Here is a 56950-nt window from a genome sequence, read left to right as displayed (position 1 = left end):
CCACTTCGTGCTCGCCCTGCTCGGAGCCTGGAAGGCCGGCGCGACCGTCGTCCCGATCAACCCGATGTACAAGGCGGGTGAGGTCGCCCACGCGCTGCGGGACTCCGGCGCCATCGCCCTCGTCTGCGCCGACCGCGCCTGGGTGGGCCACCTGCGGGACACCGCCGCCGACTCCCCGGTACGGATCACCCTCACCGCCTGCGAGCGCGACCTCCAGACCCGCGACGACCCGCGCGTCCTCGGCTTCGACCGGGTGCCCACCGAGACGGACGACCTGCTGGCCGTGGCCCGCGCCGGGCACACCGCTCCCCGCGACCGCGACCTCGACGGCGACGACGTCGCCCTGATCAGCTACACCTCCGGCACGAGCGGCACCCCCAAGGGCGCGCTCAACCTGCACCGGGGCGTGATCTACAACGCCGAGCGCCAGCGCACCGGCCACCCCGTCCCCCCGGGAGCGGGCTACTTCGCGCTCGCCCCGCTGTTCCACATCACCGGGCTCGTCTGCGAACTCGCCGCCTGCTTCGCCAACAGCGGCACCCTCGTCCTCGCCTACCGCTTCGAAGCCGGGGCCGTCCTCGACGCCTTCCTGGAGCACCGCCCCGCCTACACCGTGGGCCCCTCCACCGCCTTCATGGCGCTCGCCGCCCACCCCGGCGCCACCCCCGACCACTTCTCCTCCTTCCTGGTCATCTCCTCGGGGGGAGCACCCCTGCCGCCCGCCCTCGTGGAGAAGTTCCGCGCGGGATTCGGCCCGTACATCCGCAACGGCTACGGCCTCACCGAGTGCACGGCGCCCTGCGCCGCCGTACCACCGGAGAAGGAGGCGCCCGTGGACCCCGCCTCGGGGACCCTCTCGGTCGGCGTCCCCGGACCCGACACGCTCGTGCGCGTCCTCGACGAGACCGGCGCCGAGGTGCCCCTGGGCGAACAGGGCGAGATCGCCGTCAGCGGCCCCCAGGTCGTCCCCGGCTACTGGGGCCTGCCGGAGGCGACCGCCGCCACCTTCCCCGGCGGCGAGCTGCGCACCGGCGACATCGGCTTCATGGACGCGGACGGCTGGCTGTACGTCGTCGACCGCAAGAAGGACATGATCAACGCCTCCGGCTTCAAGGTCTGGCCGCGCGAGGTCGAGGACGTCCTCTACACCCACCCCGCCGTCCGCGAGGCGGCCGTCGTGGGACTCCCCGACCCCTACCGCGGGGAGACGGTCAAGGCGTACGTCAGCCTGCGCCCGGGCGCGAGCGCCGACCCCGCCGAACTGTCCGCCTACTGCGAGCAGCGGCTCGCCGCGTACAAGTACCCGCGCGAGGTCGAGATCCTGACGGAGCTGCCCAAGACGACAAGTGGGAAGATCCTCAGGCGGGAACTGCGTTCCCCGAAATGACGACGAGCACGAGCGAAAGGCGGCGGCGCATGGCCAGGACGACGGACGGGAGCGGCACCCCCGTCCCCCAGAGGCTGCTGGCCGCCGCCACCCGGCTCTTCGCGGAGCGCGGCTACGACCGCACCTCCGTCCAGGAGATCGTGGAGGCGGCGGGCGTCACCAAGGGCGCGCTGTACCACTACTTCGGCTCCAAGGAGGACCTCCTCCAGGAGGTCTACTCCCGGGTACTGCGCCTCCAGCAGGAGCGGCTCGACGCCTTCGCGGACGCCGACGCCCCCATCGAGCGGCGGCTGCGCGACGCCGCCGCGGACGTCGTCGTCACCACCATCGACAACCTCGACGACGCGTCGATCTTCTTCCGCTCCATGCACCATCTGAGCCCTGAGAAGAACAAGCAGGTCAGGGCCGAGCGGCGCCGCTACCACGAGCGTTTCCGCGCCCTGATCGAGGAAGGCCAGCAGGCCGGGGTGTTCTCCACCGCCACCCCCGCCGACCTGGTCGTGGACTACCACTTCGGCTCCGTCCACCACCTGTCGACCTGGTACCGCCCCGACGGCCCGCTCACCCCCCAGCAGGTCGCCGACCAGCTCGCCGACCTGCTCCTGCGGGCCCTGCGGCCGTGACGCCGGACCGGTCCGCCGCCCTGCGGTGGACCGGCCGGGGCAACGGGTCCACGGTGGAGGTATGGACCGTGTACCCCGGCTCTGGAGCGCCGCGTACGGACCCTCCCGGGCACCGCTCACCCGCCTGCTCGCCCGGGCCGGCCTGCGCCTGACCGGCTTCGTCCGCTCCCTGGCCCTCGCCGAACACCAGCCGTTCGTCAGCCCCTGACCGGGCCTCCGGGGCGGCAGGGCCGCGGCCGCCGTGGCGGAGTCCCGGCGGGCGGGCCCGCGCCACGGCGCGGCCGGGAGCCGCCGCCTCACCGACTTCGCGGTGATCGCCGTGGCCCGCGCGGACGAGCCCGCCGCCTCGACGGTCTTCGCCTCGGCGCTCGAGACCGCTCTGGCCCGTCTCTCCCTCTCCCGCAAACAGCGGTACCTCTCGGTCGAGCAGGTCGTCGACACCGTCGACGACATCTACCGGAGCGCGGGGGTCCGCCAGACCGCCCGCGCCCACGTCGAGACCGAGGGATACGCCCTCCTCTCCTTCGAGCACACCGGCTACCGCCTGGGCTGCGCGGTGCGCGACCTGGAGTGGGTGGACGACGAGCGGCTCGCCGTCCACACCGTCACCGGGGTCCTCTGCCTGCGACTGCCCTGAACGGGCCCGCGACTACAGGTACTTCTTCAGTTCCCGCCGCGCCAGCGACCGCTGGTGCACCTCGTCGGGCCCGTCCGCCAGCTTCAGCGTCCGTGCCGCGGCCCAGAGTTCGGCCAGCGGGTAGTCCTGCGAGACCCCGCCCGCCCCGTGGACCTGGACCGCCCTGTCCAGGATGTCGACCACCGCGCGCGGGGTCGCGATCTTGATGGCCTGGATCTCCGTGTGGGCGCCGCGGTTGCCGACGGTGTCCATCAGCCAGGCCGTCTTGAGGACGAGGAGCCGCAGCTGTTCGACGGTCACGCGGGCGTCCGCGATCCAGTTCTGCACGACACCCTGCTGGGCGATCGGCTTGCCGAAGGCCGTACGGGACACGGCGCGGCGGCACATCAGCTCGATGGCGCGCTCCGCCATGCCGATCAGGCGCATGCAGTGGTGGATGCGGCCGGGACCGAGGCGGGCCTGGGCGATGGCGAAGCCGCCGCCCTCCTCGCCGATGAGGTTCGAGGCCGGCACGCGCACCTCGTGGAAGAGCACTTCGGCGTGGCCGCCGTGGGAGTGGTCCTCGTAGCCGTAGACCCGCATCGCCCGGCGCACCTCCACCCCGGGGGTGTCGCGCGGTACCAGGATCATCGACTGCTGGCGGCGGACGTCCGCGCCCTCGGGGTCCGTCTTGCCCATCACGATGAAGATCCTGCAGTCGGGGTTCATCGCCCCGGAGATGTACCACTTGCGGCCGTTGACCACGTAGTCGTCACCGTCGCGCTCGATCCGGGTCTCGATGTTCGTCGCGTCCGAGGAGGCCACCTCGGGCTCGGTCATGGCGAACGCCGAGCGGATCTCCCCCGAGAGCAGCGGCTCCAGCCACTGCTTGCGCTGCGCCTCGTCGCCGAACTGCGCGAGCACCTCCATGTTGCCGGTGTCCGGGGCCGCGCAGTTCAGGGCGGTGGGTGCCAGGTGAGGGCTGCGGCCGGTGATCTCGGCCAGCGGCGCGTACTGGAGGTTGGTCAGACCCGCCCCGTACTCCGCGTCGGGCAGGAAGAGGTTCCACAGGCCCTGGCGCTTCGCCTCGGCCTTCAGGTCCTCGACGACCTGGGGGGTGTCCCACGGCGAGGCGAGCAGCGCGCGCTGCTCCTCGGCGACCGGCTCGGCCGGGTAGACGTGCTCGTCCATGAAGGCGAGCAGCCTCGCCCGCAGCTCCTCGGTGCGCGCGTCGAATGCGAAGTCCATGGCGGGTCAGCCTTCCTGGAGGGTGGTGAGGCCGTGCTCGATGAAGACGGGGACGAGGTCGCCGATACGGTCGAAGCCGGCGCCGACGGTCTGGCCGAGGGTGTAGCGGTAGTGGATGCCCTCCAGGATCACGGCGAGCTTGAACCAGGCGAAGGCCGTGTACCAGGAGATGGCGGAGGTGTCGCGGCCCGAGCGGGCGGCGTAGCGCTCGATCAGTTCCCCGGGCGAGGGGTGTCCGGCCGCGGCCGCGGTGGTGCTGACGGGGGAGTGCGGGAGGTCGAGCCTCGCGCTGTACATCACGAGCAGACCGAGGTCGGTGAGCGGATCGCCGAGCGTGGACATCTCCCAGTCGAGGACCGCCTTGATCCGGTCGTCCTCGCCGATCAGGACGTTGTCGAGGCGGTAGTCGCCGTGCACGACGGTGGCGGCGGAGGAGCGGGGGAGATCCCGGCCGAGGGCGGCGTGCAGCTCGTCGATGCCGGGGAGATCGCGGTTGCGGGAGGCGTCGAGCTGCTTGCCCCAGCGGCGCAGCTGGCGGTCGAGGAAGCCCTCGGGGCGCCCGAAGTCGCCGAGACCCACCTCGTCGGGGTCGACGGCGTGCAGGTCGACCAGGGTGTCGACCAGACCGAGGACGGCGGCCCGGGTCCGCTCCGCCCCGAGCGGCGCGAGCTGGCCGGCCGAGCGGTACGGCGTTCCGGCGACGAACTCCATGACGTAGAACGGCGCGCCGAGCACGCTGTCGTCCTCGCAGAGCAGGACCGTCTCCGGGACCGGTACGGCCGTCGGGTGGAGGGCGGTGATCACGCGGTGCTCGCGCTTCATGTCGTGCGCGGTGGCCAGGACGTGGCCGAGCGGCGGCCTGCGCACCACCCATCGACCGGTGCCGTCGGTGACGACGTACGTGAGGTTGGACCGGCCGCCCTCGATCAGCCGGGCGGTGAGCGGGCCGGCCACCAGTCCGGGGCGCTCGCGGTCGAGGAACCCGCGCAGCCGCTCGGGGTCGAGACCTGGTGGTACCTCCCGCGTCGGAGACTGCGGGGGAGGGGCTGAGCTCATCGTACGTACCTCCGGAGGCGGGCGAGGGGTCGGCGCCCATGATGACCGACCAGTCGGTATGTCGTCCAGGGTGAGATCGGAAATGCGGGCGCGGGTCTGGCCCCACGGTCGGACTGATGAATAGAGTTCACATATGAATTCTGGGATGCTCGTCGACCACGTCCGGCTGACCCCGATCCTCATCTCCGACCCTCCGCTGCTCAACACGCAGGGCGTCCATCAGCCCTTCACGCCCCGGCTCATCGTGGAGGTGGTCACGCGAGGAGGGGTCACCGGTCTGGGGGAGACGTACGGCGACAGCGCCTATCTCGACCTGGCGCGGCCGCTCGCCGAAGCTCTCCCCGGTCGCCCGGTCACGGACGTGAACGGCCTCTTCTCGCTCGCCGCGCAGGTGTGCGGCGACTCACGCGCCGCCGACGACCGGGTCGACGCCGGCGGTCTGCGCGGGGTGCAGACCCCGGACAAGCTCCGGCTCTCCGTCGTCTCGGCCTTCGAGGTGGCCTGCCTGGACGCCCTCGGCAAGACCCTCGGCCTCCCCGTCCACGCCCTGCTCGGCGGCAGGGTCCGCGACTCCGTCGAGTACAGCGCCTATCTCTTCTACCGCTGGGCCGCCCACCCCGGCGACGGCGGAACCGACGCGTGGGGTGCGGCGCTCGACCCGGCCGGCGTCGTCGCGCAGGCGCGTCGCTTCGACCGCGCGTACGGCTTCCGGTCCTTCAAGCTCAAGGGCGGTGTCTTCCCGCCCGAGGAGGAGATCGCCGCGATCCGGGCCCTGGCCGAGGAGTTCCCCGGCCGCCCGCTGCGCCTCGACCCCAACGGCGCCTGGTCCGTGGAGACCTCGTCGGCCGTCGCCCGGGAGCTGGAGGGCGTCCTCGAGTACCTGGAGGACCCCGCGAGCGGTACGGGGGCGATGGCCGAGGTCGCGGCCCGCACGGACGTGCCGCTGGCCACCAACATGTGCGTCACGACCTTCGAGGAGATGCCCGAGGCGCTCGCCCGCCACGCGGTGCGGATCGTCCTCTGCGACCACCACTACTGGGGCGGCCTGCACCGCACCCGCGAACTCGCCGCGCTCTGCCGTACGTACGGCGTCGGCCTGTCGATGCACTCCAACACGCACCTCGGCATCAGCCTCGCCGCCATGACGCAGGTCGCCGCCACCCTCCCCGACCTCCACCATGCCTGCGACACCCACTATCCGTGGCAGACCGAGGACGTGGTCACCACCCGCCCCGTCTTCCGCGAGGGCCGGCTCGCGGTCTCCGACGCCCCCGGTCTCGGTGTCGAACTGGACCGGGAGAGCCTCGCGGCCCTCCACCGCCGCTGGCAGGAGGACGACGGCGCGATGCGCGAGCGCGACGACGCGGCCGCGATGAGGGTGGCACATCCGGGGTGGACCACGCCGCGGGTCCCGCGCTGGTGAACCTCCTCGTCGAGCGGTCCACCGCCGTGACCTGCGTGAAGACCCTGTGAATAGCATGATCATGACGAGCCGCCGGTGGCTAGGTTGATCGAATGAAACTCACGTTCGGACGAAGAAGCCGCCTTGTCCGGCTCTCGCTCGGGGCGGCCGTGGCCGCCTCCGTGCTGCTCCCCGCCCAGCCCGCCCAGGCCGCCTCCGGTCTGGAACCGTTCGCCGCGAACTTCACGCTCAAGCGCGTGGACGGGGACAAGACCGACCTCATCACCTCCGCCGAGGCCGCCGGCGTCGCCAAGGCGTCCGTCACCGACGTCCTGGGCGCCCGCACCGGACGGCCGGGCCTCTGTCACGCCACCGGACTCAACGGCGCCCTCAAGCCCGACGGGTTCTGCTGGGACGACGCCGACGACCGGTCCGACTACGCCGCCGCCGGCGGCGGCTGGATGCCGCAGGGCTTCGCCGGTTCGCATGCCGCCACCGCCGACGGCCTGTACGCGGGCCGCTCCCTGACGGTCACCTCCTGGTACCACGGCACGTACGTCAAGGACCGCGAACCGACGACGATCGAGGACTACGCGAGGGTCTCGATCGCGGAGTCGACCGGCGGCCAGGTCAGGTACGGGCACATCGCGCTCGTCGAGCCGGTCGCGGGCAACTTCAAGCCGCTCGACTACATCTCGCACTCGGACGGCGTCGCCTGGTACGGCAACAGGCTGTTCGTGGCCAACGGCGCGGAACTGCAGGTGTTCGACCTGACGCGCATGTGGCGCATGAACGACACCACCAGCGCGCTCACCCGCCTGGCCGACGGCAGGACGTCCGCCCGCTTCCACCTCTGGGCCATGCCGCTCGTCGCCCGCTACAGCACCATCAGCACCGCGGCGGTCGACAACCCCGCCACGGCGTACGTCAACGGCAACCCCCGCGCCTGCGGCCCCTCCGTCAACGCCGAGCTGTGCCTGAGCAGCCTGAGCGTCGACCGCTCCGGCGCGACCCCGGCCCTGGTCTCGGTGGAGAACAGGAGCGGCGCGGGCGCCCGGATCGTCCGCTGGCCGCTCTCGGCCCTCGGCGCCGGCACCCCCACCACGGTGGCCTCGGAGACCACGGGCTACACCTCTCCCGTCTGGGGCATCCAGGGCACGGCCACCGACGGCACCAGCTACTACATGAGCGGCACCTGCCCCGCGTACTGGCCGGGCGGCACCTCGCTCTACTCCTGCGTCCACGTGGCCAGGCCCGGCGAGGCGCCCCGCGTCCTCACGCAGTCGCCGCACCTCACCCAGGGTCTCTCCTGGGACCCGTCGGCCAAGCGGCTCTGGGGCGCCAACGAGGCACTGGTGGACGCGAGCGGGCCGCGCCGGGTGGTGTTCAACGTCGAGCCCGGCGCCGGCAGGTCCGTCGACGGCTGGAGCTGGCTCACCAACTTTCATCAGGTGGGCTCCGTCTGCGCCACGCCGCAGGGCAACGGCACCGCCAACGGCACCCCGATCACCGTGTGGGCCTGCACGGGGTCGGAGATCCAGCGGTGGAAGTACGAGAACGGTCTGATCGTCCACAAGGCGAGCGGCAAGTGCATCACCCCCGAGGCCAACGGGGCCGACACCAACGGCGCCCTGCTGACCCTGTGGACGTGCAACCCCTCCAGCGACGTCCAGCGGTTCTCCCCGTCGGCGGACGGCAGCGCCGTCAACGCCTACGGCAAGGCCATCACGCCCAAGGGCAACTCCCTGGGCAACGGCGTCTGGCTGACCCTGTGGACCCAGGGCAGCCCCACGCCCGACGTCCAGGACTGGGTGGTGAAGGCCTTCTAGGGCGTGTCTCGAAAGTCCCGCGCCCCGCGACGCCTGGCACGCACGCTCGCAGCCTTGTCGGGATCGTCCACGTACGTCCGGTACGAGGGCGACCCTCCGCCTTGCGATCGCACGTCCGGTACGCGTGCGCGCGGGGCGTCGCGACCCAGGCGGGACCGACCGGACGCGACCTGACTCCCGCCGCGCGTCTTGTGACGTCGGAGGGGCCGGCCCGGGTGCGGGCCGGCCCCTCCGTGGCACGGCGACGAGCGGCGGGCCGCTCAGGGGCAGCTGACGCGGGTGTCGCCCGCGTCCGTCGTGCAGGTGTCGGTGTTCGGGCCGCCGTTGGCCGTGTCGTTGCCGGAGACGCCGTCCACGGTGTTGAGCCGGTCGGTGCCGTAGGAGCCGGTCAGGCCGTCGTTCCCACCGCCGCCGTACAAGGTGTCGTTGCCGTTGCCGCCGTCGACGCTGTCGTTGCCGACATCGCCGTACAGGGTGTCGTTGCCGTTCCCCCCGCGGATGGTGTCGTTGCCCCCGAGGCCGCAGATCACGTCGTTGGCGCCCGAGCCGACGATCGTCTCGCCCGCGCTGGTGCCGATGATCGTGCAGCCCCGGTTGTTGCTCACGGTCGCCGTCGTGGTGGCGGTGTCGTTCGCCGGGACCGGGTCGTCCTCCGTCGCGTCGACCGTGGCCCGCTGGGTGAGCGTGCCGGTGGACCGGGGTTCGACGGTCACGGCGACCGTCGCGGTCCCGCCCGGGAGCAGCGAGCTGAGCGTGCAGTTCGCGCTGGTGAACGTGAGCGTGCAGCTACCGCTGGAGGTCGTGGCCGACACCACCGTCGCACCGGCCCCGGAGACGGTGTCGGACAGCGTGATGCCGGTCGCCGACGCGCTGGATCCGGAGGAGTTGGTCACCCGCACGGTGTAGGTGATCCGGTCGCCGAGGGTGAGCTGGGCGGTCCCTGACGTCGTCACCGAGAGGTCGGCCTGCGCGGGCGGCGGGGTGGTGCCGCCGCCTTCGTAGCGGGCCAGCGCGAAGTCGGCGTCCGGCCCGCCCGCACCGGCGGCGACGATCCTGTCGTCGGACTGCAGGACCACCCCGCGCGCCCGGTCGGAGCCGCCGAAGTCGGTGGTCACCATGCCGCCGCCGCCGAAGGAGGCGTCCGCGCCGCCGTTCGGCTGGCGACGGAGGACGGCGAAGTCGCCGCCGGGGCCGTTGCTCCCGACGAGGACGATCCTGCCGTCGGACGGCAGCGCCATGTCGGCGACGGGAGCCGGGAGGTTCACCCTGCCGTCGCCGTCGAAGCCCGTGTCGAGAGCGCCGTTGGCCAGGTACCGGGCCATCGAGTCGCCGCCGGCCGCGACGATCCTGCCGTCGGGCTGGACGGCCAGCGCCTCCACGCTCTCGTAGTCGCCGAAGTCGGTTCGCACGATGCCGTCGCCGTCGAACGTCGTGTCCAGGCCGCCGTCGGGGAGGTAGCGGATCAGGGCGAAGTCGAAGCGGGTCGTGCCGACCTCGCCACCGGCGACGACCTTGCCGTCGGACTGCAACGCCAGGCTGCGGCCCGTACCCCCCTCCTCGGCCGACCCCGGGGAGGGGTCGGTGGTCACCTCGCCGTCGCCGCCGAAGGTGGTGTCCGGGCTGCCGTCGGCGTTGAACTGGGCCAGCGCGAAGGTGCCGCCCGAGGTGCCCATGGCGAGGATCCTGCCGTCGGGCCGCACGGCCACCTCGTAGGCCTCGTTCGGGCCGCCGCCGAAGTCGGTGGTGACGATGCCGTCGCCGCCGAACGTGCCGTCCAGGCTGCCGTCCTCGTTGTACCGGACCACCGTGAACCAGCAGCAGTTCTCGTACTCGATCCAGCTGCTTCCCACGACCACGACCTTCCGGTCGGGCTGCACCGCGACCCCGTAGGCGTCGTCCCACATGCCGGTGCCGGAGATGTCGGTGGTCACCCGCCCGTCGCCGCCGAACGTGGTGTCCGGGCTGCCGTCGGGGAGGTAGCGGGCCACCGCGAAGTCACCGGCGGTGTCGTCGGCGGTCGAGCCGGCGACGACGAGCCGGCCGTCGGGGGCCGACGCCATCTCGTTGCCGCTGTCCGCGCCGCCGAACCCCGTCAGCACCCTGCCGTCGCCGCCGAAGGCAGGGTCCAGGTCGCCCGGGGCCGCCATGGCCGTGCCGGGCAGGGTCAGGAGGAGCGCCAGACAGGCGATCGCCACGGCACCGGCCCGGCCCGCCCGTGACCGCCGGCGCCGGGCCGCGAACCGGCGGTACGCCGTCCGCGGCCGGGAAGTGAACAGGGGCATGTCGGCCTCTCCGTCTCTCGTCGGGCCTGCCCTCGATCCCACGAGGAGCGGGCAGCGAGCGACACTCTCCCGCCCGTCCCGCGCGGCGCCCCCCGTGACCGGCCCGTGCTGCGCTCACTGGTCCCCGGGGTCCACCCCCGTGAGTGACAGCGTGCCGATCACCCGACAAACCGTCATCTGACCTGTCCTGGGCGCGAGTTCGACGGACGGGGGACGGCGGGACCGACGTGACGGCGTACGGGTCGGGGGCCGGCCGGGCCGGGGAGGGTCAGTGGTCGTCCCAGTGCCCGTCGTGCGAGGCGTGCCGGTGCCCGTCGTGGAGGTAGTCCAGGTGATCGCCGTGGACCACCGACGTGTGCCCGCACTGCGGGCCGTGCTCGTGGGTGTGCCCGTCGTGCGCGAGGTGCTCCGTCCGCTCGCACTCGTCCCAGTGGCCGGAGTGCTCGCGGTGCAGGTGCCCGTCGTGCGCGTAGTCCACGTGGTCCTCGTGGTCGACGGCGGGGTGGCCGCAGGCGGGCCCGTGGGTGTGCTCGTGCGTCGGGTGCTCGTGATGGAGAACGGTCATGACATCGCCTCTGTGAGGGTGCGGCGGACGGCACCAGGCTAGTCCCGTATGCCCGGGTCATCCCGGTTCCTGGCGGGGGTGTCGGGTCGCTCCGGCGGGGGAGTCCGGCTTGCGGGGGGCCTGGGCCGCCTCGAAGGTTCGGGGTATGAAGGCGATCAGCTACAGCCGGTACGGCGGACCCGAGGTGCTCGAGTACGGCGAACGGCCCGACCCGAAGGTCGGCCCCGACGACGTCCTCGTGAAGGTGCGGGCCGCCGCCGTGAACCCTGTGGACTGGAAGGCCCAGGCCGGGTACCTGGACGGCATGCTGGACACCGTCTTCCCCGTCATCCCGGGCTGGGACGTGTCGGGGGTCGTCGTCCAGCCCGGTGTCTCCGTCGCCGAGTTCGCCGTCGGGGACGAGGTCATGGGCTACGTCCGCGAGGACTTCCTCGCCCACGGCACGTTCGCCGAGTACGTCGCCGCCCCGGTCCGCACCCTCGCGCGCAAGCCCCGCACCGTGGGGTACGAGGAGTCCGCCGCCCTGCCCCTGGTCGGACTCACCGCCTACCAGGTGCTGCACCGGGCGCTCGCCGTCCGCTCCGGCGAGACGGTCCTCGTCCACGCGGCGGCCGGCGGGGTCGGCTCCATGGCCGTCCAGATCGCCCGGCACCTCGGCTGCCGGGTCATCGGCGCCGCCCGCGAGTCGGGCCAGGACCTCATCAGGGAACTGGGCGCCGAGCCGGTGCTCTACGACGAGGGCACCTTCGCCGACCAGGTCCGCGCCCTCGCACCCGACGGCGTGGACGCGGCCGTCGACACCATCGGCGGCGCCTTCCTCAAGATCACCCCGCACGTCCTGGCCCCCGAGGGGCGCCTGGCCTCCATCGCCGACGGCGAGGTGATCGGCCTCGGCGGCCGCTACTTCTGGGTCCGCCCCGACGCCGACGACCTCGCCGCGCTCGCCGGACTGGTCGACGAGGGGGTCCTGACGGTAAGGGTCGCGAAGTCGTTCCCGCTGGAGCAGGCGGCCGACGCCCAGCGCGCCAACGCGGAGGGCGGCCTGAACGGCAAGGTGGTGGTCACGGTGGAGTGGCCCGGCTGACGGCCGCACCGTCCGTCGGGCCGGGCGTCGTCCCGGTCGTGACACGCCCTCGGTCGTGCCCGGTCGGTCTCGCCTGGGCTGCCCTCCGGACGGATCGACGGACGCCGACATCGCCCGGACGCTCCCCGGGGCGTGCCCGGTCGGTCTGCGGCGCCGCCCTGCACGCCCTAGAGCACCACCGCGACGGCGAACCCCGCCAGCGCGACCGCGCACCCCGCCGCGAGCAGAGCGCCCCGGCGGGAGAGCGCTCCGGGCCGGGGCGCGTCCAGGGACCGGATACGGCGGTGGGCGACGGCCAGGAAGCCGAGCCAGACCAGGGCCGACAGGGCCATGCCCACCAGCCCCTCCGCCGTGATCTCGTCGTCGATCCCCGCCCTGACGGCGAGCACCGCGACGACCGTGCAGGCCAGGGTCGTGCGGCGCCATGCCAGCCGGGTCCGCTCGGGCTGCAGCCCCGGATCCCTGGCCTCGGTCACCCGGGCCGCCCGGTTCACCGCCCGGCCCACCCGAAGACGATGAGCACCACCATGGCGAGCGCCACGAGGGCCACCGCGAGACCGAGCACCGTCGGGAACCGCGACACCGGCAGGTCCTCACCGCGACGCATCGCCCGCTCGCACCGCACCCAGTGGTTCACCGCCCGCAGCGCGCACAGCACCCCCGCGGCGAGCAGGGCGAGCGCCAGCCCGACCCGCACCCCCCAGCGCAGGTCCGGCAGGAACTGATCGACGGCGAACCCGCCGCCGACGAGCGCGAGCGAGGTCCGGATCCACGCCAGGAAGGTGCGTTCGTTGGCCAGCGAGAAGCGGTAGTCGGGGGTGTCCCCTTCCTCCCTGATCCGCTGGGGCGCGAACCACAGGCGCAGGCTCTGTACGAAGTCGCTCACCCGCGCACCCTATCCGCCGCCGTCGAGGCGGCCCGGCGCGAGCAGCCGGTGGTACGCGGCGAGCCCGTCGGGCACCCACTCCCACTCCGACAGGCGCCGCTCCAGTTCCGCGTCGGTGAGGAAGCCGTACCAGGCGACCTCCTCCACCTGCGGCTTCACCGGCATCGTGCACCGGACCTCGTAGACCGCCGACCACCACTTCCCGGCCACGCCCCCCGAGTCGTACAGGAAGCGCAGCACGGGCTCGGGCCGCGGGAGGCCGCGAACCCCCAGCTCCTCCTCGGCCTCGCGCAGCGCGGCAGCGTCGTAGGACTCGCCCGCGCCGACCACCCCGCCGACGAACATGTCGTACAGCGAGGGGAAGACCAGCTTGGCGGGGGTCCTGCGGTGGACGAAGGTCCGGCCCTCGGCGTCCCGGACCCGGACGAACGCGCAGCGGTGGATCAGGCCCCGGGCGTACACCTCGCCGCGCGGGGCCCGCCCGACCACCCGGTCGTGCTCGTCGACGACGTCGAGTACCTCGTCCTCGGGGCTCATGACGCCATCCAATCAGCCCCGCCGGGACGGGACGTACTCGACCTCGCCGGAGCGGCCGGCCGGGCCCGGGTACGCCGCCCGGGGCCCGAGGTCTCCGCGGCGAGCACCCCGCCGCGGGAGACCGGAAGAGACCGGACCGTCCCGGACGGTTGACTGGATACATCGGTGTATCCAAGATTCGGTCCATGTCGTACGACGCTGATGTGATCGTGATCGGAGCCGGCCTCGCCGGGCTCGTGGCCACCGCCGAACTGGTCGACGCCGGGCGGAGCGTGATCCTGCTCGACCAGGAACCCGAACAGTCCCTCGGCGGACAGGCCCACTGGTCCTTCGGCGGGCTCTTCCTCGTCGACTCCCCCGAGCAGCGCCGGATGCGCATCAAGGACAGCCACGACCTCGCCCTCCAGGACTGGCTGGGCACCGCGGGCTTCGACCGCGAGGAGGACCGCTGGCCGAGGAAGTGGGCCGAGGCGTACGTCGACTTCGCGGCCGGCGAGAAGCGGTCCTGGCTCCACGCGCGCGGGGTGCGCTTCTTCCCCGTCGTCGGCTGGGCCGAGCGCGGCGGCTACGGCGCGATCGGCCACGGCAACTCCGTGCCCCGCTTCCACATCACCTGGGGCACCGGCCCCGGACTCGTCGCCCCCTTCGAACGCCGGGTCCGCGAGGGCGTCGCCACCGGCCGCGTCCGGTTCCGCTTCCGCCACCGCGTGACCGGCCTCGGCCGCACGGCCGGCGCCGTGGACACGGTCACCGGCGAGATCCTCGAACCCTCGGACGCCGTGCGTGGCACGGCGAGCAGCCGGGAGGTCACCGGCGCCTTCTCCTACCGCGCCCAGGCGGTGATCGTCACCTCGGGCGGCATCGGCGGCAACCACGACCTGGTCCGAGCGCAATGGCCCGAGCGGCTGGGCACCCCTCCCGCGAAGCTGCTCTCCGGAGTCCCTGCCCATGTCGACGGGCTGATGCTCGGCATCGCGGAAGACGCGGGGGCCCACCACATCAACCGGGACCGGATGTGGCACTACACCGAGGGCATCGAGAACTGGAACCCGATCTGGGCCCGCCACGGCATCCGCATCCTGCCGGGGCCCTCCTCGCTCTGGCTGGACGCGCGGGGCCGCCGGCTGCCCGTCCCCCTCTTCCCGGGCTTCGACACCCTCGGCACGCTCGAACACATCACGCGCACCGGGTACGACCACACCTGGTTCGTCCTCGACCAGCGGATCATCGGCAAGGAGTTCGCGCTCTCCGGCTCCGAGCAGAACCCCGACCTGACCGGCAAGTCGATCCGCGACGTCATCGGCCGCGCCCGGGCGGACATCCCCGGACCGGTGAAGGCGTTCATGGACAAGGGGGTGGACTTCGTCGTCGAGAACGACCTGCCCGCGCTGGTCCGGGGCATGAACGCGCTCACCGGCGAGCCGCTCATCGACGAGGCGGACCTGCGCCGCGAGATCACCGCCCGCGACCGCGAGATCGCCAACCCGTTCACCAAGGACCTCCAGATCACGGCGATCCGGGGCGCCCGGACGTACCTGGGCGACAAGCTGATCCGCACCGCCGCCCCGCACCGCATCCTCGACCCCAAGGCGGGCCCGCTGATCGCCGTACGGCTGAACATCCTCACCCGCAAGTCGCTCGGCGGCCTGGAGACCGATCTCTCCTCGCGGGTCCTGACGGAGGGCGGCGAACCCCTCCCCGGCCTGTACGCGGCGGGCGAGGCGGCCGGCTTCGGCGGCGGAGGCGTGCACGGCTACCGCTCCCTGGAGGGCACCTTCCTCGGCGGCTGCGTCTTCTCGGGCCGCGCGGCGGGCCGGGCGGCGGCGCAGGCGGTCACCTGACGGGCGGCCGGTCTCAGGCAGGCGGGAGGGCCTCCACGACCCGGAACCGCTCCGCCACCACGAGCGTCGTGTCGTCCACGGTGAAGTCCGGGTCGCCCAGGGCCTCCCGCATCTCCTCCGAGTGCCAGAACCGCTCGTGGTCCGCCCGCCACGCGGCCACCGACGTGTGCCCCTCGCCCTCGTCGAGCGCGTGCGGGAGGCCGATTTCGCCGAGCGGCAGCACCCGGACCCCGGTCACCTCCACCACCGCGACCGCGCGCCCGTCCGAGTCGATGAGCGCCGAGCGCTCGCCGACCTCGGGCAGCTCCTCGTTCTCGGCCTCCCACTCGGCGAGCAGGCCGGTGGTGGAGAGCTTCTCCCCGGTGAGCACCGCGGCGACGAGACGGTCGCGCAGCGGCCCGGGGTAGGCGAGCAGGAACGGCTTGAGCGCGTGAGGGCCGGTCATGGCCGACAGTCTGTCAGCCGCGACCGGCCCTCGCCGAGAGTTCCGCCGGCCCGCCTACAGCACCAGGGACAGCAGCAGGACGAAGACGATGCCGACCACCGAGATGATGGTCTCCATCACCGACCAGGTCTTGACGGTCTGACCGACGGTCATCCCGAAGTACTCCTTCACCAGCCAGAACCCGGCGTCGTTCACATGGCTGAAGAAGAGCGAACCGGCGCCGATCGCCAGCACCAGGAGGGCCGTCTCGCTCGTGCCCATGCCCTCGGCGAGCGGGGCCACCAGGCCGGCGGCGGAGATCGTCGCCACCGTCGCCGAGCCGGTCGCGAGACGGATCGCCACCGCGATCAGCCAGCCGAGCAGCAGGGCGGGGATGGACCAGTTCTCGGAGAAGTCCAGGATCATCCGGCCCACGCCGACGTCGATCAGGGTCTGCTTGAAGCCGCCGCCCGCGCCGACGATCAGCAGCACGCCGGCGATCGGCGCGAGGGACTTCTCGACGGTCGTGGAGAGCCGCTGCCGGGTGAGGCCGGCCGCCCGGCCCAGCGTGAACATTCCGACGAGGACGGCCGCGAGCAGGGCGATCAGCGGCGAGCCGATGACGTCGGTGACCTTCTGCACCGGGTGGTCCGGGTCGTTCACGACGATGTCGACCAGCGCCTTGACCAGCATCAGGGCGACGGGCAGCAGCACGGTGCAGACCGTGGCGACGAAACCGGGACGCTTCTCCAGGTCCTCCGAGGGACGGCTGGGGATCATGTTCTCGGGAGCGGGGATGTCCACCCAGCGGGCGGCGTACCGCGAGAAGAGCGGACCGGCGATGATCACGGTGGGTATGGCGACCAGCACGCCCAGGGCGAGCGTGACGCCGAGGTCGGCGCCGAGCGCGTCGATGGCGACCAGCGGGCCGGGGTGCGGCGGGATCAGCCCGTGCATCACCGACAGGCCGGCCAGTGCCGGGACGCCGATCCGCATGAGCGAGTAGTTGCCGCGCTTGGCGACCAGCAGGACCACCGGGATCAGCAGCACGATGCCGACCTCGAAGAAGAGCGGCAGGCCGATGACGGAGGCGATGAGCACCATCGCCCACGGCATGGCCCGGCCGCTCGCCTTGGCGAGGATCGTGTCGACGATCTGGTCCGCGCCGCCGGAGTCGGCGAGCAGCTTGCCGAGGATCGCGCCGAGCGCGATCAGCACCCCCACGCCGGCGACGGTCTTACCGAGGCCCGAGGTGAAGGAGTCCATGGTCGCCGCGAGCGGCGCCCCGGCGAAGGCGCCCAGGGCCAGCGAGCCGATGGTCAGCGCCAGGAAGGCGTGCAGCTTGAACGTGGTGATGAGCAGGACGATGACGGCGATGCCCGCGAGCACGGCGATGCCGAGCTGGGTGTTGCCGGCCGAGGTGATCGGCTCGACGGCGTCCGCTGCCAGCGTCTCGACGCTGAGACTGGTCACGGTGGTTCCTTAGGGGACGGGGGGCGGGGGGACGTGCGCGCGGCACGGGGGAGTGTTCCGGGGACGCGCGGTGCCCGGTGTACGGGGAGGGGGTGCGCGGGCGGGATTGCCGGCCCGGCGTCAGCCGGTGATCCGGCGCAGCACCGTCACGGCGCGCGCGGCGATCTCCCGGGGGGAGCCGGAGACGTCGACGGCGACCCCGGCCTCGTCGTCGCCGAGCGGCTGCAGGGTGGCGAACTGCGAGTCGAGCAGCGCGGTCGGCATGAAGTGCCCCTTGCGCTCGGCCATCCGCCTCTCGATCAGCTCGCGGTCGCCGGTCAGATGGAGGAAGACCGCGCCCGGGGCGGCCGCGCGCAGCCGGTCGCGGTAGATCCGCTTCAGCGCGGAGCTGCTCACCACACCGCCCCGTCCGGCTCTGTCGTGCGCCCAGCGTCCGATCGCGTCGAGCCAGGGACCGCGGTCCTCGTCGTCCAGCGGGACGCCGGCGGACATCTTGGCGACGTTCGCCGCCGGGTGGAAGTCGTCGCCCTCGGCGTACGGGACGCCGAGCGCCTCGGCGACCAGCGGACCGATGGTGGTCTTGCCGGTCCCCGCGACGCCCATCACGACGACGACCGGAGGTGCCGTCAGGGGGGTGCTGCTCATGCGTGGTGCCTCGCTGTCTTCTTCGACATCGATTCCGTCGCGCTTATGAAACCCATTGGGTACGACGTATTCAAGAGGCTGTGACATAAAAGTCATACTTTTCGATCGGTGATCGCCCCGCCGCATAGGCTGACCCCATGACGACACCGGCCACGGGGCTCCACTCGCACGTGCTGGCCACGCTGGGCCTCGCGATCACCGCGGGGGAGTACCCGCCCGGCAGCGTGCTGCGCACCGACGAGCTGGCGCAGCGCTTCGACGTCTCCCGGACCGTGGTCCGCGAGGTCGTGCGCGTCCTGGAGTCCATGCACCTGGTCGAGTCCCGGCGGCGCGTCGGCGTGACCGTCCTGCCGACCGCCCGGTGGAACGTCTACGACCCCCAGGTCATCCGCTGGCGCCTGGCCGGCGCCGACCGCCCCCGCCAGCTGCGCTCGCTCACCGTCCTGCGCTCCGCCGTGGAGCCGGTAGCGGCCGGCCTCGCGGCCCTCCACGCCACCCCCGCGCAGTGCCGCGAGCTGACCGAGCAGGCGCTCGGCATGGTCGCCACCTCGCGCGGCCGGCAGCTGGAGGCCTACCTCGTCCACGACGTCGCCTTCCACCGGGTCGTCCTGGAAGCCTCCGGCAACGAGATGTTCGCCCGTCTCGGCGACGTGGTCGCCGAGGTGCTCACCGGACGCACCCACCACCAGGTGATGTTCGAGGACCCGGACCCGGCCGCCGTCACCCTCCACGTCCAGGTCGCCGAGGCGGTACGGGAGCGGGACGCGGCCCGCGCCGAGGAGCTGACCCGCCAGATCGCCGTCGGCGCCCTCAAGGAACTGGACGTCCTCGCGCCGTGACCGCGGACGCCCCGCCCCGCGAAGGGGAGCAACCGCCCGTTCCCGCCCCGTACACCCCCGCGCAAGCTCAGAAGTAGCTCAAAAATGGGCGTTCAGTGACATTGGCCACTGTCAGGAGCCCCGTCTTGCCGTGACGATGTGCGCTGGCCGCGCCGTGGACGACCTCCACGCGCGCGTGGCCGGGTACCGCACAGACCCTCCCCCTCACGAAGGCGAACAACTCCATGAGTGACCGCATCTCCCCTGCGGCCGACACGCTGTCCGCCACACCCCCGGCGGCCCGGCCCTCCGGGGCCGGGGCATCCCCCCACGTCGACGCCGGTGACGCCGGGTACCGCAAGGACCTGAAGTCCCGGCACATCAACATGATCGCCATCGGCGGCGCCATCGGGACCGGCCTGTTCCTCGGCGCCGGCGGCCGCATGGCCAACGCCGGGCCGTCCCTCTTCATCGCCTACGCCGTCTGCGGCGTCTTCGCCTTCTTCGTGGTGCGGGCCCTCGGCGAGCTGGTCCTCTACCGCCCCTCCTCCGGAGCCTTCGTCTCCTACGCCCGTGAGTTCATGGGCGAGAAGGGCGCCTACACCGCCGGCTGGCTCTACTTCCTGAACTGGTCGACCACCGCGATCGCGGACATCACCGCGGCCGCCACCTACGCCCACTTCTGGGCCATGTTCAGCGACGTCCCGCAGTGGATCCTGGCGCTGATCGCCCTCGCGGTCGTCCTCGCGGCGAACCTCATCTCGGTGAAGTACTTCGGCGAGATGGAGTTCTGGTTCGCGATCATCAAGGTCGGCGCCCTCGTGGCCTTCATGCTGATCGGCATCTTCCTGGTGGCGACCTCGCACGAGGTCGGCGGCCACACCCCGGGCCTGTCCACCATCACGGACAACGGCGGAATCTTCCCCAGCGGCGTCATGCCGATGCTTCTGCTGATCCAGGGTGTCGTCTTCGCGTACGCCTCCGTCGAGCTGTGCGGCGTCGCCGCCGGCGAGACCGAGAACCCCGAGAAGATCATGCCCCGGGCGATCAACTCGATCATGTGGCGCGTCGGCCTCTTCTACGTCGGTTCGGTCGTCCTCCTCGCGCTGCTCCTGCCGTACACCGCCTACTCCGGCGACCAGAGCCCCTTCGTCACCGTCTTCGACAAGCTGGGCATCCCCGGCGCCGCCGGTGTGATGAACCTGGTCGTCCTCACCGCCGCGCTCTCCAGCCTGAACTCCGGCCTCTACTCGACCGGCCGGATCCTGCGCTCCATGTCGCTTTCCGGCTCCGCGCCCAAGTTCACCGGCGTCATGAACAAGGGCGGCGTGCCCTACGGCGGCATCCTGCTCACCGCCGGCTTCGGCGTCCTCGGCGTCGTGCTCAACTACGTGATGCCCGGCGACGCCTTCGAACTGGTGCTGAACTTCGCCTCCATCGGCATCATCGGCACCTGGGCCATGATCATGGTCTGCTCGCTGCTCTTCTGGCACCGCTCCAAGGACGGCCGGGTCACCCGCCCCGGCTACCAGCTGCCCTGGGCGCCTTACACCCAGCTCGTCACGCTGGTCTTCCTCGGCTCCGTCCTGGTCCTGATGTGGATGGACGGCGGCATCAGCCGCACCACCGTGAACTGCCTCCCGCTGATCGGGCTCCTGCTCGTCGGCGGCTGGTTCCTGGTCCGGGGACGCGTCCGCGCGACCGCGGCGTCCCACAAGGACTGACCTCCGTATGGACACACGGAGAATCGGCGAGGCCCCCGCGGGCACGATCTGCGGGGGTCTCGCCGTTTGTCAGGAGATAGTGGTAGCCAAGAGGCTTACCGAGGAAGGGAAGTGCACGATGGCGCAGCAGGTCCAGGGGGTCGTCGCCCCCGGCCGGAACGAGCCCGTACGGGTGGAGACGATCGTCATCCCCGATCCCGGCCCCGGCGAGGCCGTGGTGCGGATCCAGGCCTGCGGGGTCTGCCACACCGACCTCCACTACAAGCAGGGCGGCATCAACGACGACTTCCCCTTCCTCCTCGGCCACGAGGCCGCGGGCGTCGTGGAATCGGTCGGAGCGGGCGTCACCGAGGTGGCCCCCGGCGACTTCGTGATCCTCAACTGGCGCGCGGTGTGCGGCGCCTGCCGGGCCTGTCTGCGCGGCCGCCCGCAGTACTGCTTCGACACCCACAACGCCCGGCAGAAGATGACGCTCGCCGACGGCACGGAGCTCTCCCCGGCCCTCGGCATCGGCGCCTTCGCCGAGAAGACCCTCGTCGCCGCCGGACAGTGCACCAAGGTCGACCCGTCCGTCGCCCCCGAGGTCGCCGGACTCCTCGGCTGCGGGGTCATGGCCGGCATCGGCGCCGCCATCAACACCGGGAACGTCGGCCGCGGCGACACCGTCGCCGTCATCGGCTGCGGCGGCGTCGGCGACGCGGCGGTCGTGGGCTCCCGCCTCGCCGGAGCGGCGAGGATCATCGCCGTCGACATCGACGACCGGAAGCTGGAGACCGCCCGCTCGATGGGCGCCACCCACACGGTCAACTCCCGCTCCACCGACCCCGTCGAGGCCGTCCGCGAGCTCACCGGCGGCTTCGGCGCCGACGTCGTCATCGAGGCCGTCGGCCACCCCGAGACGTACAAGCAGGCGTTCTACGCCCGCGACCTCGCGGGCACCGTCGTCCTCGTCGGCGTCCCCACCCCCGAGATGCGGCTCGACCTCCCGCTCCTGGACGTCTTCGGCCGCGGCGGCGCGCTCAAGTCCTCCTGGTACGGCGACTGCCTGCCCTCCCGCGACTTCCCGATGCTCGTCGACCTGCACCGGCAGGGCCGCATCGACCTGGGCGCGTTCGTCACCGAGACCATCGGCCTCGGCGACGTCGAGAAGGCCTTCGCCCGCATGCACGAGGGCGACGTCCTGCGCTCGGTGGTGGTGCTCTGATGGCCACCCGCATCGACCACCTGGTCACCTCCGGCACCTTCTCGCTCGACGGCGGCACCTGGGACGTCGACAACAACGTCTGGATCGTCGGGGACGACACGGAGGCGATCGTCATCGACGCCGCCCACGACGCCCAGGCCATCCTCGCCGCCCTCGACGGCCGCACCCTCCGCGCGATCGTCTGCACCCACGCGCACAACGACCACATCGACGCCGCCCCGGCCCTCGCCGCCGCCACCGGCGCCCGGATCCTGCTCCACCCGGACGACCAGCCGCTGTGGAAGCAGACCCACCCCGACCACACCCCCGACGGCGAGCTCGCCGACGGTCGGACCCTGACCATCGCCGGCACCGACCTGAAGGTCCTGCACACCCCCGGGCACGCCCCCGGAGCGGTCTGCCTGTACGCCCCCGACCTGCACACCGTCTTCACCGGCGACACCCTCTTCCAGGGCGGCCCGGGCGCGACGGGACGGTCCTTCTCCGACTTCCCCACCATCGTCGACTCGATCCGCGACCGCCTCCTCACCCTTCCCCCGGAGACGGTGGTACGGACCGGGCACGGCGACACCACGACCATCGGCGCCGAAGCCCCGCACCTGGAGGAGTGGATCAGCCGGGGCCACTGAGGCCACCGAGCCCGGCGAGGGTCAGCCGGCTCTCGAACCGCAGCTCGACGCCCGAGACCGGGTCGGTGAACTCCAGCGTCCGCGCCAGCAGTTGCAGCGGCCGCGTGAAGTCCTCCGGCCCGTCCGCACGCACCACCGGGTAGAGCGGATCGTGCAGGATCGGCAGCCCCAGGGCGTTCATGTGCACCCGCAGCTGATGGGTGCGCCCGGTGGCCGGCAGCAGCCGGTAGCGGCCGCACCCGCCCCTGCGCTCCACCAGCTCGATCCGGCTCTCGCTGTTCGGCTCGCCCGGCTCCTCCCGGGCGGCCATCACCCCGCGCTCCTTCACGATCCGGCTCCGCACCGTCACCGGCAGGGCGACCGCCGGATCGTACGGCGCCACCGCCTCGTACTCCTTGCGCACGCACCGGTCCCGGAACAGCGTCTGGTACGCGCCCCGGTCCCCGGGTCGCACGACGAAGAGGACCAGGCCGGCCGTGAGCCGGTCGAGCCGGTGAGCGGGCTGGAGCTCCGGGAGTCCCAGGTCACGGCGCAGCCGCGCCAGCGCCGTCTCGGTCACATGCCGGCCGCGGGGCATCGTCGCCAGGAAGTGCGGCTTGTCGGCCACCACGATCCGCTCGTCCCGGTACCCCACCCCGACCTCGGACGGCACCGGCTCCTCCGCCGGGAAGTCCCGGTGGAACCAGACGCACAGGCCCGCGGCGTACGGCTCCCGCCCGGTCACCGGGCCGTCCGACGCCACGAAACGGCCGTCCCGGAGCATCCTCTCGACGCGGCCGGGGCCGATCGCGCCCCCGAAGCGGTCCCGCAGATGATCGCCGACGGTGGCCCAGCGGCCGTCAGGATCCACCGGCAGCCGCACCCGCGCCGGATCGATGCCCTCCCGCTGCGGCAACGGCGCCGCGGGAATCCTCGTTCTGCGTCTCACCGGTCCCACCGCCGTAACGAGAAAGACCCCACATGATGTGGGGTCTTTCGCTGGTGTCCGAGGGGGGACTTGAACCCCCACGCCCGATAAAGGGCACTAGCACCTCAAGCTAGCGCGTCTGCCATTCCGCCACCCGGACAAGGTGTCTGTCTTTCCGGCCGCTGGGCCGTTCCGACGTGGAAAACCATAGCAAACATTCGGAGTGGCCGATCACCACCCCTTCCGGGCGCGGAGCGCGTACGGAGCGTGTGACGGGCGCGTGTCCGTCGGGGGCCGCCCTTGGGTGCCCGGGGCCGGGCGCGGGAGGATGAGGGGGACCACCAGCAACCATGTGGGGCACGTAGTGGGAGGAAGCAGCGTGAGCGAGTCGAACACGGCCCGGAGTGGGAACGGCGTGACCGCCGAGAACGAGGTCGTCGACCTCTGTCGCGACCTCATCCGCATCGACACCAGCAACTACGGCGACCACTCCGGCCCGGGCGAACGGGCCGCGGCGGAGTACATCGCCGAGAAGCTCGCGGAGGTCGGTCTCGAGCCGAAGATCATCGAGTCGCACAAGGGGCGGGCCTCCACCGTCGCCCGGATCGAGGGTGAGGACCCGTCCCGGCCGGCCCTCCTCATCCACGGCCACACCGACGTGGTGCCGGCCAACGCGGACGACTGGACGCACCACCCCTTCTCCGGCGAGATCGCCGACGGCTGTGTCTGGGGCCGGGGCGCCGTCGACATGAAGGACATGGACGCGATGACCCTCGCGGTCGTGCGGGACCGGATGCGCAGCGGCCGCAAGCCGCCGCGCGACATCGTCCTCGCGTTCCTGGCCGACGAGGAGGCCGGCGGCACCTACGGCGCCCGCCACCTGGTCGACCACCACCGGGACCTCTTCGACGGGGTGACCGAGGCCATCGGCGAGGTCGGCGGCTTCTCCTTCACCGTCAACGAGAACCTGCGGCTCTACCTCGTCGAGACGGCCCAGAAGGGCATGCACTGGATGCGGCTGACCGTCGAGGGCACGGCCGGGCACGGCTCGATGACCAACAACGACAACGCCATCACCGAGCTGTGCGAGGCCGTCGGCCGCCTGGGCCGCCACCGGTGGCCGGTGAGGATGACGAAGACCGTACGGTCCTTCCTGGACGAGCTGTCGGACGCGCTCGGCACCCCGCTCGACCCCGAGGACATGGAGGCCACGCTCGCGAAGCTGGGCGGCATCGCCAAGATGATCGGCGCCACCCTGCGCAACTCCGCCGCCCCGACCATGCTCGGCGCCGGGTACAAGGTCAACGTCATCCCGGGGCAGGCCACCGCGCACGTCGACGGGCGGTTCCTGCCCGGTTACGAGGAGGAGTTCCTGGCCGACCTGGACCGGATCCTCGGCCCCCGCGTGCGGCGCGAGGACGTCCACGGCGACAAGGCCCTGGAGACCAGCTTCGACGGCGACCTCGTCGACGCCATGCAGCTGGCCCTCAAGGCGGAGGACCCGATCGCCCGGGCCGTGCCGTACATGCTCTCCGGCGGCACCGACGCCAAGTCCTTCGACGACCTCGGCATCCGCTGCTTCGGCTTCGCGCCGCTCAAGCTGCCGCCGGAGCTGGACTTCGCCGGCATGTTCCACGGCGTCGACGAGCGCGTCCCGGTCGACGGCCTCACCTTCGGGGCCAGGGTCCTCGACCGGTTCATCGACGCCTCGTGACCGAGATGGCCGGATCGACATGGCTCGAACGTCATTCGGCCGCTCGTGCTAACTGACCGGAAAGGGTGAATGCGCTCATAGGCTCGTAGCCCCAATGGGTCCTCCTCGTTACAGGTGGTGCGGTCCGCGGTTGGGATCGCATTGCCAACAAGGAGGAATAATGATCAAGAAGGTCGTCGCTGCTGCGGCTGCCACGGGCGGTCTCGTTCTCGCGGGTGCGGGCATGGCCGTTGCCGACTCGGGTGCCCAGGGTGCCGCCATCGGTTCCCCCGGTCTGCTCTCGGGCAACGTCGTCCAGGTGCCGGTTCACGTCCCGGTGAACGTGTGCGGCAACACGGTCTCCGTGATCGGGCTGCTGAACCCCGCCTTCGGCAACACCTGCGTCAACGCCTGACGTTGAGCCTCGACCCCCAGAGGGTCTGAGCCCCAGGCCGGCCCCGGAGTGCGTGCCATGCACTCCGGGGCCGGTGGGCATTTCCGGCCCCGGGCGCGATGCCCGGGGGCCTCTTGTCAGTCGAGCAGGCAGAAGCCGAAAAGGCAGGGAAGAACCTATGCGACAGGTCACGCGCAAAGGCCTCATCACCGTTGCGGCCGCGGGCGGGGTCATCGCCCTCGGCGGCGGTTACGCGCACGCGGATTCCGGTGCGAGCGGTACGGCCTCCAATTCCCCGGGCATCGCGTCCGGCAATTCCGTCCAGGTGCCGGTGCACGCTCCGGTGAACATCTGCGGGAACACCGTCAGCGTCGTCGGGCTGATCAATCCGACGTTCGGCAATTCGTGCGCCAACGTCTCCAAGCCCGGCCCGACGGGCCGCCACCGCGGCGCCTCGGCCGAGGGCGGCGCCGCCAACTCACCCGGGATCGCCTCCGGCAACGTCGTGCAGGCTCCGATCCACGTCCCCGTGAACGTCTGCGGGAACAGCATCACGGGCATCGGCGCCATCAACCCGTCGTTCGGCAACGAGTGCGGCAACGGCATCGAGCCGACGCACCCGGGTCACCCCGGCGAGCCGGGTAACCCGGGGGAGCCGGGCAACCCCGGGAACCCCGGAAACCCGAACAACCCGGGAAACCCCGGAAACCCGAACAACCCGGGAAACCCCGGAAACCCGGACAACCCCGGGACGCCGGGGAACCCGGGTGACGACGGCGGGCCCGCCGGTCCCGGCGCCCCACAGTGGCCGAACACGCCCGGTACGCAGACCGTCACGCAGCCGGGTGCCACGGAGGAGCTCGCGGAGACCGGGTCCGGCCCGCTCGGGCTGATCGTCCCGGCCGGCGCCGCCCTGCTCCTCGCCGGCTCCGTGATCTACCGCCGCGCCCGCCAGGCCGCCTAGCGAGTGCCCGGGAAGGGGCGGCGTCCGCCCGAAGGGCGAGACTTTCCGGACACGTCCCAGGCAGTCGCAGCCCAGGCGAGATGTTCCGTACGGCCGAGGTGGCCGTAGGGAACGAGGGGGCCCCGCACGGCGGGGCCCCTTGTCATGTCACCAGGTGGCGCGGACCTGACGGATGATGCGCCGCCGCAGCCGTACCCTGCGACTGCCGTCGCGGTGCAGGCTCAGACGGTCCAACTCCCAGTGTCCGTACTCGGCATGGTCGGTCAACAGCCGCGTCGCCTCCTTGCGGGAGACGCCACGCGGCACGTACACGTCGACAAATTCGTATTCCGGCATCGCATCTATTGTGCGGGCACGGGCCCGCTACGGATAGCGTGCGTGTCATGTCTGATGCTGCGCAGCCCACCGCTGCCGAGGTACGTGCCGCCGCCGAGGCGGTCAAAGCCGCACTGGACCGTCACCTCGCGGCGGTCGAACGCCGCACGGGGGACGACGACCCGGCCGTCTACGAAGCCTTCAACGCCCTCGCCGCGGCGGCCGAGGCCTATGACGAGCGGCTCTACGACCGGTACGACGAGGTCACCCCCTTCGAGATCCCAGGCGCCGACGACTCCCTGCCGCCGTATGCCGGGCCCGAGGAGCCGCACGCCTTGAGCGTGCTGATCCGGCGCGACTACGCCGTGGTGGAGCCGCAGCGGCTGATCGCGCAGGCTCAGCGCATCGCCGACCTGGAGAGCGAGGAGGAGGGCTCGGCGATGCCCTCCGTGGTCGCGGCGGGGACCCACGCGGCGCTGGGGCTGCTCTTCGGCGAGTTCGAGCCGGACGAAATCGCCTCACGGCACAAGGAGTTCGGCCTGGAGGAGGGCGACTCCACCCTGTGGGTGTCGGCCGCCGAGGACCTGCCGGAACCGGGGGACTGGCTGAGCGCCCCCTTCGAGCACGCCGATCCCGAGCGGATCGTCTGTCGCTTCGACGTCAGCGCGGTCTTCGACGACGAACCGGACGACGACCTGAGGCACCAGAAGGCCTGAGGCACCCGCGAGAGGGCGGACCACCCGGCGCGGGTGGTCCGCCCTTCGCCGTTGCGGGGGCCGGAACCGTCGGAGCCCGTTCCGGGGGCGTGCCCCTGGGAGGCCGTCCGGTGGCGGGGGACCGGCGGGCGCCGCCTACTCTCCGGCGTCGGCCAGCAGGGCCTCGAGGAGCGGCCGGAGGCGGGTCGTCCGGTCCGGCGGGACGCCCTCGGCGACCGCCCTCGGCAGGGCTTGGTCCACGCCGTGGACGACCGACAGATGCCGCTCGGCGCGACCGAAGGCGGTGTAGACCCAGGCCCGGCTCAGCCCCTGGGCCGCGTCGCCCGGCAGGACCACGACAGCGGCGGGCCAGCGCGAGCCGGCCGCCTGGTGCGCGGTGAGCGCCCAGCCGTGCCGAAGCGCCGATTCCACCCGCTCCTTCGGCACGACGAGGCTCTCGCCGCTCTCCGACTTCATACGCAGCCCCTCCGCGTCAGCCGAGACGACCGTGCCCGCGACCGTCCGGCCCGGAGCCGGCGCATAGGCCACCCGGTCACCCGGGTCGAATCCGCCGAAGCGCCCGGGGCCCGGGTTGAGCCGCTGCTTCAGGGCCGCGTTCAGCGCACGGGTCCCCGCCGACCCGCCGTGGCCCACCGTGATCACCTGCGTCTCCTCGGACGGCACCCCGATCGCCCGCGGAACGGAGTCGGCGACCAGCTGCACCGTCCGGTGCACCGCCTCGCCCGCGTCCCGGACGGGGACGATCACGACCTCCTTGCCCGGGGCCTCGACCTGCAGGAGCTCGCCGATGCCGATGCCCGAGACCAGCTCGCCGAGGGGGCCGGGATCGGGGACCCGGGAGGCGACCTGCGGGCATACGCGGGACGCCAGCACATCGGGGAACACCCTGCCGGCGCCCGCACCGCCGAGGACGCCCGGGTCGCCGCTGAGAATCAGCCGGCAGCCGTCCCTGAGGGACTCCACCAGCATCGCGCCGCTCTCGACGTCCAGCTGCGGAGCGTCCAGGACGACGAGCAGGTCCAGGGCGAGCGCGCCCTCCTCGTCGCGCCCGGGCCCCGCCTCCCCCGACAGCAGGGCGGCGACGGTGACCGCGTCGCCGCCGAGGCGATGACGGCCGTTCTCGCTGTGCGTGGCCACCGCGGCGCGCAGCCCCCGCTCGCGGGCCGCACCGGCGAGTGCGACGGCCTCGGCGCGGGACGCCTCGCCGCCGGTGTGCAGGACCAGACCGTGCGCCCCGGCGGCGCGGACCAGGTCCGGTCCCTCCCAGACCTCTCCGGAGACGGTCCGGACCAGCCGGGCCAGACCGTCGGCGAGGCTTTCCTCGGCGAGGGCGTACCGGTCGAGTCCCAGCATTACGGGCACGGGGGCGCCCGGCGTCTCCTCGGGCGCCCCCGGCTCCCCCTCGTCCTGCACCTCCTCGTCGGCGTGCGCCGACTCCGGCTCCTCCTCCTGGAAGACGAGGACCGCGCCCTCGAAGATCGCCTCCTGGACCGCTCCGTCCGGGTCGGGCAGGGACAGCTTCGCCAGCTCGGCCTTGACGTGACCGGCCTCCAGGGCCGTGTGGCCCTGGGTCGCGGCGCGTTCGAGCAGCCAGACGACGAGGGCGACGGCCCGCCGGGAGTCGCCGGGACCGCACTCCGCGCCGAGCAGGGCGCGTGCGAAGCCGTCGGCGTGCTCGGGGCGCACGCCGGGCACCGAGAGCAGCCGCCAGGGGTCGTCGAGCAACGCCTGCGGGGCGCTCTCGCCGAGCACGGCGGCGACCTGTCCGGCGAGAGTCTCGGGGGCCCCGCCCCGGGTCAGGACCTCCCGCACGGCCGCGACGGTCTCGGGGGCGGCCGCCGACTCCCCGGGCGCCGGGCGCGCGGGTGCGGCCGCCGGGGCCGGCGTGGACGGGGCGACGGGGGAGGGGCGCCGGGGAGCGGGCTCCGATTCCTCGAAGAAGGCGGGGCCCGAGGTCGTCCCGCTCTCCACGGCGCGCACGGCGGCGAGCAGGTCGGCTGCCTTGCCGCTGAGCTTCGTGCCCGCGGCGATCGGCGCGTCCTTCTCCGCCTTGCGCTGCTCGATCCGGGCCCGCAGCTCCCGCTGCGCGGCCAGTTCGGCCTGCGCCTCGGAGACCTCGGCCGCCTTCGCCGCGGCCTCCGCCTCCGCCTCGGCGGAATCCCCGACGGCCCCGGCCCCGACGGCATCGGCCCCGCCGGCTGGCTCGGCCTCGTGAGCGGGCTGGACCGCGTCGGCCCCATCGCCGGACTCGGTGCCCGGTTCGGTCCCGTCGGCCTCGTCGGCGGGGTCCGTGTCCCGGTCCGCCGTCGCCGGCATGTCCGTCGCACCGTCCGTCGTGCCGTCCGCCGCCCCGTCCGCCACGACATCCGCGGCGGACGTCCCCGCGAGGGCGTCGTCGTTCTCGCCCGGCACGGGCTCGGCGGCCTCGGGAGGGGTCTCCCGGGAAGGCTCGGTCACAGGGTGCTCCAGTCCTGGTCCGGATAGCGGTGCACGGGCGCCGACACGTCGTCGAGAGCCCGGCAGATCTCGTCAGGAAGACTAAGGGTCTCCACCGACAACGCCGCCGCGAGCTGGTGCGCGTTGCGCGCGCCGACGATCGGGGCGGTCACCCCCGGGCGGTCCCGCACCCACGCGAGGGCCACCTGCAACGGCGTCGCCGCGAGCCCGTCCGCGGCCGTCGCGACCGCGTCCACGATCCTGCGCGCCGGATCGTCCAGATACGGCTCCACGAACGGGGCCATCGTCTCCGAGCCGCCCCGGGAGTCCGTGGGCGTGCCGTGGCGGTACTTCCCCGTCAGGACCCCGCGCCCCAGAGGCGAGGACGGCAGCAGGCCTATCCCCAGATCGAGGGCCGCCGGCAGCACCTCCCGCTCGACGCCCCGCTGCAGCAGCGAGTACTCCATCTGGGTCGCCGCGAGACGGGTCCTGGCCGCGCCCGAGGCGCCGAGCTGCCAGGTGCCCGCCTTCGCCAGCTGCCAGCCGCAGAAGTTCGACACCCCGACGTAGCGGGCCCGGCCGCTGCTCACCGCGATGTCGAGGGCCTGGAGGGACTCCTCCAGAGGGGTGTGGGGGTCGAAGGCGTGGAGCTGCCACAGATCGACGTGGTCGGTGCCCAGCCGCTCCAGTGAGGCGTCGAGCGCCGCCAGGAGATGACCGCGCGAGCCGTCCATCCGCCGGTCCGGGTCGGGGACGCTGCCGGCCTTCGTGGAGATGACCAGATCCCGGCGCGGGACCAGCCGCTCTATGAGCTGCCCGAGCAGGTACTCCGCCTCGCCGCCGCCGTACACGTCCGCGGTGTCGACCAGCGTGCCGCCCGCGTCCCAGAACGCCTTCAACTGGTCGGCGGCGTCGTGCTCGTCGGTGTCCCGGCCCCACGTGAGGGTGCCGAGCCCGATCCGGGACACGCGCAGGCCGGTACGTCCGAGATGCCTCTGCTCCATGGGCGCGAGATTACTGGCCATGGCCCCACGCGGAGAGAGCCTGTGGACAACCTCCTCCTGACGGATCCCGCGCCCGCGCGCTAGAGTCCGCCACAAGGGACGTTACTGATCAGTAAAGAGGGAGCGGTCATGAGGCTCGGCATCAACCTCGGCTACTGGGGCGCCGGTATGGACGGCGACAATCTCGCCGTGGCCCAGGAGGCGGACCGCCTCGGCTACGACGTCTGCTGGGCCGCCGAGGCGTACGGCTCCGACGCCCCCACCGTGCTCTCCTGGGTGGCGGCCAAGACCGAACGGATCGACGTCGGCTCCGCCATCATGCAGATCCCGGCGCGGCAGCCGGCCATGACGGCGATGACCGCCGCCACCCTCGACTCGCTCTCCGGCGGCCGTTTCCGGCTCGGCCTCGGCGTGTCGGGCCCCCAGGTCTCGGAGGGCTGGTACGGCGTCAAGTTCGACAAGCCGCTGGCCCGCACCCGCGAGTACGTCGAGATCGTCCGCAAGGCGATGACCCGCGAGCGGCTCAGCTACGAGGGCGAGCACTGGACGCTGCCGCTCCCGGACGGCCCGGGCAAGCCCATCAAGCTCACCGTCCACCCGCAGCGGGAGCACATCCCGCTCTACATCGCCGCGATCGGCCCCAAGAACCTGGAGCAGACGGGCGAGATCGCCGACGGCGCGCTGCTGATCTTCCCCTCCGCCGAGCACCTGGAGGACACCGCGCTGCGCCATCTGCGCGCGGGCCGTGAGAAGGCGGGGCTGACGATGGAGGGCTTCGACGTCCATCCCACCCTGCCGCTGGCCCTCGGGGACGACATCGACGCCCTGGCCGACCTCTTCCGCCCGTACACCGCGCTGTACGTCGGAGGCATGGGCAGCCGCAAGCAGAACTTCTACAACCAGCTTGCCCAGCGCATGGGCTACGAGAAGCAGGCCGCCGAGATCCAGGACAAGTACCTGGCCGGCGACAAGACGGGCGCCGCGGCCGCCGTGCCGCGGCAGCTGATCGACCAGACCACCCTCCTCGGCTCGGTCGAGCGCATCGCGGACCGGATGAAGGCCTACGCCGCCGCCGGAGTCACCACCCTGACCCTCGCCCCGGCCGGCTTCACCCTGGACGAGCGGGTGGCGGCCCTGCGGGCGGGAACCGAGGCCCTGGAACTGGCGGGCCTGGCGTAGTCCCCGGAGCGGCGCGTCTCGCGCCGGCCGGTCCCGGAAGTCTGCGGCCGTGGTGGGGGCTCGGGGGGTCTTCCCCGCCACGGCCGTCACGGAGCACAACGCTCCACCGAGCGGCGGGTTACGGACGCGGGACTCCGTCTTTCGGCCGAGTCCCGCGGGCCCTCGTGTTGCCCGACCCGCCCCGGCGCACTTGACTCGTGGTCTGCGGACGTGCGGCGTGCGGCCGCCCGCATGGAGGTGGCAGCAATGCTCACGGCCAAGGGCCTGTTCCAGGAGATCATCGACAACGACGAGGCCTTCCGGCTCTTCTGCTCCATCGCCGCCAGCGGCGAGGCGCAGGGAGGCTGGGAGAACGGCCGGATCGCGGCGCTCGTCCCCCCGGGCATGCGCGAGCTGGCCCCCAAGATCACCCGGCACGGTGCCGACGAGGACAAGCACGGCCGGATCTTCCACGCCCTGCTGCGCAAACGCGGTCTGGACCCCGTGCCGGTGCCGCCGGAGACCGACTACACGATGCTGCTCGAACGGAACGGCATCGGCCTCCCCCACGACAAGCTGCGTCGCGAGGAGCCCCTGAGCGAGCGGGACATCATCGTCTACCTCTCCCACAGCCGGGTCACCGAACAGCGGGCCGCCGACCAGATGGACATGCTGGTCACCTACTTCGGGAACCACCCCGAACTGGGCAAGGCCATCCACATGATCTGCGACGACGAGGAGAACCACCTCGCGTACTGCCACGAGGAGCTGCTCCGCCTCGCGTACGCGGGGCACGGCCGCCTCATCCACCGGACCCTGCGCGAGTCCGCCCTGTCCGAGATCAAGATCTACCGGGACGTCAGCCTCGCCGTGATGGGGCACATGGGCCGCATCCTGAAGTGGCCCGCGGTCAAGTCCGCGGCCCTCGTCGCCGGCATCCACGGCATGTACGCGTACGAGCGCGTCGGCGGCTGGCACAAGATGGTGAACCTCGCGATGCCCGAACGGCGCGACGCGCTGGGCGGTCCGCCGGTACCCGCCCCGGCCTTCTGACCCCCCGGTCTTCCGGCCGCCCGTGCCCCGGGCGGTCGTGCGCCGGGGCCGGTTCTACAGCCAGCCCCGGCGCTTGAACTGCCGGTGCAGGCCGAACACGGCGCCCGCCATCAGCAGGATCACCAGCGGATACGACCCCGCCCAGCGCAGCTCGGGCATGTGGTCGAAGTTCATGCCGTAGATCCCCGCCACCATGGTGGGGACCGCGGCCATGGCCGCCCAGGCCGAGATCTTCCGCATGTCGTCGTTCTGGCGCACGCCCATCTGCGCCAGATGCGCCGACAGCACGTCCGAGAGCAGCCGGTCGAGCGCCTCCACCTGGTCGTTGGCCCGGATGAGGTGGTCGCTCACGTCCCGGAAGAACGGCTTCGCGTCCTCGCTCACGAACGGCACGGTCCCCGCCGCCAGCCGCTCCATCGGCCCCGCCAGGGGACCGCCCGCCCGGCGGAACTCCAGCACCTGGCGCTTGGCGGTGTAGATCCGCTCCGCGGTGTTCGCCCCGGTGCCGCCGGTCGGCGCGAACACGTCCGCCTCCAGCTCCTCCAGGTCGACCTGGAGCTCGCCCGCCACCTCGATGTAGTGGTCCACGACCGCGTCGCTGATCGCGTACAGCACGGCCGTCGGACCCTGCCGGAGCACGTCCGGCTCGGCCTCCAGACGGCGTCGTACGGCAGCGAGCGGCGCCCCCTCGCCGTGCCGGACGGTCACCACGAACGAGTCGCCGATGAAGACCATCAGCTCCCCCGTGCTGACCCGGTCGCTCTCGGGCTCGTACAGCACGGGCTTGAGGACGACGAACAGCGAGTCGTCGTACACCTCCAGCTTGGGCCGCTGATGGGCCTTCAGGGCGTCCTCGACCGCGAGCGGGTGCAGCGTGAACTCGGCCGTGACGTGATCGAACTCATGGGCGGTCGGCTCGTGGAGGCCCACCCACAGGAAGGCGTCACCGGACGCGCGGGCCTCCTCGAGGGCGTCCGACAGATCGGCCGGCCCGTCGGCACGAGCACCGCACTTGTAGAGGGCAGAGTCGACGATCACGCGGAGTATTCTCCCCCCTCGACGGCCCGCCCGCACGCGTGCGACGCCTTCGGCACCCGCCGCTCCTCCACGCGCGCGTGCCCCGCTCCTTCGTCCCGGCGCTCACCCACGTGCGCCACACCGCCTACGCTTGCCGCCATGGCCACGCTGATCCTCGTCCGCCACGGACGCTCCACCGCCAACACCTCCGGAGTCCTCGCCGGGCGGACGCCCGGGGTAGCGCTCGACGAGCGGGGAGCCGCCCAGGCCGCCGCGCTGCCCGGCCGGCTGGCCGGAGTGCCGCTCGCGGCCGTCGTCAGCAGCCCGTTGCAGCGCTGCCGCGAGACCGTACGGCCGCTCCTCGACGCCCGGCCCGGCCTTCCGCTGCACACCGAGGAGCGGATCAACGAGTGCGACTACGGCGACTGGTCCGGCCGCAAGCTCGCCGAACTCACCGACGACCCCCTGATGGAGGTCGTCCAGGCACACGCCTCCGCGGCGGCCTTCCCGGGCGGAGAGTCGATGCGGGCCATGCAGACGCGGGCCGTGGAAGCCGTACGCGACTGGAACGCGCGCGTCGAGGCCGAGCACGGGGAGGACGCGGTCTACGCCATGTGCTCGCACGGCGACATCATCAAGTCGGTCGTCGCCGACGCGCTCGGCATGCACCTCGACCTCTTCCAGCGGATCCATGTCGACCCGTGTTCCCTCACCGTGATCCGCTACACGCGGCTCCGCCCCTTCGTCGTACGCCTCGGCGACACCGGCGACTTCGCCGCGCTCACCCCCCGCGACAGCGGCGACGGCCGGGACTCCGGCGGGACCGCTGAGGTCGGTGGCGGTGCGGGCGCACCGTGATCCATCCGCGCAGTAGGGTGGACAGGCCGCTGTAGGCCTCCGAACGGCGGGCCTCCAACCGTCGAGACGCAAGGGAGACAGGGACGTGTCCCGTCAGGTGTTCCTCTACGACCCACCGGAGCGTTTCGTGGCCGGCACGGTCGGGCTGCCTGGCCGCCGTACGTTCTTCCTGCAGGCGTCCGGGGCCGGCCGGGTCACCAGCGTGGCCCTGGAGAAGACCCAGGTGGCGGCTCTCGCCGAACGCATCGACGAACTGCTCGACGAGGTGGTGCGCCGCACCGGGGGCAACGCCCCGGTCCCGGCCGTCGCCCCCGCCGACATCGCCGACACCGCTCCTCTGGACGCCCCCGTCGAGGAGGAGTTCCGCGTCGGCACCATGGCGCTGGCCTGGGACGGCGAGGAACAGCGCATGATCGTCGAGGCCCAGGCGCTCGTCGAACTCGAGGCCGAGACCGACGAGGACCTCGCCGAGGCCGAGGAACGCCTGCTCCAGGACGAGGAGAACGGCCCGCCGATGCTGCGGGTCAGACTCACCGGAGCCCAGGCCAGAGCCTTCGCCAAGCGCGCCCTCGACGTGGTCAACGCCGGCCGTCCGCCCTGCCCCCTGTGCAGCCTTCCGCTCGACCCCGAAGGGCACGTGTGCCCTCGCCAGAACGGTTACCGGCGCGGAGCATGACGGACGTGCCGAGCCTGCCGACCGCGCCGACCCTGCCGGTCATCGAGCTGCTCACCCGGGGGGAACTCACCGTCCGCGGCCAGGTCCGCGAGGCGTCCAACGCCGTGCTCCTCTGCTCCGTCACGCACGACGGCGAGGAGGCCGCCTGCGTCTACAAGCCGGTCGCCGGCGAGCGCCCGCTGTGGGACTTCCCCGACGGCACCCTCGCCCAGCGGGAGGTGGCCGCCTACGAGCTCTCCGAGGCCACCGGCTGGGGGCTCGTACCGCCCACCGTGCTGCGCGACGGACCGTACGGCCAGGGCATGGTCCAGCTCTGGATCGAGGCGGACCCCTCGGCGACCCTTCTCGCGCTCACCGAGGACGAGGAGGCCGGCGAGGGCTGGAAGGCCGTCGGCCCCGCCCAGGTCGGGGAGGACCGCACCGCGCTCCTCGTGCACGCCGACAGCCCCGACCTGCGCCGCCTCGCTGTCCTGGACGCCGTCATCAACAACGGCGACCGCAAGGGCGGCCATCTGCTGCCCGCCCCGGACGGGCGTCTGTACGCCATCGACCACGGCGTCACCTTCAACGCGGAGGACAAGCTCCGCACCCTGCTGTGGGGCTGGGCGGGGGAGGAGCTGCCCGCCGAGGCCACCGAGATGCTGGACCGGCTCGACCGCTCCCTCGCCCCGGGCTCCCCCCTCGCCACCCGCCTGGCCCAGCTGCTCACCGAGACCGAGGTGCGCGCCCTGCGCATGCGTGTCACTGCCCTGCGGGCGAGCGGCCGGCATCCCGAGCCGTCGGGACGGTGGCCCGCCATCCCCTGGCCACCGGTCTGACCGGTCGGATCCGGCCACCCCTGGAGAGCCCTCCGGACCCCCCTGGGGTATGCACGGACGCCTCTGACCCGCAAGACCGCCTATTCGGTCAAGATCCCGCATCCGGTTCGTATCCGGAACAGCTGTCCGGTTACGCTCAGGTCATGCATGCCTGGCCCGCTTCTGAGGTCCCCGCCCTTCCCGGCAAGGGCCGCGACCTCCGGATCCACGACACCGCGACCGGCGGGCGAGTGACCCTCGCCCCCGGTCCCGTCGCCCGTATCTACGTCTGCGGCATCACGCCGTACGACGCGACCCACCTGGGTCACGCGGCGACCTACAACGCGTTCGACCTCGTTCAGCGCGTGTGGCTCGACACCAAGCGGCAGGTTCACTACGTCCAGAACGTGACCGACGTGGACGATCCGCTCCTGGAGCGGGCGATCCGCGACGGCATCGACTGGGTGGGCCTCGCCGAGCGCGAGACCGCCCTGTTCCGCGAGGACATGACCGCCCTGCGGATGCTCCCGCCGCAGCAGTACATCGGAGCCGTCGAGGCCATACCGGGCATCGTGCCGCTCGTCGAGCGGCTGCGGGACACCGGCGCCGCCTACGAGCTGGACGGCGACATCTACTTCTCCGTCGAGGCGGACCCGCACTTCGGCCAGGTGTCGCACTACGACACCGAGCTGATGCGGCACCTCTCCGCCGAGCGCGGCGGCGACCCGGACCGCGCCGGCAAGAAGAACCCCCTCGACCCCATGCTGTGGATGGCGGCCCGCGAGGGCGAGCCCAGCTGGGACGGCGGCAGCCTCGGTCCCGGCCGGCCCGGCTGGCACATCGAGTGCGTCGCCATCGCCCTGGACCACCTCGGCATGGGCTTCGACGTGCAGGGCGGCGGCTCCGACCTGATCTTCCCGCACCACGAGATGGGCGCCTCCCACGCCCAGGCGCTGACCGGCGAGTTCCCCATGGCCAAGGCGTACGTCCACGCCGGCATGGTCGCCCTGGACGGCGAGAAGATGTCCAAGTCCAAGGGCAATCTCGTGTTCGTCTCCGCGCTCCGCCGCGCGGGCGTCGACCCGGCGGCCATCCGTCTCGCCCTGCTCTCGCACCACTACCGGGCGGACTGGGAGTGGACCGACCAGGTCCTCCAGGACGCGGTGGAGCGCCTCGAACGCTGGCGCGCCGCCGTCTCGCGCCCGGACGGTCTCTCCGCCGACGCGCTCGTCGAGGAGATGCGCGAGGCGCTCGCCGACGACCTCGACGCCCCCGCCGCTCTCGCCGCGGTCGACCGCTGGGCCGCCCGGCAGAACGAGGACGGCGGCACGGACGAGTCCGCGCCCGGCCTCGTCTCCCGCGCGGTCGACGCCCTCCTCGGCGTCGCGCTCTGAGAGCACCTCGCGCCACCGCCTTCGGGCAACCGCCCTCGGACTTCCGGACGAAGTCCGAGGGCGGTTCCTTCACGTCCCGCTGAGCGGCGTCTCGGCGACCGTCCCGGTGGACGTCGACCTCGGCGGCGCCCGGCCCATCCGGCTGCGGATCACCGGCAACGGTGCGAAGAGCGGGGACCGCGGCGCCTGGACCGCGGCCCGCTTCGGCTGCTCCCGGCCCACCGGCGCCGCGTCCCCGCAGACCAGGGGGCCGCACCGACCTCGGTGCGGCCCCCTGCCGTACGTCTCACTTCTCCGCGTCGCCTCCGGCGCCGTCCCCGTCCGCGGGACCGTCCGCCGGGCCTTCCGCGGGCCCGTCCGTGGTGCCGTCTCCGGGACCGTCGCCCGGGGACGCCTCGGGTGCCCCGGGAAGCTCCGGCGCCGACTCCGGCCCCGGCTGGTCCGGCTTCGGCGGCCGTGCCCGGCCGCCCGGGGGCGGATCCCGCAGATAGGAGGCGTCCCCGCCCTCCGTCGCCAGGCCGGGCCCCTGCCCGGGCTCACGCCGCCGCAGATACCGCTCGAACTCCCGGGCGATCGCCTCGCCCGAGGCCTCCGGCAGTTCGGCCGTGTCCCGCGCCTCCTCCAGCGTCTGGACGTACTCCGCCACCTCGCTGTCCTCGGCGGCCAGCTGGTCCACGCCCAGCTGCCAGGCCCGCGCGTCCTCGGGCAGCTCGCCCAGCGGGATGCGCAGACCGATCAGGTCCTCCAGGCGGTTCAGGAGCGCCAGCGTCGCCTTGGGGTTGGGCGGCTGCGAGACGTAGTGCGGGACGGCCGCCCACAGGCTGACCGCCGGCACACCGGCGTGCGTGCACGCCTCCTGGAGGATGCCGACGATGCCCGTGGGGCCTTCGTAGCGCGTCTCCTCCAGGTCCATCGTCCGCGCCAGGTCCGGGTCGGAGGTGACCCCGCTGACCGGGACCGGCCGCGTGTGCGGGGTGTCACCGAGCAGCGCGCCCAGGATCACCACCATCTCCACGCCCAACTCGTGGGCGAAGCCCAGGATCTCGTTGCAGAACGAACGCCAGCGCATGGACGGCTCGATCCCGCGCACCAGGACCAGGTCGCGCGGCTTGTCACCGCCGATCCGGACCACGGAGAGCCGGGTCGTCGGCCAGGTGATCTTCCGGACGCCGTTGTCCAGCCATACCGTGGGCCTGTTGACCTGGAAGTCGTAGTAGTCCTCGGCGTCCAGCGCCGCGAACACCTCGCCCTTCCATTCCCGGTCGAGATGGGCGACCGCGGTGGAGGCGGCGTCGCCGGCGTCGTTCCAGCCCTCGAACGCGGCCACCATGACCGGGTCGATCAGCTCGGGAACCCCCTCGAGCTCGATCACCCAGCGCCTCCTTTACGAAGTTCCTGTCGTACGGACCAACCTTAAGGCTTCCCGGCGACCCGCCCGCAGCCCTCGTACACGACTCGGCGACCTCGCCGCCATGATCGACTACCCAGGAAAACCGGTCGGCACACGGGACGCGCGACTCCGCCGCGCACGAGTGAGGGGCGGCCTCCCGTCCGGGAGTCCGCCCCTCGCCTCACACACCGTCACTTGCCGAGCATGTCCTCGACCTTGCCGCGGATCTCGTCCGTCGCCAGACCCCGGATCGTCAGCGTCGTACGCCGGCGCAGCACGTCGTCCGCGGTCTCGGCCCACTCGTGGTCACGCGCGTAGGCGACCTGCGCCCAGATCTCCGGCGCGTCCGGGTGAATGCGCTGCCCGAGCTCCGGGTTCTCGTTCGCCATCCGGGCGATGTCGAAGGAGAGCGAACCGTAGTGCGTCGCCAGGTGCTTGGCGGTGTCCGCCGACATCCGTGGACCGGGTGCCGGACCGTCGACGAGCAACCGGTGCGCCACCGCGGCCGGGTTGGCTATGCCGGGCAGCGGCAGCCGCTTCGGCAGGGCGGAGACCGGCTCGTAGTCCTCGCCGAGCGGGCCGCCCGGCAGGGACTCCAGCTTCCTCATCACCGTACGGCCGATGTGGCGGAAGGTCGTCCACTTGCCGCCCGCCACCGAGAGCATGCCGCCCCGGCCCTCGGTGACCACCGTCTCCCGCTTGGCCTTGGACGTGTCGCCCGGGCCGCCGGGCAGCACCCGCAGCCCGGCGAAGGCGTAGGTGATGAGATCGCGCGACAGCTGCTGGTCGCGGATGGAGAAGGCCGCCTCGTCGAGGATCTGCGCGGTGTCCTTCTCGGTGACCTCGACCTGGCCGGGGTCGCCCTCGTACTCCTCGTCGGTGGTGCCGAGCAGCAGCATGTCCTCCCACGGCAGGGCGAAGGTGATGCGGTACTTGTCGATCGGCGTCGCGAGCGCGGCCTTCCAGGGGGAGGTGCGCTTGAGCACGAGGTGCGCGCCCTTGGACAGCCGGATCGACGGGGCGGCGGCGGGGTCCTCCATCTTCCGCAGGTGGTCCACCCATGGGCCGGTCGCGTTGAGCACGAGCCGGGCGCTGACGCCGAACTCGTCCCCGCTGGTGCGGTCCTTCAGCTCCGCGCCCGTGACCCGGCCCCGCGTGAAGCGCAGGCCGGTGACCTCGGCGTGGTTGAGGACGGTGGCACCGGCGGCCACCGCGGCACGGACCGTCATCAGCGCCATACGGGCGTCGTTCATCTGGTCGTCGCCGTAGACGGCGACGGCCTTCAGGTTGTCCGTGCGCAGCTCGGGAACGTCCTGCGCCGCCTTCGACGGGCTCAGCAGGTGCCCGACGCCGTCGCCGAAGGCCGACAGCGCGCTGTACGCGAACACGCCCGCGCCGAGCTTGGCCGCGCCGTGCGGCCCGCCCTTGTAGACGGGCAGGTAGAAGGTGAGAGGGTTGGCGAGGTGCGGTGCCACCTGGCGGGAGACCGCGCGCCGTTCGAAGTGGTTCTCCGCCACCAGCTTCACCGCGCCGGTCTGCAGGTAGCGCAGACCGCCGTGGAGCAGCTTGGAGGAGGCGGAGGAGGTGGCGCCGGCGAAGTCGCCGGCGTCCACCAGGGCCACCCGCAGGCCCGACTGCGCGGCGTGCCAGGCGGTGGAGATGCCCAGGATGCCGCCGCCGATCACCAGGAGGTCGTACGTCGCCTTGGAGAGCTGTTCCCGGGTCTCGGCGCGGCTCGGGAGGGAACCGGCAGCCGGGTGCGTCCCCAGGGCGGGGACGCTCTGCAGGGTGGTCATCGATCTACTCCTCGTCAGTTCTCTTCTTCGAGCCAGCCCATGGAGCGCTCGACGGCCTTCAGCCAGCTCTTGTACTCGCTGTCGCGCTTGTCGGCGTCCATGCGGGGGGTCCATTCCGCCGCCCGGCGCCAGTTGGCGCGCAGGGCGTCGGTGTCCGGCCAGAAGCCGACGGCCAGGCCGGCGGCGTAGGCGGCACCGAGGCAGGTGGTCTCGGCGACCATGGGGCGCACGACCGGCGCGTCCAGGAAGTCGGAGAGGGTCTGCATCAGCAGGTTGTTGGAGGTCATGCCGCCGTCGACCTTGAGCGCGGTCAGTTCGACGCCGGAGTCCTTGGTCATGGCGTCGGTGATCTCGCGGGTCTGCCAGGCGGTGGCCTCCAGGACGGCACGGGCGATGTGCGCCTTGGTGACGTACCGGGTGAGGCCGGCGATCACGCCGCGGGCGTCGGAGCGCCAGTACGGGGCGAACAGGCCGGAGAAGGCCGGCACGAAGTAGGCGCCGCCGTTGTCCTCGACCGAGGAGGCGAGCGTCTCGATCTCGGCGGCGGAGTTGATCAGGCCCATCTGGTCGCGCATCCACTGCACCAGCGAGCCCGTGACGGCGATCGAGCCCTCCAGGGCGTAGACCGGCTTCTGGTCGCCGATCTGGTAGCCGACCGTGGTCAGCAGGCCGCTGTAGGAGTTGATGATCTTGTCGCTGGTGTTCATCAGCATGAAGGTGCCGGTGCCGTACGTGCTCTTCGCCTCGCCCTCGGCGAAACACGTCTGGCCGAACAGGGCCGCCTGCTGGTCGCCGAGCGCGGAGGCGACCGGGATGCCGTCCAGGACGCCGCCCTTGACGGTGCCGTACACCTCGGCGGATGACCGGATCTCCGGCAGCACGGCGGCCGGGATCTGCATGGACTGGAGGATCTTGTCGTCCCAGGCCATGGTGTGCAGGTTCATCAGCATGGTGCGCGAGGCGTTGGTGACGTCGGTGACGTGGTGGCCGCCGTCGACTCCACCGGTGAGGTTCCAGATGACCCAGGAGTCCATGGTGCCGAAGAGGATGTCGCCGCGCTCGGCGCGCTCGCGCAGGCCCTCGACGTTGTCGAGCAGCCAGCGGACCTTGGGGCCGGAGAAGTAGGAGGCCAGCGGCAGGCCGGTCTCGCGGCGGAAGCGGTCCTGGCCGACGTTGCGCCCGAGCTCCTTGCACAGGGCGTCGGTGCGGGTGTCCTGCCAGACGAGGGCGTTGTGGACCGGCTCGCCGGTGTTCCTGTCCCACAGCAGCGTGGTCTCACGCTGGTTGGTGATGCCGATGGCCTTCACGTCGGCGGCGGTGATGCCCGCCTTGTGGATGGCTCCGGCGACCACTTCCTGGACGTTGGTCCAGATCTCGGCGGCGTCGTGCTCGACCCAGCCGGGCTTGGGGAAGATCTGCTCGTGCTCCTTCTGGTCGACCGAGACGATCCGGCCGTCCTTGTCGAAGACGATGCAGCGGGACGAGGTGGTGCCCTGGTCGATGGCGGCGATGAACGGGCCGCTGCCGTGGGAGGAAGACCCGGCGGTGTGTGCGTCGGTCACGGTTACTCCAAGGGAGGTCTGGAAGAAGGACGGCTCAGGCGAACGCGATGTTGTAGATACCCGCTGCGAGGGCGCCACCGATCAGCGGACCGGCGACCGGGATCCAGGCGTAGCTCCAGTCGGAGCCGCCCTTGTTCGGCAGCGGCAGCAGGGCGTGCACGATGCGCGGACCGAGGTCGCGGGCCGGGTTGATGGCGTAGCCGGTCGGGCCGCCGAGCGAGAGGCCGATGGAGACGACGACGAAGGCCGTGATCAGCGCGCCGAGGACGCCGAGGCCCTTGCCGCTGTCGTTGAGGCCCTGTGTCAGCACCGCGAGGACCAGGACGACCGTGCCGATGATCTCGGTGGCCAGGTTCTGCCACACGTTCCGGATCTCCGGCCCGGTGGAGAAGACGCCGAGCACGGGGCCGGGGCCCTCGATCGGCTTCTCGCCCAGCGTCTCCGGGTCCGTGAGGTGCGCCCGGAACTGGCCGTAGTAGGCCACCCAGACCAGCGCCGCGCCGATCATGGCGCCGAGCATCTGGCCCGCGATGTAGACCGGTACGTTGCCCCAGTCCCCGTCCTTGACCGCTATACCGACCGTGACGGCGGGGTTCAGATGGGCACCGGAGAGGGAAGCGGTCATGTACACGGCGGTCATGACCGCGAAGCCCCACCCGAAGGTGATCGCGAGCCAGCCCGCGTTGCGGGCCTTGGAGCTCTTGAGTGTGACGGCGGCGCAGACGCCGCCGCCGAGCAGAATGAGAACGGCGGTTCCGATGGTCTCGCCGATGAAGATGTCGGAGCTGGACACCCGCGACTCCTTTGTCCTTCGTCCAGGGGAAGGCGAACCCCGGGTCCCACCGGTGGTCCGTGCCCTCACGTGAGGGCGGTTGCCGGCCCTTGGCACTGCCACACTCTAACGCGTATTGCCGGTAGGTGTTCGACAATGCCGACCGATGAACGGAAGTTTTGCCCTCCGGTTAACAGCGCGTCAAGGGTCCGGGAAACGAAAAACCCGCCGATAACGCGATCGTTACCGACGGGTTCCCCGATGTCGTACGAACCTCTCAGAAGCGGCCGGCCCCCAGGTCGCGCGAGACCGCGCGGGCGCAGTCCCGGACCGCCGCGACCAGCTCGGAGCGCAGCCCGCCGTCGCCGCAGACGCGCTCCACCGCACCCGTGATGGCCACCGCGCCCACCGGCATCCGCCGCCGGTCGTGGATCGGCGCCGCCACGGAGGCCACGCCCTCCCAGGTCTCCTCCACGTCCGCGGCCCAGCCCCGCGCCCGGGTCGTGTCGAGCAGCGTCTCGAAGTCCTCCAGGTCGGTGACCGTGCGCGGGGTGAAGGCCTCCCGCGGCACCTCCAGGACCTCGCTGTGGGCCACCGGGTCGTACGCCGAGATGACCTTGCCCAGCGCCGTGGAGTGCAGCGGCTGCATGGCCCCCACCTCCAGGACCTGGCGGCTGTCGTCCGGCCGGAACACGTGGTGCACGATCAGCACGCCCTGCTGGTGCAGCACGCCCAGGTGCACGCTCTCGCCGCTGGAGCGCGCCAGGTCGTCCGTCCACACCAGCGCCCTGGCCCGCAGCTCGTGCACGTCGAGATAGCTGTTGCCGAGGCGCAGCAGCTCCGCGCCCAGCTGGTAGCGGCCCGAGGCCGCGTCCTGCTCCACGAAGCCCTCGGCCTGGAGCGTGCGCAGGATGCCGTGCGCCGTCCCCTTGGCCAGTCCCAGCGAGGAGGCGATGTCGGAGAGGCCGAGTCGGCGCTCGCCGCCCGCGAGCAGTCGCAGCATCGCCGCCGCCCGTTCAAGCGACTGGATGTTCTTCGCCATCGCCCGGCCCTTCTCCCTCTCCTCGATCCCGCACGGTCGCGGGGATCCTACGGACAGGATCCCGTGGATCATGCCGTTCGACAATGCTGAACACTATCGGTCGATGTCGACCGTGTGTTACTCGGACAGTGTCGGTCAAGAAGGCGTGCGGCCGGGAGTCCCCGCACACAGGATGCCGTCCGGCTCGTGGGACACCATGTCCACCCCGGCACCCGCACGGTTAGTCTGGCCCCGTGCACCCTCCACCGAGCGTGCAAAGCCGACAGCCGTCGCATCCCAGGGAGCTCATCCATGGCCTCGTCGCCGACCCCTTCCGCTGACAGCCGGACCCGCGCCGCAGCCCTCCGTGAGGCACTCGCCAGTCGAGTCGTCGTCGCGGACGGTGCGATGGGCACCATGCTCCAGGCCCAGGACCCCACGTTGGACGACTTCGAGAACCTCGAGGGCTGCAACGAGATCCTGAACGTGACCCGGCCGGACATCGTGCGGTCGGTGCACGAGGAGTACTTCGCGGCCGGCGTGGACTGCGTGGAGACGAACACCTTCGGCGCGAACCTCGCGGCCCTGGGGGAGTACGACATCCCCGAGCGGGTGTACGAGCTGTCGGAGGCCGGCGCGCGGATCGCCCGGGAGGTCGCGGACGAGTTCACCGCCTCCACGGGCCGGCAGCGCTGGGTCCTCGGCTCCATGGGCCCCGGCACGAAGCTCCCGACGCTGGGACACGCCCCCTACACCGCGCTGCGGGACGCCTACCAGCGGAACGCCGAGGGGATGCTGGCGGGCGGCGCGGACGCGCTGCTGGTGGAGACCACCCAGGACCTGCTCCAGACCAAGGCGTCGGTGATCGGCGCCCGCCGGGCGCTGGACGCCCTGGGCGCGGACGTCCCGCTGATCTGCTCCGTGACGGTGGAGACGACCGGCACGATGCTGCTGGGTTCGGAGATCGGCGCGGCTCTGACGGCTCTGGAGCCGCTGGGGATCGACATGATCGGGCTGAACTGCGCGACCGGCCCCGCGGAGATGAGCGAGCACCTGCGCTATCTGGCGCGGCACTCCCGGATCCCGCTGTCCTGCATGCCCAACGCCGGTCTGCCGGTCCTCGGCAAGGACGGCGCGCACTATCCCCTCTCCCCGGCCGAGCTCGCGGACGCGCAGGAGAACTTCGTACGGGAGTACGGGCTGTCCCTGGTCGGCGGCTGCTGCGGCACGACCCCGGAGCACCTGCGGCAGGTCGTCGAGCGGGTGCGCGGCCTGACACCGGCGGTCCGCGACCCGCGCCCCGAGCCCGGTGCCGCGTCGCTCTACCAGACCGTCCCGTTCCGTCAGGACACGGCGTACATGGCGATCGGTGAGCGGACGAACGCGAACGGGTCGAAGAAGTTCCGTGAGGCCATGCTGGAGGGCCGGTGGGACGACTGCGTGGAGATGGCCCGGGACCAGATCCGTGAGGGCGCGCACATGCTGGACCTGTGCGTCGACTACGTCGGCCGTGACGGTGTGGCCGACATGGAGGAGCTGGCGGGTCGTTTCGCGACGGCGTCGACGCTGCCGATCGTGCTGGACTCCACCGAGGTGGAGGTGTTGCGGGCGGGCCTGGAGAAGCTCGGCGGCCGTGCGGTGATCAACTCGGTGAACTACGAGGACGGCGACGGGCCGGAGTCGCGGTTCGCGAAGGTGACCCGGCTGGCCCAGGAGCACGGGGCCGCTCTGATCGCGTTGACGATCGACGAGGAGGGCCAGGCCCGGACGGTCGAGCACAAGGTGGCGATCGCGGAGCGGATCATCGCGGACCTGACGGGGAACTGGGGGATCCACGAGTCGGACATCCTGATCGACACGCTGACCTTCACGATCTGCACGGGTCAGGAGGAGTCGCGTAAGGACGGGATCGCGACGATCGAGGCGATCCGAGAGCTGAAGCGGCGTCATCCGCAGGTGCAGACGACGCTGGGGTTGTCGAACATCTCCTTCGGTCTGAACCCGGCGGCGCGGATCCTGTTGAACTCGGTCTTCCTGGACGAGTGTGTGAAGGCGGGCCTGGACTCGGCGATCGTGCACGCGTCGAAGATCCTGCCGATCGCGCGGTTCGACGACGAGCAGGTCACCACGGCGCTGGACCTGATCTACGACCGGCGCGCGGAGGGGTATGACCCGCTGCAGAAGCTGATGGCCCTGTTCGAGGGCGCCACCACGAAGTCCCTGAAGGCAGGAAAGGCGGAGGAGCTCCTGGCCCTCCCGCTGGAGGAGCGGCTCAAGCGTCGCATCATCGACGGTGAGAAGAACGGCCTGGAGGCCGACCTCGACGAGGCCCTGCAGACCACGCCGGCCCTGGACATCGTCAACGAGACGCTCCTGGACGGCATGAAGGTCGTCGGTGAGCTGTTCGGTTCGGGGCAGATGCAGCTGCCGTTCGTGCTCCAGTCGGCCGAGGTGATGAAGACCGCGGTGGCCCACCTGGAGCCGCACATGGAGAAGACCGACGACGACGGCAAGGGCACGATCGTGCTGGCCACCGTCCGTGGTGATGTCCACGACATCGGTAAGAACCTGGTCGACATCATCCTGTCGAACAACGGCTACAACGTCGTCAACCTCGGGATCAAGCAGCCGGTCTCGGCGATCCTGGAGGCGGCCGAGGAACACCGCGCCGACGTCATCGGCATGTCGGGCCTCCTGGTCAAGTCCACGGTGATCATGAAGGAGAACCTGGAGGAGCTCAACCAGCGCGGGCTTGCCGCCGACTTCCCCGTCATCCTCGGCGGCGCGGCCCTGACCCGCGCCTACGTCGAGCAGGACCTCCACGAGATCTACCAGGGCGAGGTCCGCTACGCCCGCGACGCCTTCGAGGGCCTGCGCCTGATGGACGCCCTGATCGCGGTCAAGCGCGGAGTCCCGGGAGCGTCTCTGCCCGAGCTGAAGCAGCGCCGGGTCGCGGCGCGGACCACGGCCCTGGAGGTCGAGGAGGCGGAGCCGGGCGGCCGCTCCGACGTCGCCACCGACAACCCGATCCCCACCCCGCCGTTCTGGGGAACCCGGGTCGTCAAGGGCATCCAGCTCAAGGAGTACGCGAGCTGGCTCGACGAAGGCGCCCTGTTCAAGGGCCAGTGGGGCCTCAAGCAGAACCGGGCCGGCGACGGGCCGTCCTACGAAGAGCTCGTGGAGAGCGAGGGCCGGCCGCGCCTGCGCGGCTGGCTGGAGCGGCTGCACACCGAGAACCTCCTCGAGGCGGCCGTCGTGCACGGCTACTTCCCCTGTGTGTCCAAGGGTGACGACCTGATCATCCTGGACGAGGAGGGCAACGAGCGGACCCGCTTCACCTTCCCCCGCCAGCGCCGCGGCCGGCGTCTGTGCCTGGCCGACTTCTTCCGCCCGGAGGAGTCCGGCGAGACCGACGTCGTCGGCCTCCAGGTCGTCACCGTCGGCTCCAGGATCGGCGAGGCGACCGCCAAGCTCTTCGAGTCCGACTCCTACCGCGACTACCTGGAGCTCCACGGCCTGTCCGTCCAGCTGGCCGAGGCCCTCGCCGAGTACTGGCACGCCCGTGTCCGCTCCGAGCTGGGCTTCGCCGGCGAGGACCCGGCCGACGTCGAGGACATGTTCGCGCTCAAGTACCGCGGCGCGCGCTTCTCCCTCGGCTACGGCGCCTGCCCCGACCTGGAGGACCGCGCCAAGATCGCCGAACTCCTCCGCCCCGAGCGGATCGGCGTCCAGCTGTCCGAGGAGTTCCAGCTCCACCCCGAGCAGTCCACGGACGCGATCGTCATCCACCACCCCGAGGCGAAGTACTTCAACGCACGCTGAGCGACCCGCCGGGCGCGCCGAGACACCGCGCCCGGCGCCGCGACGGGGCACGCCGAGCGACACCGCGACGCACCTCACGGGGGTAATTCCCGGCGTGCGGCATGATCGGGACGTACACTTGTCGGTCCAGCGCAGGCCGGTCTCCCTCCCCGTACTGGGGAGCGAGACCGGCCTTCTCGTCCCTCCATGGAGGTGTGCCGGATGACCAGTACGGTCCCCGCGTCCTTGTTCCACGCCAACGGCAGCTCCGCCCTGCAAGCGGTCTTCCTCGACATGGACGGCACCCTCGTCGACACGGAGGGGTTCTGGTGGGACGCGGAGGTGGAGGCCTTCGCGACCCTCGGCCACCGGCTGGACGAGACCTGGCGCGACATCGTGGTCGGCGGGCCCATGACCCGCAGCGCCGGTTATCTGATCGAGGCCACCGGCGCCGACATCACGCTCGCCGAGCTGACGGTCCTGCTCAACGAGAAGTTCGAGCAGCGCATCGACCGCGGTGTGCCCCTTATGCCGGGCGCGGAGCGGCTGCTCGCGGAACTGGCGCACCACGACATCCCGACCGCCCTGGTCTCCGCCTCGCACCGCCGCATCATCGACCGCGTGCTCGCCTCTCTCGGCCGTGACCGCTTCGCCCTCAGCGTCGCGGGCGACGAGGTCGTCCAGACCAAGCCCCACCCGGAGCCCTACCTCACGGCCGCGCGGGGTGTCGGCGCCGACCCGACGCTGTGCGCGGTCATCGAGGACACGGCGACGGGCGTGGCGGCCGCTGAGGCGGCCGGCTGCCGGGTCGTGGCCGTCCCCTCGGTGGCGCCCATCGCGCCCTCCGAGGGCCGGGTCGTCGTCCGCTCCCTGGAGGACGTCGACGTCTCCTTCCTGCGGACCCTCATCCCCGGCCCCTGACCCGCCGCCGGCGCCGGGCGCGGCCGTCCCCCGACCCGGCGCGAGGCCGGCGCCTGACCGGGCGCGAGGCCGGCCCCTGACCCGGCGCGAGGCCGGCCCCTGACCCGGCGACCGCCCGGGCGAGGCTGCTCCCTGGCCGGACGCCCGCCCGGGCGAGGCCGGCCCCCATCCTGAGCCCGCCCGGTTTCCGGCCCCCCGCGGTCCCGACCGGCCCGGCGCCCGATCCCCGCCCGTTGGCGGCCGCACCCCTCCCCGGCTCCCCGGTCGCCCCCGGCTCCTCGCCCCACCGTCACCTTCGCGGCACCCCGCCGATCCGTTCCGGCCACCCGACGACCGGGCCACCGCGTGACCTTGGTCACGCAGCGTGCCGACCGGCGGGTGGCCTTCTTGTGAGCCCTGTCCGGATAGCGGTGATTGCGGCCCACCCGTGTGTCCTGATTCGCGGCCTCCGTCGGGATACGTTCCCCCGCATGACTATCGGGTCCGCCGCATTCATGATCACTGTGTGGTGCGGAACCGGGCCGTCCGCGGTCCGGGCCCACCGCCCTCGCCGACTAATCTTTCGTGAGTACTTCGCCGCGCTTATCCGCGTGCCCCGGCGCATACCCAAGTCGCCGCGAACACAGGACCGATCGCTCACCATCCCGGCCCGATCGCCCGCCCCGAACGGGCGGCAGCGGCGGAGTGTCCGCAACCGCTGTATCCCAGTGCCGGATGAGGAGAACGACCACGATGAACCGCAAGACTCTGGTGCTGCCCGCCCTGGCGGCAGGCATGCTCGCCCCGCTGCTCGTCGCCTGCGGCGGCTCGGACGAGGCCGGAGCCATCGTCGTCGGCACCACGGACCGGTTCGTCGCCACCGACGACGCCCCGGCTCCCCTCGACCCGGCCTTCGCCTACGACACCGGCGCCTGGAACATCCTCCGGCAGACCGTCCAGACCCTCATGCACGTCCCCCGCGGCGGCGGCGAGCCCGTCCCCGAGGCCGCCGAGAGCTGCGGATTCAGTGACCGGGCCAGCGAGAGCTACCGCTGCAAGCTGCGCGAGGGGCTCACCTTCGCCGACGGCACCCCCGTCACCGCCGAGGACGTCAAGTTCTCCGTCGAGCGCGTGCTCGCCATCAAGTCGGACAACGGTACGGCCGCCCTCCTCGCCAACATCGACACCGTCGAGACCAAGGGCGAGCGCGAGATCGTCTTCCATCTCAAGACGCCCGACGCGACCTTCCCGTACAAGCTCTCCACCCCGGTCGCCGGCATCCTCAGCAAGAACACGTACAGCGCCAAGGAGCTGCGTGACGGCTTCGAGGTCGACGGCTCCGGCCCGTACACCATGAAGGCCGAGCACGACGGCGACACGGTCACCAAGGTGGTCTTCACCCGCAACCCGCGGTACAAGGGCGACATCGCCCTGCGCAACGACGTGGTCGAACTGCGCTCCTTCGCGGACGCGGACACCATGGGCAAGGCCCTGCGGGACAGCCGGATCGACATGATGGCCCGCTCGATGTCGCAGGAGCAGATCAAGGAACTGACCGACCGGCCGCAGGAGGGCGTCGAACTCACCGAGGTCCCGGGTCTGGAGATCCGTTACCTCGCCTTCGACACCGAGGACCCCTCCGTCAAGAACAAGGCGGTCCGCCAGGCCATCGCCGCCGTCGTCGACCGCGGTGAACTGGTCGACGACGTCTACGGCCCCACCGCCAAGCCGCTCTACTCGCTGATCCCCTCCAGTGTCACCGGCCACTCCACCGCCTTCTTCGACACCTACGGCGAGCCCAGCACCACCAAGGCGGCCGGCATCCTGCGCGGCGCCGGCATCAAGAAGCCCGTCGAGCTGACGCTGCACTACACCAGCGACCACTACGGCTCCGCCACCAAGAAGGAGTTCGAGGCGCTGCGCGACCAGCTCAACGCCACGGACCTCTTCGACGTCACCGTCGAGGGCGCCGAGTGGTCCACGTTCCGCGCGGCGCAGAAGCGTGGGGACTACCCCGTCTACGGCCTCGGCTGGTTCCCCGACTTCCCGGACCCGGACAACTACGTCGCCCCGTTCCTGGACTCGGACAACTTCCTCAACACCCCCTACGTCAACAAGGCCGTCCGCGACCAGTTGATCCCGCGATCGCGCCGCTCGGCCGACCGCAACGCCGCGGCCCCCGTCTTCGGGCAGATCCAGGAGATCGTCGCCAAGGACGTCCCCGTCCTGCCCCTGTGGCAGGGCAAGCAGTACGTCGCCGCACGCGACGACGTCACCGGTGTCGAATGGGCGCTGAACACCTCCTCGGACCTGCTCCTGTGGGAGCTGGGCCGCGGTACCGCCTGACCCCTCACCCCGCTCGGTTACACCGGCCGCGCAGGGCGCGCGGCCGGCCTGGCAAGAGATCAAGAGGCACGTTCTGTGAAGCACAACAAGTGGCTGACGGCTCCGCTCGCCGCGGGTCTGTCCGCCGCCCTGCTCAGCGGCTGCGGCGCGGAGCAGGGCGGGAACTCCGGCGGCTCCGGCGGCAGCGTCCGCGTCGGCATGTCCGACGAGATTCTGGCCACTGACCCCGCCGCCGGCTACGACCCCGGCTCCTGGCTCCTGTTCAACAACGTCTTCCAGTCCCTCCTCAGCTTCCCCAAGGGCGCCTCCGTCCCCGAGCCGGAAGCCGCCGAGGAGTGCGCGTTCGGAGCCGGTAGCAAGGTCTACCGCTGCACCCTGCGCGAGGGCCTCACGTTCTCCAACGGCAACCCCCTCACCTCGAAGGACGTCAAGTACTCCTTCGAGCGGGCGCTGAAGATCGACGACCCGTCCGGGCCCGCCCCGCTGCTGTCGACCATCGGCTCCATCGAGACCCCCGACGATCTGACCGTCGTCTTCCGCCTCAAGGTTCCCGACGCCACCTTCCCGAGCAAGATCGCCTCGGGAGCCGGCTCCATCGTCGACCACCGCGAGTACGCCGCGGACCAGCTGCGGACCGACGGCAAGGTCGTCGGCTCCGGCCCGTACACCCTGGACACCCTCAGCGACACCGAGGCCGTCTTCTCCGTCAACGCCGGTTACAAGGGCGGCGTCGAGCCGAAGAACAGCGGCGTCACCCTCAAGCTCTACGCCGGCGACCGCGAGGCCCTCTCCGACGCCTTCTCCGCGGGCGAGATCGACGTCGCCTACCGTGGGCTCGCCGCCGACGACATCGCCGCCCTCGAAGCCTCCGGAAGCACGGCCGACAAGGGCATCGAGATCGTCCAGGGCACCAGCGCCGAGGTCCAGCACCTGGTCTTCAACGTCAAGGACCCCGTCGTCGGCAAGCTGGGCGTCCGCCAGGCCATCGCCCACCTCGTCGACCGCGAGTCCCTCGTCCAGGACGTCTACAAGTCGACGGCCACGCCGCTCTACTCGATCGTCCCGGCCGGTATCGCCGGACACAACACCGCCTTCTTCGACACCTACGGCAGCCCGGACGCGGCCAAGGCGAAGAAGGCGCTCCGCAAGGCCGGGATCACCGACAAGGTGAAGCTCACCCTCTGGTCCACGCCCAGCCGCTACGGCCCCGCCACCGACCAGGAGCTCAAGGCGATAGCCGGTCAGCTCAACATCAGCGGACTGTTCGACGCCGACGTGAAGTCGGTCGCGTTCGAGCAGTACGAGAAGGACATCGAGGCCGGCAAGTACGGCGTGTACGTCAAGGGCTGGGTCCCCGACTACCCCGACGCCGACAACTTCACCACCCCCTTCTTCGGCGAGGGCAACGTCCTGGGCAACCAGTACGAGAACTCCACCATCACCGGCAGCCTCATCCCCAGGACCGCGGCCGCCGCCGACCGCGCCGCCACGGCCCAGGACTTCGGCAAGCTCCAGGACATCGTCGCCGAGGAGCTGCCCCTGCTTCCGCTCTGGCAGGGCAAGCAGTACGCCGTCGCCCGCGACAACGTCACCGGCCTGGAATGGACCCTCGACGCCTCCACGGTCTTCCGCTTCTGGGAGATCAAGAAGAGCTGACCCGGCGGACGGCGAAGGGCCCGGCGCGCGGATGGAGCGCGCCGGGCCCTTCGCCGTAGGGATCTCTCGCGGGACCTACTGCGCGCCGGGGCGGACCAGGCCGCTCTCGTAGGCGTACACCGCCGCCTGGACCCGGTCCCGCAGACCGAGCTTCGTCAGCACGTGCCCGACATGCGTCTTCACCGTCGTCTCGCTGACGAACAGGTCCGCCGCGATCTCGGCGTTCGACAGGCCGCGCGCCACCAGCTTCAGCACCTCGACCTCACGGTCGGTCAGCGTGTTCAGGGTGTCGGGCACCTGCTCGTCGCCCGACGGAAGGTGCGCCGAGTACTTGTCGAGCAGGCGACGCGTGATCGACGGAGCCAGCATCGCCTCTCCCGCCGCCACCACCCGGATCGCCTGCACCAGCTCGTTGGCCGGGGCGTCCTTCAGCAGGAACCCGCTCGCACCCGCCCGCAGCGCCTCCACCACGTACTCGTCCAGATCGAACGTGGTCAGCACCAGCACCTTGGCCGGACCGTCGCGGCCCGGGCCGGTGATCTGCCGCGTCGCCTCCACACCGTCCATCCGGGGCATCCGGATGTCCATCAGCACCACGTCCGGCTGCAACGCCCGGACCTGATCCAGGGCCTGGAGCCCGTCCCCTGCCTCACCGACGACCGCGATGTCCTGCTCCGCCTCCAGAATCATCCGGAAGCCGGTGCGCAGCAGCGGCTGGTCGTCGACCAGTAGGACGCGGATAGCCACGGGATCTCCTTCACGGGGCGGGCTGGACCGGCTCCATTCTGCCCTGCCCGGATTCGCCCGACTCCGGCGGGCGCGCGGAAACGATCTCCAGCGGATACACCGGGGGAGTCCCCCCGAACTCGGGGCACAGATCCTGGTGGTCGCACCAGCCGCACAGCTTGGTCGGCCGCGGCCGCCAGTCGCCCGACTCGGTCGCCTCCCGGATCGCCTCCCACAAGGCCAGCAGCTTCCGCTCCACCCGGAGCAGATCCGCCTCCACCGGGTCGTACGTGAGCACGTCCCCGCTGCCCAGGTACACCAGCTGGAGCCGGCGCGGCACCACACGCTTCCAGCGCCAGATCACCAGCGCGTAGAACTTCATCTGGAACAGCGCGCCCTCGCTGTACTCCGGCCGGGGCGCCTTCCCCGTCTTGTAGTCGACGATCCGCACCTCGCCCGTCGGCGCCACGTCGATCCGGTCGATGACCCCGCGCAGCCGCAACCCCGAGTCCAGCTCCGTCTCCACGAACAGCTCACGCTCGGCCGGCTCCAGCCGCGTCGGGTCCTCCAGCGTGAACCACCGCTCGACCAGTCGCTCCGCCTCACCCAGCCAGCGCGCGAGCCGCTCGCCCTCGGCGTCCTCGGCGAACAGCTCGCCGAGCTCCGGCTTCGACTCCAGCAGCCTGTCCCACTGCCCCGGGATCATCGCCTTCGCCCGCGGGGCCGTCCGCTGCACCGCCGGGTCGTCGAACAGCCGCTCCAGGACGGCGTGCACCAGCGTCCCCCGCGTCGCCGCCTCGCTCGGCTTCTGCGGCAGCCTGTCGATCACCCGGAACCGGTACAGCAGGGGACACTGCATGAAGTCGCTCGCCCGCGACGGAGACAACGACGTGGGCGTCCGGGACCCCGCCGGCGGCTGCTCGCTCGTACTCATGACTCAGACCCTACGACCCGCCACCGACAGCGAGCGGAATACCATCGACGGCAGACCCCGTCGCACTGCATGATCGAACCGTGACGCAGTGACGAAGGTCATGCAGTTCGGCGACGAAAGGAACCCGTGAACCAGGACGACGAGCGCGGCCAGGACCCCCGGCCGCAGTCCGGCGAAGCGGAATCGGAATCGAAGCCCGCGGCACCGAACCCCGCCGGAGGCCCCTCCGGCGCGGGCCCGGGCAAGCGCCGGCGGGCCGAGGATCCCGGCGGCGGGCTCCTCATGGGCCGCCCCTTCGGCGTACCCGTCTACGTCGCCCCCAGCTGGTTCCTGGTCGCGGCCCTGATCACCTGGGTCTTCGGCGACCAGATCGAACGCGTCCTGCCCGACCTCGGCGGTGCGCGCTACCTGGTCTCGCTCTTCTTCGCCATCGCCTTCTACGCCTCCGTCCTGGTCCACGAGCTGGCGCACACGCTCGCGGCCCTCCGCTTCAAGCTCCCGGTCCGCCGCATCCAGCTCCAGTTCTTCGGCGGCGTCTCCGAGATCGAGAAGGAGACCGAGACCCCCGGCCGCGAATTCGTCCTCGCCTTCGTCGGCCCGCTGCTCTCCCTCGTCCTCGCCGGACTCTTCTACGTCTCGCTGTACGCCGTCGAGCCCGGCACCGTCCCCGGGGTCCTGCTCGCGGGCCTGATGATCTCCAACCTCATCGTGGCGGTCTTCAACCTGCTGCCAGGCCTGCCCCTCGACGGCGGCCGCATGCTCCGCGCCGTCGTCTGGAAGATCACCGGCAAGCCCATGAGCGGCACGGTCGCCGCCGCCTGGGTCGGCCGCGCGCTCGCCGTCGCCGTCCTCATCGGCCTGCCCCTGCTCACCCGCACGGGCCTCCTGGGCAACTCCACCGACGACATCAGCGGCATGGACACCGTCACCGACGCACTCCTCGCCGCCATCCTCGCCGCCATCATCTGGACCGGCGCGGGCAACAGCCTGCGCATGGCCCGGCTGCGCGAGCACCTGCCCGACCTGCGCGCCCGCAGCCTCACCCGCCGCGCCATCCCCGTCGAGCCCGTCACCCCCCTCTCCGAGGCGCTGCGCCGGGCCAACGAGGCGGGCGCCCGCGCCCTCGTCGTCGTCGACGCGCAGGGCGTCCCCACCGCCCTCGTCCGCGAGACCGCGATCGCGGGCGTCCCCCAGCACCGGCGCCCCTGGGTCGCCGTCAGCACCCTCGCCCAGGACCTCACCGACGGCATGAGGGTCCCCGCCGAGCTCGCCGGCCAGCCCCTGCTCGACCACCTGAGGGCCAGCCCGGCCACGGAGTACCTCGTCGTGGAGGACACCGGCGAGATCTACGGCGTGCTGTCCACCGCCGACGTGGAGCGCGCCTTCGTCCGGGCCATGGCAAGACCCTCCTCGTAACCCCGGTACTCTGGTCACATGTCCGAACCGACCGGTGCCGCCCGCCGTCGCGGGCCCTTCAAGGTCGGGGACCAGGTCCAGCTCACCGACCCCAAGGGACGCCACTACACGTTCACGCTCGAGGCCGGGAAGAACTTCCACACCCACAAGGGTTCCTTCCCCCACGACGAGCTGATCGGTGCTCCCGAGGGCAGTGTTGTCCGTACCACGGGAAACGTCGCCTACCTCGCGCTGCGCCCCCTGCTCCCCGACTACGTCCTGTCCATGCCCCGCGGCGCCGCCGTGGTCTACCCGAAGGACGCGGGGCAGATCCTCGCCTTCGCCGACATCTTCCCCGGCGCACGCGTCGTCGAAGCCGGCGTGGGCTCCGGATCGCTCAGCAGCTTCCTGCTCCGCGCCATCGGCGACAGCGGCATGCTGCACTCCTACGAGCGCCGCGAGGACTTCGCCGAGATCGCCAAGGGCAACGTCGAGCGCTACTTCGGCGGCCCGCACCCCGCGTGGCAGCTCACGGTCGGCGACCTCCAGGACAATCTGTCCGACACCGACGTCGACCGTGTCATCCTCGACATGCTCGCCCCGTGGGAGTGCCTGGAGGCCGTCTCCAAGGCGCTCGTCCCCGGCGGCATCCTCTGCTGCTACGTGGCCACCACCACCCAGCTGGCCCGCACCGTGGAGTCCATCCGCGAGTTCGGCTGCTACGCCGAGCCGCAGCCCTGGGAATCGATGATCCGCAACTGGCACGTCGAAGGCCTCGCCGTCCGCCCGGACCACCGGATGATCGGCCACACCGGCTTCCTCGTCACCGCCCGTCGCCTCGCCGACGGCGTCGAGCCGCCGATGCGCCGCCGCCGCCCCGCCAAGGGCGCTTACGGCGAGGACTACGAAGGCCCCAACAAGGGCTGACGCCCCGACGGCCTGACACCCCGGCAACGCAGGCGTGCCGCCGTCGAGTTCCCGCCGCACGGCGGGAAC

General features: G+C 71.9%; 50 protein-coding genes and 1 tRNA gene (1 of these 51 cut by a window edge). 28 read left to right on the top strand and 23 right to left on the bottom strand.

Features of this window, described 5'->3' with window-relative positions:
- The 4 genes from AB0K65_RS22495 to AB0K65_RS22480 form a co-directional block, all read left to right on the top strand.
- Positions 1-1387, top strand: the 3' portion of a protein-coding gene (locus AB0K65_RS22495; protein ID WP_365719275.1) for an AMP-binding protein. Its footprint begins 239 nt before the window's first position; only the last 1387 of its 1626 coding nucleotides appear in the window; its start codon lies off the left edge, out of view; the stop codon is at positions 1385-1387.
- Between the two features lie 29 nt (positions 1388-1416).
- Positions 1417-2010 carry a TetR/AcrR family transcriptional regulator gene (locus tag AB0K65_RS22490; protein ID WP_365719185.1) on the top strand — a complete coding sequence of 198 codons (594 nt, stop codon included), beginning with the start codon at positions 1417-1419 and terminating at the stop codon, positions 2008-2010.
- Between the two features lie 61 nt (positions 2011-2071).
- A complete protein-coding gene (locus AB0K65_RS22485) occupies positions 2072-2218 on the top strand; it encodes a hypothetical protein (RefSeq protein WP_365719183.1) in 147 nt (48 codons plus the stop codon).
- Positions 2219-2251: 33 nt separating this feature from the next.
- Positions 2252-2647 (top strand): hypothetical protein, encoded by a 396-nt coding sequence (locus AB0K65_RS22480; RefSeq protein ID WP_365719181.1) that lies wholly within the window; start codon positions 2252-2254, stop codon positions 2645-2647.
- 12 nt (positions 2648-2659) lie between these two features.
- Here AB0K65_RS22480 and AB0K65_RS22475 read toward each other — a convergent pair whose 3' ends face one another.
- Positions 2660-3874, bottom strand: a complete 1215-nt coding sequence (locus AB0K65_RS22475) for an acyl-CoA dehydrogenase family protein (RefSeq protein ID WP_365719179.1) — start codon at positions 3872-3874, stop codon at positions 2660-2662.
- A gap of 6 nt (positions 3875-3880) precedes the next feature.
- The gene (locus AB0K65_RS22470) at positions 3881-4930 is read right to left on the bottom strand and encodes a phosphotransferase family protein (RefSeq protein ID WP_365719177.1); all 1050 of its coding nucleotides are present in this window, start codon (positions 4928-4930) and stop codon (positions 3881-3883) included.
- 133 nt (positions 4931-5063) lie between these two features.
- On the opposite strand from AB0K65_RS22470, the gene AB0K65_RS22465 reads away from it, so the two are divergent.
- Both AB0K65_RS22465 and AB0K65_RS22460 read left to right on the top strand, forming a co-directional pair.
- Complete coding sequence (locus tag AB0K65_RS22465) at positions 5064-6353, top strand: glucarate dehydratase family protein (RefSeq protein ID WP_365719175.1); 1290 nt, start codon at positions 5064-5066, stop codon at positions 6351-6353.
- A gap of 92 nt (positions 6354-6445) precedes the next feature.
- Positions 6446-8161 (top strand): ricin-type beta-trefoil lectin domain protein, encoded by a 1716-nt coding sequence (locus AB0K65_RS22460; RefSeq protein WP_365719173.1) that lies wholly within the window; start codon positions 6446-6448, stop codon positions 8159-8161.
- A 260-nt stretch (positions 8162-8421) separates the two neighbouring features.
- Here AB0K65_RS22460 and AB0K65_RS22455 read toward each other — a convergent pair whose 3' ends face one another.
- Together AB0K65_RS22455 and AB0K65_RS22450 are read right to left on the bottom strand one after the other, a co-directional pair.
- Positions 8422-10443 carry a calcium-binding protein gene (locus AB0K65_RS22455; RefSeq protein ID WP_365719171.1) on the bottom strand — a complete coding sequence of 674 codons (2022 nt, stop codon included), beginning with the start codon at positions 10441-10443 and terminating at the stop codon, positions 8422-8424.
- A 268-nt stretch (positions 10444-10711) separates the two neighbouring features.
- Entirely contained in the window at positions 10712-11008 is a 297-nt protein-coding gene (locus AB0K65_RS22450) for a hypothetical protein (RefSeq protein ID WP_365719169.1), read from the bottom strand.
- Positions 11009-11153: 145 nt separating this feature from the next.
- Here AB0K65_RS22450 and AB0K65_RS22445 point away from each other — a divergent pair, with 145 nt between their 5' ends.
- Positions 11154-12092: an NADP-dependent oxidoreductase gene (locus AB0K65_RS22445; RefSeq protein ID WP_365719167.1), complete on the top strand. Its 939-nt coding sequence runs from the start codon at positions 11154-11156 to the stop codon at positions 12090-12092.
- Between the two features lie 167 nt (positions 12093-12259).
- Here the strand turns inward: AB0K65_RS22445 and AB0K65_RS22440 are convergent, their stop codons facing one another.
- From AB0K65_RS22440 to AB0K65_RS22430, 3 genes are read right to left on the bottom strand one after another with little or no spacing between them, the layout of a single operon-like run.
- Positions 12260-12598, bottom strand: a complete 339-nt coding sequence (locus tag AB0K65_RS22440; protein WP_365719165.1) for a DUF202 domain-containing protein — start codon at positions 12596-12598, stop codon at positions 12260-12262.
- Entirely contained in the window at positions 12583-12978 is a 396-nt protein-coding gene (locus AB0K65_RS22435; RefSeq protein WP_365719163.1) for a DUF202 domain-containing protein, read from the bottom strand. The genes AB0K65_RS22440 and AB0K65_RS22435 overlap by 16 nt, the downstream gene beginning before the upstream one ends.
- Positions 12979-12987: 9 nt before the next feature.
- Positions 12988-13515, bottom strand: a complete 528-nt coding sequence (locus AB0K65_RS22430; protein ID WP_365719161.1) for an NUDIX domain-containing protein — start codon at positions 13513-13515, stop codon at positions 12988-12990.
- 185 nt (positions 13516-13700) lie between these two features.
- On the opposite strand from AB0K65_RS22430, the gene AB0K65_RS22425 reads away from it, so the two are divergent.
- Complete coding sequence (locus tag AB0K65_RS22425; RefSeq protein ID WP_365719160.1) at positions 13701-15356, top strand: FAD-binding dehydrogenase; 1656 nt, start codon at positions 13701-13703, stop codon at positions 15354-15356.
- Positions 15357-15369: 13 nt separating this feature from the next.
- On the opposite strand, the gene AB0K65_RS22420 is transcribed toward AB0K65_RS22425, so the two are convergent.
- The 3 genes from AB0K65_RS22420 to AB0K65_RS22410 all read right to left on the bottom strand — a co-directional run bounded on the left by AB0K65_RS22420 (position 15370) and on the right by AB0K65_RS22410 (position 17898).
- Positions 15370-15801 carry an ASCH domain-containing protein gene (locus AB0K65_RS22420; RefSeq protein ID WP_365719158.1) on the bottom strand — a complete coding sequence of 144 codons (432 nt, stop codon included), beginning with the start codon at positions 15799-15801 and terminating at the stop codon, positions 15370-15372.
- Positions 15802-15855: 54 nt separating this feature from the next.
- Entirely contained in the window at positions 15856-17253 is a 1398-nt protein-coding gene (locus tag AB0K65_RS22415; protein WP_365719156.1) for a gluconate:H+ symporter, read from the bottom strand.
- 120 nt (positions 17254-17373) lie between these two features.
- Positions 17374-17898, bottom strand: coding sequence for a gluconokinase (locus tag AB0K65_RS22410; RefSeq protein WP_365719153.1), 525 nt, complete (start codon positions 17896-17898; stop codon positions 17374-17376).
- A gap of 137 nt (positions 17899-18035) precedes the next feature.
- On the opposite strand from AB0K65_RS22410, the gene AB0K65_RS22405 reads away from it, so the two are divergent.
- The 4 genes from AB0K65_RS22405 to AB0K65_RS22390 all read left to right on the top strand — a co-directional run bounded on the left by AB0K65_RS22405 (position 18036) and on the right by AB0K65_RS22390 (position 22273).
- Positions 18036-18737 (top strand): FCD domain-containing protein, encoded by a 702-nt coding sequence (locus AB0K65_RS22405; protein WP_365719150.1) that lies wholly within the window; start codon positions 18036-18038, stop codon positions 18735-18737.
- A 224-nt stretch (positions 18738-18961) separates the two neighbouring features.
- Entirely contained in the window at positions 18962-20440 is a 1479-nt protein-coding gene (locus tag AB0K65_RS22400; protein WP_365719148.1) for an amino acid permease, read from the top strand.
- 118 nt (positions 20441-20558) lie between these two features.
- A complete protein-coding gene (locus AB0K65_RS22395) occupies positions 20559-21644 on the top strand; it encodes an S-(hydroxymethyl)mycothiol dehydrogenase (RefSeq protein ID WP_365719273.1) in 1086 nt (361 codons plus the stop codon).
- The gene (locus AB0K65_RS22390; RefSeq protein ID WP_365719146.1) at positions 21644-22273 is read left to right on the top strand and encodes an MBL fold metallo-hydrolase; all 630 of its coding nucleotides are present in this window, start codon (positions 21644-21646) and stop codon (positions 22271-22273) included. Before AB0K65_RS22395 ends, AB0K65_RS22390 begins: the two co-directional genes overlap by 1 nt.
- On the opposite strand, the gene AB0K65_RS22385 is transcribed toward AB0K65_RS22390, so the two are convergent.
- Both AB0K65_RS22385 and AB0K65_RS22380 read right to left on the bottom strand, forming a co-directional pair.
- A complete protein-coding gene (locus tag AB0K65_RS22385; RefSeq protein WP_365719144.1) occupies positions 22257-23201 on the bottom strand; it encodes a pseudouridine synthase in 945 nt (314 codons plus the stop codon). The genes AB0K65_RS22390 and AB0K65_RS22385 overlap by 17 nt on opposite strands.
- 51 nt (positions 23202-23252) lie before the next feature.
- A tRNA-Leu gene (locus AB0K65_RS22380) sits at positions 23253-23340 on the bottom strand.
- A gap of 219 nt (positions 23341-23559) precedes the next feature.
- On the opposite strand from AB0K65_RS22380, the gene AB0K65_RS22375 reads away from it, so the two are divergent.
- The 3 genes from AB0K65_RS22375 (at position 23560) to AB0K65_RS22365 (ending at position 26231) form a co-directional block, all read left to right on the top strand.
- Positions 23560-24894 carry a M20/M25/M40 family metallo-hydrolase gene (locus tag AB0K65_RS22375; RefSeq protein WP_365719142.1) on the top strand — a complete coding sequence of 445 codons (1335 nt, stop codon included), beginning with the start codon at positions 23560-23562 and terminating at the stop codon, positions 24892-24894.
- Between the two features lie 160 nt (positions 24895-25054).
- Positions 25055-25288 (top strand): chaplin ChpH, encoded by a 234-nt coding sequence (gene chpH, locus AB0K65_RS22370; RefSeq protein ID WP_365719140.1) that lies wholly within the window; start codon positions 25055-25057, stop codon positions 25286-25288.
- Positions 25289-25445: 157 nt separating this feature from the next.
- Positions 25446-26231 carry a chaplin gene (locus AB0K65_RS22365; protein ID WP_365719139.1) on the top strand — a complete coding sequence of 262 codons (786 nt, stop codon included), beginning with the start codon at positions 25446-25448 and terminating at the stop codon, positions 26229-26231.
- 147 nt (positions 26232-26378) lie between these two features.
- Here AB0K65_RS22365 and AB0K65_RS22360 read toward each other — a convergent pair whose 3' ends face one another.
- Entirely contained in the window at positions 26379-26567 is a 189-nt protein-coding gene (locus AB0K65_RS22360) for a DUF5703 family protein (protein ID WP_005319466.1), read from the bottom strand.
- Between the two features lie 47 nt (positions 26568-26614).
- Between AB0K65_RS22360 and AB0K65_RS22355 the strand changes: the two genes are divergently transcribed.
- Complete coding sequence (locus AB0K65_RS22355; protein WP_365719137.1) at positions 26615-27262, top strand: hypothetical protein; 648 nt, start codon at positions 26615-26617, stop codon at positions 27260-27262.
- Positions 27263-27397: 135 nt separating this feature from the next.
- Here the strand turns inward: AB0K65_RS22355 and AB0K65_RS22350 are convergent, their stop codons facing one another.
- Both AB0K65_RS22350 and AB0K65_RS22345 read right to left on the bottom strand, forming a co-directional pair.
- The gene (locus AB0K65_RS22350) at positions 27398-29719 is read right to left on the bottom strand and encodes a helix-hairpin-helix domain-containing protein (RefSeq protein WP_365719135.1); all 2322 of its coding nucleotides are present in this window, start codon (positions 29717-29719) and stop codon (positions 27398-27400) included.
- Entirely contained in the window at positions 29716-30702 is a 987-nt protein-coding gene (locus tag AB0K65_RS22345) for an aldo/keto reductase (protein ID WP_365719133.1), read from the bottom strand. Before AB0K65_RS22345 ends, AB0K65_RS22350 begins: the two co-directional genes overlap by 4 nt.
- Positions 30703-30831: 129 nt before the next feature.
- Between AB0K65_RS22345 and AB0K65_RS22340 the strand changes: the two genes are divergently transcribed.
- Both AB0K65_RS22340 and AB0K65_RS22335 read left to right on the top strand, forming a co-directional pair.
- The gene (locus AB0K65_RS22340; RefSeq protein WP_365719131.1) at positions 30832-31881 is read left to right on the top strand and encodes an LLM class F420-dependent oxidoreductase; all 1050 of its coding nucleotides are present in this window, start codon (positions 30832-30834) and stop codon (positions 31879-31881) included.
- A 246-nt stretch (positions 31882-32127) separates the two neighbouring features.
- Positions 32128-32913 carry a ferritin-like domain-containing protein gene (locus tag AB0K65_RS22335; RefSeq protein WP_365719129.1) on the top strand — a complete coding sequence of 262 codons (786 nt, stop codon included), beginning with the start codon at positions 32128-32130 and terminating at the stop codon, positions 32911-32913.
- Positions 32914-32967: 54 nt separating this feature from the next.
- Here AB0K65_RS22335 and AB0K65_RS22330 read toward each other — a convergent pair whose 3' ends face one another.
- Positions 32968-33960: a magnesium and cobalt transport protein CorA gene (locus AB0K65_RS22330; protein WP_365719271.1), complete on the bottom strand. Its 993-nt coding sequence runs from the start codon at positions 33958-33960 to the stop codon at positions 32968-32970.
- A gap of 129 nt (positions 33961-34089) precedes the next feature.
- Here AB0K65_RS22330 and AB0K65_RS22325 point away from each other — a divergent pair, with 129 nt between their 5' ends.
- From AB0K65_RS22325 to mshC, 4 genes are all read left to right on the top strand, one after another.
- Positions 34090-34788, top strand: coding sequence for a histidine phosphatase family protein (locus tag AB0K65_RS22325; RefSeq protein WP_365719127.1), 699 nt, complete (start codon positions 34090-34092; stop codon positions 34786-34788).
- 85 nt (positions 34789-34873) lie between these two features.
- Positions 34874-35464 carry a DUF3090 domain-containing protein gene (locus AB0K65_RS22320; RefSeq protein WP_365719125.1) on the top strand — a complete coding sequence of 197 codons (591 nt, stop codon included), beginning with the start codon at positions 34874-34876 and terminating at the stop codon, positions 35462-35464.
- Positions 35461-36282, top strand: coding sequence for an SCO1664 family protein (locus AB0K65_RS22315; protein ID WP_365719123.1), 822 nt, complete (start codon positions 35461-35463; stop codon positions 36280-36282). The genes AB0K65_RS22320 and AB0K65_RS22315 overlap by 4 nt, the downstream gene beginning before the upstream one ends.
- A gap of 143 nt (positions 36283-36425) precedes the next feature.
- On the top strand, positions 36426-37655 hold the full coding sequence (gene mshC / locus AB0K65_RS22310) for a cysteine--1-D-myo-inosityl 2-amino-2-deoxy-alpha-D-glucopyranoside ligase (RefSeq protein WP_365719121.1): 1230 nt from the start codon (positions 36426-36428) through the stop codon (positions 37653-37655).
- Positions 37656-37941: 286 nt separating this feature from the next.
- Here the strand turns inward: mshC and AB0K65_RS22305 are convergent, their stop codons facing one another.
- From AB0K65_RS22305 to AB0K65_RS22285, 5 genes are all read right to left on the bottom strand, one after another.
- Positions 37942-39027 carry a PAC2 family protein gene (locus AB0K65_RS22305; RefSeq protein ID WP_365719119.1) on the bottom strand — a complete coding sequence of 362 codons (1086 nt, stop codon included), beginning with the start codon at positions 39025-39027 and terminating at the stop codon, positions 37942-37944.
- A gap of 209 nt (positions 39028-39236) precedes the next feature.
- Positions 39237-40841 carry a glycerol-3-phosphate dehydrogenase/oxidase gene (locus tag AB0K65_RS22300; protein ID WP_365719117.1) on the bottom strand — a complete coding sequence of 535 codons (1605 nt, stop codon included), beginning with the start codon at positions 40839-40841 and terminating at the stop codon, positions 39237-39239.
- A gap of 14 nt (positions 40842-40855) precedes the next feature.
- A complete protein-coding gene (gene glpK / locus AB0K65_RS22295) occupies positions 40856-42403 on the bottom strand; it encodes a glycerol kinase GlpK (RefSeq protein WP_365719115.1) in 1548 nt (515 codons plus the stop codon).
- 34 nt (positions 42404-42437) lie between these two features.
- Positions 42438-43196 (bottom strand): MIP/aquaporin family protein, encoded by a 759-nt coding sequence (locus AB0K65_RS22290; protein WP_365719113.1) that lies wholly within the window; start codon positions 43194-43196, stop codon positions 42438-42440.
- A 256-nt stretch (positions 43197-43452) separates the two neighbouring features.
- Complete coding sequence (locus AB0K65_RS22285) at positions 43453-44217, bottom strand: IclR family transcriptional regulator (RefSeq protein WP_365719269.1); 765 nt, start codon at positions 44215-44217, stop codon at positions 43453-43455.
- Positions 44218-44508: 291 nt separating this feature from the next.
- Between AB0K65_RS22285 and metH the strand changes: the two genes are divergently transcribed.
- The 4 genes from metH (at position 44509) to AB0K65_RS22265 (ending at position 52899) form a co-directional block, all read left to right on the top strand.
- Positions 44509-48018, top strand: a complete 3510-nt coding sequence (gene metH / locus AB0K65_RS22280) for a methionine synthase (RefSeq protein ID WP_365719111.1) — start codon at positions 44509-44511, stop codon at positions 48016-48018.
- A gap of 201 nt (positions 48019-48219) precedes the next feature.
- Complete coding sequence (locus AB0K65_RS22275; RefSeq protein ID WP_365719109.1) at positions 48220-48918, top strand: HAD family phosphatase; 699 nt, start codon at positions 48220-48222, stop codon at positions 48916-48918.
- Between the two features lie 732 nt (positions 48919-49650).
- Positions 49651-51243 (top strand): ABC transporter substrate-binding protein, encoded by a 1593-nt coding sequence (locus tag AB0K65_RS22270; RefSeq protein ID WP_365719107.1) that lies wholly within the window; start codon positions 49651-49653, stop codon positions 51241-51243.
- Positions 51244-51318: 75 nt separating this feature from the next.
- Complete coding sequence (locus AB0K65_RS22265; RefSeq protein WP_365719105.1) at positions 51319-52899, top strand: ABC transporter substrate-binding protein; 1581 nt, start codon at positions 51319-51321, stop codon at positions 52897-52899.
- A 75-nt stretch (positions 52900-52974) separates the two neighbouring features.
- On the opposite strand, the gene AB0K65_RS22260 is transcribed toward AB0K65_RS22265, so the two are convergent.
- Both AB0K65_RS22260 and AB0K65_RS22255 read right to left on the bottom strand, forming a co-directional pair.
- Positions 52975-53646, bottom strand: a complete 672-nt coding sequence (locus AB0K65_RS22260) for a response regulator transcription factor (RefSeq protein WP_361439024.1) — start codon at positions 53644-53646, stop codon at positions 52975-52977.
- Between the two features lie 10 nt (positions 53647-53656).
- The gene (locus AB0K65_RS22255) at positions 53657-54559 is read right to left on the bottom strand and encodes a RecB family exonuclease (protein ID WP_365719103.1); all 903 of its coding nucleotides are present in this window, start codon (positions 54557-54559) and stop codon (positions 53657-53659) included.
- 126 nt (positions 54560-54685) lie between these two features.
- Between AB0K65_RS22255 and AB0K65_RS22250 the strand changes: the two genes are divergently transcribed.
- Positions 54686-55975, top strand: a complete 1290-nt coding sequence (locus AB0K65_RS22250; RefSeq protein WP_365719101.1) for a site-2 protease family protein — start codon at positions 54686-54688, stop codon at positions 55973-55975.
- Between the two features lie 18 nt (positions 55976-55993).
- On the top strand, positions 55994-56881 hold the full coding sequence (locus AB0K65_RS22245; RefSeq protein ID WP_019884997.1) for a tRNA (adenine-N1)-methyltransferase: 888 nt from the start codon (positions 55994-55996) through the stop codon (positions 56879-56881).
- Positions 56882-56950: the final 69 nt, after the last annotated feature.

The organism is Streptomyces sp. NPDC053755 (genome assembly GCF_040677675.1).
In the GTDB taxonomy this organism is placed as follows: domain Bacteria; phylum Actinomycetota; class Actinomycetes; order Streptomycetales; family Streptomycetaceae; genus Streptomyces.
This window is presented reverse-complemented; position numbering and strand designations above follow the sequence as displayed.

Excerpts from the sequence above, each read along its gene's own strand:
- AB0K65_RS22315 (WP_365719123.1), top strand. The coding sequence starts at position 35,461 with ATGACGGACGTGCCGAGCCTGCCGACCGCGCCGACCCTGCCGGTCATC.
- AB0K65_RS22470 (WP_365719177.1), bottom strand. The coding sequence starts at position 4,930 with ATGAGCTCAGCCCCTCCCCCGCAGTCTCCGACGCGGGAGGTACCACCA.
- AB0K65_RS22275 (WP_365719109.1), top strand. The coding sequence starts at position 48,220 with ATGACCAGTACGGTCCCCGCGTCCTTGTTCCACGCCAACGGCAGCTCC.
- AB0K65_RS22390 (WP_365719146.1), top strand. The coding sequence starts at position 21,644 with ATGGCCACCCGCATCGACCACCTGGTCACCTCCGGCACCTTCTCGCTC.
- AB0K65_RS22445 (WP_365719167.1), top strand. The coding sequence starts at position 11,154 with ATGAAGGCGATCAGCTACAGCCGGTACGGCGGACCCGAGGTGCTCGAG.
- AB0K65_RS22395 (WP_365719273.1), top strand. The coding sequence starts at position 20,559 with ATGGCGCAGCAGGTCCAGGGGGTCGTCGCCCCCGGCCGGAACGAGCCC.
- AB0K65_RS22405 (WP_365719150.1), top strand. The coding sequence starts at position 18,036 with ATGACGACACCGGCCACGGGGCTCCACTCGCACGTGCTGGCCACGCTG.
- AB0K65_RS22400 (WP_365719148.1), top strand. The coding sequence starts at position 18,962 with ATGAGTGACCGCATCTCCCCTGCGGCCGACACGCTGTCCGCCACACCC.
- AB0K65_RS22270 (WP_365719107.1), top strand. The coding sequence starts at position 49,651 with ATGAACCGCAAGACTCTGGTGCTGCCCGCCCTGGCGGCAGGCATGCTC.
- AB0K65_RS22285 (WP_365719269.1), bottom strand. The coding sequence starts at position 44,217 with ATGGCGAAGAACATCCAGTCGCTTGAACGGGCGGCGGCGATGCTGCGA.
- AB0K65_RS22410 (WP_365719153.1), bottom strand. The coding sequence starts at position 17,898 with ATGAGCAGCACCCCCCTGACGGCACCTCCGGTCGTCGTCGTGATGGGC.
- AB0K65_RS22425 (WP_365719160.1), top strand. The coding sequence starts at position 13,701 with ATGTCGTACGACGCTGATGTGATCGTGATCGGAGCCGGCCTCGCCGGG.
- AB0K65_RS22355 (WP_365719137.1), top strand. The coding sequence starts at position 26,615 with ATGTCTGATGCTGCGCAGCCCACCGCTGCCGAGGTACGTGCCGCCGCC.
- AB0K65_RS22455 (WP_365719171.1), bottom strand. The coding sequence starts at position 10,443 with ATGCCCCTGTTCACTTCCCGGCCGCGGACGGCGTACCGCCGGTTCGCG.
- AB0K65_RS22340 (WP_365719131.1), top strand. The coding sequence starts at position 30,832 with ATGAGGCTCGGCATCAACCTCGGCTACTGGGGCGCCGGTATGGACGGC.
- mshC (WP_365719121.1), top strand. The coding sequence starts at position 36,426 with ATGCATGCCTGGCCCGCTTCTGAGGTCCCCGCCCTTCCCGGCAAGGGC.
- AB0K65_RS22485 (WP_365719183.1), top strand. The coding sequence starts at position 2,072 with ATGGACCGTGTACCCCGGCTCTGGAGCGCCGCGTACGGACCCTCCCGG.
- AB0K65_RS22465 (WP_365719175.1), top strand. The coding sequence starts at position 5,064 with ATGAATTCTGGGATGCTCGTCGACCACGTCCGGCTGACCCCGATCCTC.
- AB0K65_RS22300 (WP_365719117.1), bottom strand. The coding sequence starts at position 40,841 with ATGACCACCCTGCAGAGCGTCCCCGCCCTGGGGACGCACCCGGCTGCC.
- AB0K65_RS22420 (WP_365719158.1), bottom strand. The coding sequence starts at position 15,801 with ATGACCGGCCCTCACGCGCTCAAGCCGTTCCTGCTCGCCTACCCCGGG.
- AB0K65_RS22360 (WP_005319466.1), bottom strand. The coding sequence starts at position 26,567 with ATGCCGGAATACGAATTTGTCGACGTGTACGTGCCGCGTGGCGTCTCC.
- AB0K65_RS22490 (WP_365719185.1), top strand. The coding sequence starts at position 1,417 with ATGGCCAGGACGACGGACGGGAGCGGCACCCCCGTCCCCCAGAGGCTG.
- AB0K65_RS22345 (WP_365719133.1), bottom strand. The coding sequence starts at position 30,702 with ATGGAGCAGAGGCATCTCGGACGTACCGGCCTGCGCGTGTCCCGGATC.
- AB0K65_RS22475 (WP_365719179.1), bottom strand. The coding sequence starts at position 3,874 with ATGGACTTCGCATTCGACGCGCGCACCGAGGAGCTGCGGGCGAGGCTG.
- metH (WP_365719111.1), top strand. The coding sequence starts at position 44,509 with ATGGCCTCGTCGCCGACCCCTTCCGCTGACAGCCGGACCCGCGCCGCA.
- chpH (WP_365719140.1), top strand. The coding sequence starts at position 25,055 with ATGATCAAGAAGGTCGTCGCTGCTGCGGCTGCCACGGGCGGTCTCGTT.
- AB0K65_RS22460 (WP_365719173.1), top strand. The coding sequence starts at position 6,446 with ATGAAACTCACGTTCGGACGAAGAAGCCGCCTTGTCCGGCTCTCGCTC.
- AB0K65_RS22245 (WP_019884997.1), top strand. The coding sequence starts at position 55,994 with ATGTCCGAACCGACCGGTGCCGCCCGCCGTCGCGGGCCCTTCAAGGTC.
- AB0K65_RS22255 (WP_365719103.1), bottom strand. The coding sequence starts at position 54,559 with ATGAGTACGAGCGAGCAGCCGCCGGCGGGGTCCCGGACGCCCACGTCG.
- AB0K65_RS22325 (WP_365719127.1), top strand. The coding sequence starts at position 34,090 with ATGGCCACGCTGATCCTCGTCCGCCACGGACGCTCCACCGCCAACACC.
- AB0K65_RS22365 (WP_365719139.1), top strand. The coding sequence starts at position 25,446 with ATGCGACAGGTCACGCGCAAAGGCCTCATCACCGTTGCGGCCGCGGGC.
- AB0K65_RS22430 (WP_365719161.1), bottom strand. The coding sequence starts at position 13,515 with ATGAGCCCCGAGGACGAGGTACTCGACGTCGTCGACGAGCACGACCGG.
- AB0K65_RS22450 (WP_365719169.1), bottom strand. The coding sequence starts at position 11,008 with ATGACCGTTCTCCATCACGAGCACCCGACGCACGAGCACACCCACGGG.
- AB0K65_RS22335 (WP_365719129.1), top strand. The coding sequence starts at position 32,128 with ATGCTCACGGCCAAGGGCCTGTTCCAGGAGATCATCGACAACGACGAG.